The sequence below is a fragment of the Streptomyces cinerochromogenes genome (genome assembly GCF_014648635.1).
GTDB lineage: Bacteria > Actinomycetota > Actinomycetes > Streptomycetales > Streptomycetaceae > Streptomyces > Streptomyces cinerochromogenes.
In genome coordinates this window covers 170,772-226,800 of the sequence record NZ_BMRM01000014.1, presented here as the reverse complement: position 1 = coordinate 226,800, position 56,029 = coordinate 170,772, and the positions used below count along the sequence as shown (strand labels likewise).

At 72.5% G+C, this 56,029-nt stretch carries 53 protein-coding genes (1 of these 53 running past the window's edge); 36 read left to right on the top strand and 17 right to left on the bottom strand.

Translation table 11 applies throughout. The annotated features are described in order from the left end of the window. Window positions 1-24: 24 nt before the first annotated feature. Window positions 25-1,650, bottom strand: a complete 1,626-nt coding sequence (locus tag IEZ20_RS26455) for an ABC-F family ATP-binding cassette domain-containing protein (protein ID WP_189303110.1) — start codon at window positions 1,648-1,650, stop codon at window positions 25-27. Window positions 1,651-1,971: 321 nt separating this feature from the next. Next, window positions 1,972-2,388: a spore wall synthesis regulator SsgD gene (gene ssgD / locus IEZ20_RS26450; protein ID WP_189303108.1), complete on the bottom strand. Its 417-nt coding sequence runs from the start codon at window positions 2,386-2,388 to the stop codon at window positions 1,972-1,974. 222 nt (window positions 2,389-2,610) lie between these two features. Between ssgD and IEZ20_RS26445 the strand changes: the two genes are divergently transcribed. Together IEZ20_RS26445 and IEZ20_RS26440 are read left to right on the top strand one after the other, a co-directional pair. Further along, window positions 2,611-3,747, top strand: coding sequence for a WD40/YVTN/BNR-like repeat-containing protein (locus IEZ20_RS26445; RefSeq protein ID WP_189303106.1), 1,137 nt, complete (start codon window positions 2,611-2,613; stop codon window positions 3,745-3,747). Between the two features lie 91 nt (window positions 3,748-3,838). Continuing rightward, on the top strand, window positions 3,839-4,177 hold the full coding sequence (locus tag IEZ20_RS26440; protein WP_189303104.1) for a plasmid stabilization protein: 339 nt from the start codon (window positions 3,839-3,841) through the stop codon (window positions 4,175-4,177). Window positions 4,178-4,220: 43 nt separating this feature from the next. Here the strand turns inward: IEZ20_RS26440 and IEZ20_RS26435 are convergent, their stop codons facing one another. Next, on the bottom strand, window positions 4,221-4,517 hold the full coding sequence (locus tag IEZ20_RS26435) for a YciI family protein (protein WP_189303102.1): 297 nt from the start codon (window positions 4,515-4,517) through the stop codon (window positions 4,221-4,223). A gap of 60 nt (window positions 4,518-4,577) precedes the next feature. Between IEZ20_RS26435 and IEZ20_RS26430 the strand changes: the two genes are divergently transcribed. Beyond that, complete coding sequence (locus IEZ20_RS26430) at window positions 4,578-5,321, top strand: endonuclease V (protein ID WP_189303100.1); 744 nt, start codon at window positions 4,578-4,580, stop codon at window positions 5,319-5,321. Here the strand turns inward: IEZ20_RS26430 and IEZ20_RS26425 are convergent. Continuing rightward, a complete protein-coding gene (locus IEZ20_RS26425; protein WP_189303098.1) occupies window positions 5,285-5,473 on the bottom strand; it encodes a hypothetical protein in 189 nt (62 codons plus the stop codon). The genes IEZ20_RS26430 and IEZ20_RS26425 overlap by 37 nt on opposite strands. A 94-nt stretch (window positions 5,474-5,567) precedes the next feature. Further along, window positions 5,568-6,746: a saccharopine dehydrogenase family protein gene (locus IEZ20_RS26420; RefSeq protein WP_189303096.1), complete on the bottom strand. Its 1,179-nt coding sequence runs from the start codon at window positions 6,744-6,746 to the stop codon at window positions 5,568-5,570. A 333-nt stretch (window positions 6,747-7,079) separates the two neighbouring features. Here IEZ20_RS26420 and IEZ20_RS26415 point away from each other — a divergent pair, with 333 nt between their 5' ends. Genes IEZ20_RS26415 through IEZ20_RS26405 form a run of 3 tightly spaced genes read left to right on the top strand, consistent with a single transcriptional unit; the run spans window position 7,080 to window position 11,764 of the window. Further along, window positions 7,080-8,276: a CaiB/BaiF CoA transferase family protein gene (locus IEZ20_RS26415; protein ID WP_229896275.1), complete on the top strand. Its 1,197-nt coding sequence runs from the start codon at window positions 7,080-7,082 to the stop codon at window positions 8,274-8,276. 42 nt (window positions 8,277-8,318) lie between these two features. Further along, a complete protein-coding gene (locus IEZ20_RS26410) occupies window positions 8,319-9,533 on the top strand; it encodes an acetyl-CoA C-acetyltransferase (protein ID WP_189303093.1) in 1,215 nt (404 codons plus the stop codon). Between the two features lie 47 nt (window positions 9,534-9,580). After that, window positions 9,581-11,764, top strand: coding sequence for a 3-hydroxyacyl-CoA dehydrogenase NAD-binding domain-containing protein (locus IEZ20_RS26405; RefSeq protein WP_189303091.1), 2,184 nt, complete (start codon window positions 9,581-9,583; stop codon window positions 11,762-11,764). Here the strand turns inward: IEZ20_RS26405 and IEZ20_RS26400 are convergent. Further along, a complete protein-coding gene (locus IEZ20_RS26400; protein WP_189303089.1) occupies window positions 11,750-12,457 on the bottom strand; it encodes a MerR family transcriptional regulator in 708 nt (235 codons plus the stop codon). The genes IEZ20_RS26405 and IEZ20_RS26400 overlap by 15 nt on opposite strands. Before the next feature lie 220 nt (window positions 12,458-12,677). On the opposite strand from IEZ20_RS26400, the gene IEZ20_RS26395 reads away from it, so the two are divergent. Genes IEZ20_RS26395 through IEZ20_RS26385 form a run of 3 tightly spaced genes read left to right on the top strand, consistent with a single transcriptional unit; the run spans window position 12,678 to window position 15,589 of the window. Beyond that, window positions 12,678-14,144 carry an amino acid permease gene (locus IEZ20_RS26395; protein ID WP_189303087.1) on the top strand — a complete coding sequence of 489 codons (1,467 nt, stop codon included), beginning with the start codon at window positions 12,678-12,680 and terminating at the stop codon, window positions 14,142-14,144. Between the two features lie 42 nt (window positions 14,145-14,186). Continuing rightward, window positions 14,187-14,675 (top strand): macro domain-containing protein, encoded by a 489-nt coding sequence (locus tag IEZ20_RS26390; RefSeq protein WP_189303085.1) that lies wholly within the window; start codon window positions 14,187-14,189, stop codon window positions 14,673-14,675. Continuing rightward, on the top strand, window positions 14,672-15,589 hold the full coding sequence (locus tag IEZ20_RS26385; RefSeq protein WP_189303083.1) for an adenosine kinase: 918 nt from the start codon (window positions 14,672-14,674) through the stop codon (window positions 15,587-15,589). The genes IEZ20_RS26390 and IEZ20_RS26385 overlap by 4 nt, the downstream gene beginning before the upstream one ends. Before the next feature lie 81 nt (window positions 15,590-15,670). Here IEZ20_RS26385 and IEZ20_RS26380 read toward each other — a convergent pair whose 3' ends face one another. Then, window positions 15,671-17,158, bottom strand: coding sequence for a M1 family metallopeptidase (locus IEZ20_RS26380; RefSeq protein WP_189303081.1), 1,488 nt, complete (start codon window positions 17,156-17,158; stop codon window positions 15,671-15,673). 177 nt (window positions 17,159-17,335) lie between these two features. Here IEZ20_RS26380 and IEZ20_RS26375 point away from each other — a divergent pair, with 177 nt between their 5' ends. Further along, on the top strand, window positions 17,336-19,279 hold the full coding sequence (locus IEZ20_RS26375; protein ID WP_189303079.1) for a Xaa-Pro dipeptidyl-peptidase: 1,944 nt from the start codon (window positions 17,336-17,338) through the stop codon (window positions 19,277-19,279). A 160-nt stretch (window positions 19,280-19,439) separates the two neighbouring features. Here IEZ20_RS26375 and IEZ20_RS26370 read toward each other — a convergent pair whose 3' ends face one another. Further along, on the bottom strand, window positions 19,440-20,354 hold the full coding sequence (locus tag IEZ20_RS26370; RefSeq protein ID WP_189303231.1) for an FAD-dependent oxidoreductase: 915 nt from the start codon (window positions 20,352-20,354) through the stop codon (window positions 19,440-19,442). Between the two features lie 170 nt (window positions 20,355-20,524). Between IEZ20_RS26370 and IEZ20_RS26365 the strand changes: the two genes are divergently transcribed. Further along, window positions 20,525-22,165: an ABC-F family ATP-binding cassette domain-containing protein gene (locus tag IEZ20_RS26365; RefSeq protein WP_189303077.1), complete on the top strand. Its 1,641-nt coding sequence runs from the start codon at window positions 20,525-20,527 to the stop codon at window positions 22,163-22,165. Here the strand turns inward: IEZ20_RS26365 and IEZ20_RS26360 are convergent. The 3 genes from IEZ20_RS26360 to IEZ20_RS40475 form a co-directional block, all read right to left on the bottom strand. Then, a complete protein-coding gene (locus IEZ20_RS26360) occupies window positions 22,162-22,737 on the bottom strand; it encodes a DinB family protein (RefSeq protein ID WP_189303074.1) in 576 nt (191 codons plus the stop codon). The genes IEZ20_RS26365 and IEZ20_RS26360 overlap by 4 nt on opposite strands. A gap of 105 nt (window positions 22,738-22,842) precedes the next feature. Further along, window positions 22,843-25,275 (bottom strand): Tex family protein, encoded by a 2,433-nt coding sequence (locus tag IEZ20_RS26355; RefSeq protein ID WP_189303072.1) that lies wholly within the window; start codon window positions 25,273-25,275, stop codon window positions 22,843-22,845. Window positions 25,276-25,378: 103 nt separating this feature from the next. After that, the gene (locus IEZ20_RS40475; protein WP_268253080.1) at window positions 25,379-25,510 is read right to left on the bottom strand and encodes an LPFR motif small protein; all 132 of its coding nucleotides are present in this window, start codon (window positions 25,508-25,510) and stop codon (window positions 25,379-25,381) included. A 146-nt stretch (window positions 25,511-25,656) separates the two neighbouring features. On the opposite strand from IEZ20_RS40475, the gene IEZ20_RS26350 reads away from it, so the two are divergent. Then, on the top strand, window positions 25,657-26,616 hold the full coding sequence (locus IEZ20_RS26350) for a GlxA family transcriptional regulator (protein ID WP_189303070.1): 960 nt from the start codon (window positions 25,657-25,659) through the stop codon (window positions 26,614-26,616). Between the two features lie 147 nt (window positions 26,617-26,763). Next, on the top strand, window positions 26,764-27,393 hold the full coding sequence (locus IEZ20_RS26345; protein ID WP_189303067.1) for a DJ-1/PfpI family protein: 630 nt from the start codon (window positions 26,764-26,766) through the stop codon (window positions 27,391-27,393). On the opposite strand, the gene IEZ20_RS26340 is transcribed toward IEZ20_RS26345, so the two are convergent. Beyond that, a complete protein-coding gene (locus IEZ20_RS26340) occupies window positions 27,380-28,135 on the bottom strand; it encodes an enoyl-CoA hydratase/isomerase family protein (protein ID WP_189303065.1) in 756 nt (251 codons plus the stop codon). The genes IEZ20_RS26345 and IEZ20_RS26340 overlap by 14 nt on opposite strands. Window positions 28,136-28,413: 278 nt before the next feature. On the opposite strand from IEZ20_RS26340, the gene IEZ20_RS26335 reads away from it, so the two are divergent. Further along, window positions 28,414-28,911, top strand: coding sequence for an ATP-binding protein (locus IEZ20_RS26335; protein WP_189303229.1), 498 nt, complete (start codon window positions 28,414-28,416; stop codon window positions 28,909-28,911). 15 nt (window positions 28,912-28,926) lie between these two features. Here the strand turns inward: IEZ20_RS26335 and idi are convergent, their stop codons facing one another. The 3 genes from idi to galE all read right to left on the bottom strand — a co-directional run bounded on the left by idi (window position 28,927) and on the right by galE (window position 31,815). Then, the gene (gene idi / locus IEZ20_RS26330; RefSeq protein WP_189303063.1) at window positions 28,927-29,520 is read right to left on the bottom strand and encodes an isopentenyl-diphosphate Delta-isomerase; all 594 of its coding nucleotides are present in this window, start codon (window positions 29,518-29,520) and stop codon (window positions 28,927-28,929) included. A gap of 174 nt (window positions 29,521-29,694) precedes the next feature. Next, complete coding sequence (locus IEZ20_RS26325) at window positions 29,695-30,636, bottom strand: cation diffusion facilitator family transporter (protein ID WP_189303061.1); 942 nt, start codon at window positions 30,634-30,636, stop codon at window positions 29,695-29,697. 207 nt (window positions 30,637-30,843) lie between these two features. Continuing rightward, complete coding sequence (galE, locus tag IEZ20_RS26320; RefSeq protein WP_189303059.1) at window positions 30,844-31,815, bottom strand: UDP-glucose 4-epimerase GalE; 972 nt, start codon at window positions 31,813-31,815, stop codon at window positions 30,844-30,846. 266 nt (window positions 31,816-32,081) lie between these two features. Here galE and IEZ20_RS26315 point away from each other — a divergent pair, with 266 nt between their 5' ends. The 18 genes from IEZ20_RS26315 (at window position 32,082) to IEZ20_RS26235 (ending at window position 52,416) form a co-directional block, all read left to right on the top strand. Next, window positions 32,082-33,902 carry a DUF5941 domain-containing protein gene (locus IEZ20_RS26315; protein ID WP_189303057.1) on the top strand — a complete coding sequence of 607 codons (1,821 nt, stop codon included), beginning with the start codon at window positions 32,082-32,084 and terminating at the stop codon, window positions 33,900-33,902. Next, entirely contained in the window at window positions 33,899-34,651 is a 753-nt protein-coding gene (locus IEZ20_RS26310) for a phosphocholine cytidylyltransferase family protein (RefSeq protein ID WP_189303055.1), read from the top strand. Before IEZ20_RS26315 ends, IEZ20_RS26310 begins: the two co-directional genes overlap by 4 nt. Beyond that, window positions 34,639-35,700, top strand: coding sequence for an iron-containing alcohol dehydrogenase family protein (locus tag IEZ20_RS26305; RefSeq protein ID WP_189303053.1), 1,062 nt, complete (start codon window positions 34,639-34,641; stop codon window positions 35,698-35,700). Before IEZ20_RS26310 ends, IEZ20_RS26305 begins: the two co-directional genes overlap by 13 nt. Further along, a complete protein-coding gene (locus IEZ20_RS26300) occupies window positions 35,678-36,457 on the top strand; it encodes a CDP-alcohol phosphatidyltransferase family protein (protein WP_189303051.1) in 780 nt (259 codons plus the stop codon). The genes IEZ20_RS26305 and IEZ20_RS26300 overlap by 23 nt, the downstream gene beginning before the upstream one ends. Before the next feature lie 8 nt (window positions 36,458-36,465). After that, complete coding sequence (locus tag IEZ20_RS26295; protein WP_189303227.1) at window positions 36,466-37,338, top strand: glycosyltransferase family 2 protein; 873 nt, start codon at window positions 36,466-36,468, stop codon at window positions 37,336-37,338. A gap of 89 nt (window positions 37,339-37,427) precedes the next feature. Beyond that, the gene (locus tag IEZ20_RS26290) at window positions 37,428-38,357 is read left to right on the top strand and encodes an ABC transporter permease (RefSeq protein ID WP_189303050.1); all 930 of its coding nucleotides are present in this window, start codon (window positions 37,428-37,430) and stop codon (window positions 38,355-38,357) included. Next, complete coding sequence (locus tag IEZ20_RS26285) at window positions 38,350-39,138, top strand: ABC transporter ATP-binding protein (RefSeq protein ID WP_189303048.1); 789 nt, start codon at window positions 38,350-38,352, stop codon at window positions 39,136-39,138. The genes IEZ20_RS26290 and IEZ20_RS26285 overlap by 8 nt, the downstream gene beginning before the upstream one ends. A gap of 360 nt (window positions 39,139-39,498) precedes the next feature. Beyond that, entirely contained in the window at window positions 39,499-40,395 is an 897-nt protein-coding gene (hpnC, locus tag IEZ20_RS26280) for a squalene synthase HpnC (protein WP_189303226.1), read from the top strand. Then, window positions 40,392-41,354, top strand: a complete 963-nt coding sequence (gene hpnD / locus IEZ20_RS26275; RefSeq protein ID WP_189303046.1) for a presqualene diphosphate synthase HpnD — start codon at window positions 40,392-40,394, stop codon at window positions 41,352-41,354. Before hpnC ends, hpnD begins: the two co-directional genes overlap by 4 nt. Further along, window positions 41,354-41,596, top strand: coding sequence for a DUF6380 family protein (locus tag IEZ20_RS40755; protein ID WP_373303966.1), 243 nt, complete (start codon window positions 41,354-41,356; stop codon window positions 41,594-41,596). Before hpnD ends, IEZ20_RS40755 begins: the two co-directional genes overlap by 1 nt. Then, complete coding sequence (hpnE, locus tag IEZ20_RS26270) at window positions 41,593-43,020, top strand: hydroxysqualene dehydroxylase HpnE (protein WP_189303044.1); 1,428 nt, start codon at window positions 41,593-41,595, stop codon at window positions 43,018-43,020. The genes IEZ20_RS40755 and hpnE overlap by 4 nt, the downstream gene beginning before the upstream one ends. Beyond that, window positions 43,020-44,153 carry a polyprenyl synthetase family protein gene (locus IEZ20_RS26265; protein WP_189303042.1) on the top strand — a complete coding sequence of 378 codons (1,134 nt, stop codon included), beginning with the start codon at window positions 43,020-43,022 and terminating at the stop codon, window positions 44,151-44,153. The genes hpnE and IEZ20_RS26265 overlap by 1 nt, the downstream gene beginning before the upstream one ends. A 116-nt stretch (window positions 44,154-44,269) precedes the next feature. After that, entirely contained in the window at window positions 44,270-46,300 is a 2,031-nt protein-coding gene (gene shc, locus IEZ20_RS26260) for a squalene--hopene cyclase (protein ID WP_189303040.1), read from the top strand. Beyond that, window positions 46,297-46,938 carry a phosphorylase family protein gene (locus IEZ20_RS26255; RefSeq protein ID WP_189303038.1) on the top strand — a complete coding sequence of 214 codons (642 nt, stop codon included), beginning with the start codon at window positions 46,297-46,299 and terminating at the stop codon, window positions 46,936-46,938. The genes shc and IEZ20_RS26255 overlap by 4 nt, the downstream gene beginning before the upstream one ends. Before the next feature lie 5 nt (window positions 46,939-46,943). Next, a complete protein-coding gene (hpnH, locus tag IEZ20_RS26250) occupies window positions 46,944-47,966 on the top strand; it encodes an adenosyl-hopene transferase HpnH (protein ID WP_189303036.1) in 1,023 nt (340 codons plus the stop codon). Between the two features lie 4 nt (window positions 47,967-47,970). Then, a complete protein-coding gene (gene ispG / locus IEZ20_RS26245; RefSeq protein ID WP_189303034.1) occupies window positions 47,971-49,098 on the top strand; it encodes a flavodoxin-dependent (E)-4-hydroxy-3-methylbut-2-enyl-diphosphate synthase in 1,128 nt (375 codons plus the stop codon). A gap of 37 nt (window positions 49,099-49,135) precedes the next feature. Continuing rightward, window positions 49,136-51,034 (top strand): 1-deoxy-D-xylulose-5-phosphate synthase, encoded by a 1,899-nt coding sequence (dxs, locus tag IEZ20_RS26240; protein ID WP_189303032.1) that lies wholly within the window; start codon window positions 49,136-49,138, stop codon window positions 51,032-51,034. Continuing rightward, window positions 51,031-52,416 (top strand): aspartate aminotransferase family protein, encoded by a 1,386-nt coding sequence (locus IEZ20_RS26235; RefSeq protein ID WP_189303030.1) that lies wholly within the window; start codon window positions 51,031-51,033, stop codon window positions 52,414-52,416. Before dxs ends, IEZ20_RS26235 begins: the two co-directional genes overlap by 4 nt. 10 nt (window positions 52,417-52,426) lie before the next feature. Here IEZ20_RS26235 and IEZ20_RS26230 read toward each other — a convergent pair whose 3' ends face one another. Next, window positions 52,427-52,702, bottom strand: coding sequence for a hypothetical protein (locus tag IEZ20_RS26230; RefSeq protein ID WP_189303029.1), 276 nt, complete (start codon window positions 52,700-52,702; stop codon window positions 52,427-52,429). A 138-nt stretch (window positions 52,703-52,840) separates the two neighbouring features. On the opposite strand from IEZ20_RS26230, the gene IEZ20_RS26225 reads away from it, so the two are divergent. Genes IEZ20_RS26225 through IEZ20_RS26215 form a run of 3 tightly spaced genes read left to right on the top strand, consistent with a single transcriptional unit; the run spans window position 52,841 to window position 54,419 of the window. Next, entirely contained in the window at window positions 52,841-53,470 is a 630-nt protein-coding gene (locus tag IEZ20_RS26225) for a helix-turn-helix domain-containing protein (protein ID WP_189303028.1), read from the top strand. Then, window positions 53,467-53,589: a DUF6126 family protein gene (locus tag IEZ20_RS26220; protein ID WP_189303027.1), complete on the top strand. Its 123-nt coding sequence runs from the start codon at window positions 53,467-53,469 to the stop codon at window positions 53,587-53,589. The genes IEZ20_RS26225 and IEZ20_RS26220 overlap by 4 nt, the downstream gene beginning before the upstream one ends. A 29-nt stretch (window positions 53,590-53,618) precedes the next feature. Further along, window positions 53,619-54,419, top strand: coding sequence for a hypothetical protein (locus IEZ20_RS26215; protein ID WP_189303026.1), 801 nt, complete (start codon window positions 53,619-53,621; stop codon window positions 54,417-54,419). A gap of 13 nt (window positions 54,420-54,432) precedes the next feature. Here the strand turns inward: IEZ20_RS26215 and IEZ20_RS26210 are convergent, their stop codons facing one another. Beyond that, complete coding sequence (locus IEZ20_RS26210) at window positions 54,433-55,230, bottom strand: tyrosine-protein phosphatase (protein WP_189303025.1); 798 nt, start codon at window positions 55,228-55,230, stop codon at window positions 54,433-54,435. Window positions 55,231-55,401: 171 nt separating this feature from the next. Between IEZ20_RS26210 and IEZ20_RS26205 the strand changes: the two genes are divergently transcribed. Then, on the top strand, window positions 55,402-56,029 hold the beginning of the coding sequence (locus tag IEZ20_RS26205) for an alpha-galactosidase (protein ID WP_189303224.1). 1,445 nt of this gene lie beyond the right edge of the window; the window shows 628 of its 2,073 coding nt (coding positions 1-628); its start codon is at window positions 55,402-55,404; the stop codon falls past the right edge of the window.

The following is a 56,029-nucleotide window of genomic DNA, read 5'->3' as shown; positions in this document are numbered from 1 at the left end:
GTCAGGACGGCGGCACCGGGCCGGTCAGGCCGGGTCCCCGAGCGCCTCCGGTTCCGTCTCCGTCAGCTCCCCTCCCTCCATCAGCAGCCACCGGGTGATGCCGATCGACTCCAGGAACGGCAGGTCGTGGCTGGCCACGACCAGCGCGCCCTCGTACGACTCAAGGGCCGAGGTCAGCTGCCGGACGCTGGCCATGTCGAGGTTGTTGGTCGGCTCGTCGAGCAGCAGCAGCTGGGGCGCGGGCTCGGCGAGCATCAGCGCGGCCAGGGTCGCCCGGAAGCGCTCGCCGCCCGACAGGGTGGCCGCCTTCTGGTCGGCCCGCGCGCCCCGGAACAGGAAGCGGGCGAGCCGGGCCCGGACCCGGTTGTTGGTGGCGCCCGGCGCGAACCGGGCCACGTTCCCGGCGACCGACAGGGCGTCGTCCAGGACGTCCAGCCGCTGGGGCAGGAACCGCAGCGGGACGTGCGCCGTCGCCGTGCCCGACACCGGTGCCAGCTCCCCGGCGATCGTCCGCAGCAGTGTCGTCTTGCCGGCGCCGTTGCGGCCGACCAGCGCGATCCGCTCCGGGCCGCGCAGGTCGAGGATGCCCGGCACGCGTGCGTGGTAGGCCGTTTCCAGGTTCTCCAGGGTGAGCACCTGCCGGCCGGGCGGTACGGCCGTGTACGGCAGTTCGACGCGGATCTCGTCGTCGTCCCGGACCGCCTCCACCGCCTCGTCCAGCCGTTCCCTGGCCTCGGCGAGCCGCTCCTCGTGCATGATGCGGTGCTTGCCCGCGGACTCCTGGGCGGCGCGCCTGCGTGCCCCCATGACGATCTTCGGCTCGCGCTTCTGCTCGTACATCTTCTGGCCGTACCGCTTGCGGCGGGCCAGTTTGACCTGGGCGTCGGCCAGTTCGCGCTTCTGCTTGCGCACGTCGGCCTCGGCGACGCGCAGCATGCGCTCGGCCGCCTCCTGCTCGACGGCCAGCGCCTTCTCGTAGGCCGAGAAGTTGCCGCCGTACCAGGCGACCTCCCCGGAGCGCAGCTCCGCGATCTGGTCGACCAGGTCGAGCAGTTCCCGGTCGTGGCTGACCACGACCAGGACGCCCGGCCAGGAGGCGACGGCCTGGTACAGCCGCCGGCGCGCGTACAGGTCGAGGTTGTTGGTGGGCTCGTCCAGCAGCAGGATGTCGGGGCGGCGCAGCAGCAGCGCGGCGAGCCGCAGCAGCACCGACTCCCCGCCGGACACCTCGCCGACGGTCCGGTCCAGGCCGATGTGGCCGAGGCCGAGTTCGCCGAGGGTGGCCAGGGCGCGCTCCTCGACGTCCCAGTCGTCGCCGATCGTCTCGAAGTGCTCCGCGGCGGCGTCGCCCGCCTCGATGGCGTGCAGGGCGGCCCGTCGCTCGGCGATGCCGAGGGCCTGGTCGACGCGGAGCGTGGTGTCGAGCGTGACGTTCTGCGGGAGGTAGCCGGTCTCGCCGGCCGCCTTGACGGTGCCGTCGGCCGGGACGAGTTCCCCGGCCAGCAGCTTGAGCAGGGTGGACTTGCCCGATCCGTTGACGCCGACGAGACCGGTCCGGCCCGGACCGAAGGCGATGTCCAGCCCGTCGAAGACGGTGCTGCCGTCGGGCCAGGTGAAGGACAGGGAGGTGCAGGTGAGGGAAGCAGACATGGCGCCTCGCGAGGGGTGTGAGCGTTCGGGTGGACGCGTGTCGAGACACCGCGAGGCGGAAACCGAAGGGTCTGGGCAGGAAGGCCACGAAGAAAGGCCTGTGCCGGAGGACGGCTCGGACGCCGAGGTCGTACGCCGCGCACACCTCACCGGTGCATAGCTCACCAGTGCATACGCGGTGTCTCAGGACCTCAGACGAGCAACGTCCTTCTCCAATCGACGGCAACAGAACCGTTGTAGACGGTACGAGGGGGCTGGAAGGGCTGTCAACGCATTTGCCGCGCGGCCCTCCACGCGCGCGTGGCGCTCAGCGCGCGGTGCTCAGCATGCGTCCCGCATCAGCTCGGCCAGGTCGTGGTCCAGGTCGAACTGGAGGTGTTCCAGGCCGACGGGGACCAGGGCGTCCGCCGCCTCCAGGAACCGCCGGATCTCGCCCGAGCGCACGTGCACGATCGCGGTCCCCTCCGGGGCGTGGAACTCCAGCACCGTGCGGTCGTACCCGTACGGCCGCACGCGGACGTCGCCCTGGCCCTCGGGGCCCTGCAGGCCGGCGGTGAGCAGTTCGCGGGAGAAGGTCCAGCACACGTCGACACCCTCCAGGGTGGCCGGCGCCGGGAACGTCATGCGGACGGCGAACGGATCGCGCCGGTCGTAGCGCAGCGTGGCGGGAATGCTCGGCATGCGCGGTGCGGCGGCGACGAGACGGGCCTCTACGGGCTGCTCGATGACGGTGGACAACGCCTTGCTCCCTCGTGACGGCTGGACTACGCGCCGGTGTGCCACACCCGGCACTGGAAGAGACGACGGAATCGGCCCGTGCGTGCACACCCGGAACGAGTGACCTCGGTCACCGCCTTCATGCACGCACAACGCACGGCTGCTCCCGCGTGGTCGCGCGTTCCTCGCGGCAGGGGACGCCCTCTGGACGGCGCCGGGGGAGTGCGGCTAGCTTCGCCCGCCATGAGGCGCTTGGGGAGCACGCGACGCAGGGGACGGGCCGGCCGGTTGCTGACGGCGGGAGTGGCGTGCGGGGCGGCACTGGCCGCCCTGACGGTTCCGGCGGCCGAGGCCCGCCCGTTCGGCCAGGGCGGTGGCGCCGGCACGGCGGACGCGGGCCGGGGCGGCGTGCACTGGGCGGCGAAGGACACCGGCACCCCTCAGGTCCGCTTCCGGGGCCTCGCGGCCGTCGACCGGCACACCGCCTGGCTGGCCGGCACCGGCGGCACGGTGCTGCGTACGACGGACGGCGGCGCGAGCTGGCGGAACGTCTCTCCGCCGGGCGCGGCGGACCTGCAGTTCCGGGACGTGACGGCGTTCGACGCGCGCCGTGCGGTGGTGCTGGCCATCGGCGAGGGCGAGGCGTCCCGCGTGTACCGCACCGACGACGGCGGCACGACCTGGACGGAGTCCTTCCGCAACACCGACCCGAAGGCGTTCTACGACTGCCTGGCCTTCTTCGACCGCCGCCACGGCCTCGCCCTGAGCGACCCCGTGGACGGGAGGTTCCGCCTCCTGTCCACCGCCGACGGCGGACGCTCCTGGCGCGTGCTGCCCGCGGACGGCATGCCGCCCGCGCTGGACGGCGAGGCGGGCTTCGCCGCGAGCGGCCAGTGCCTGGTCACCTCCGGACCGGAGGACGTCTGGCTGGCCACCGGCGGCGGCGCCCACGCGCGCGTGCTGCACTCCGCCGACCGTGGGCTCACCTGGACGGCCGCCGACACCCCGGTCCCCGCGGGCGACCCGGCGAAGGGCGTGTTCGCGCTGGCCTTCCGCGACCGCACCCACGGCATCGCGGTCGGCGGCGACTACCGCCCCGACCAGCCCTCGCCCGACGCCGCCGCGGTCACCGCCGACGGCGGCCGCACCTGGCGCCGCGCCGCCGCGCCGCCGCCCGCGTACCGCTCCGGCGCCGCCTGGCTCCCGCACAGCCGCACCGCCGCGCTGGCCGTCGGTCCGACGGGCACCGACCTCACCACCGACGGCGGCCGCACCTGGCGGCCGTTCGACACGGGTTCCTACGACACCGTGGCCTGCACCGCGGACCTGAGCTGCTGGGCGGCCGGCGAACAGGGGCACGTGGCGCGGCTGGAACGGTGAGGTGGACAGGGGCGCGTGGCGCGGCTGGAAGGGTGAGGTAACCGGCCGCGAGGCGGGTACTCGATCCCTGCCGCAAAGGAAGGGAGCGATCATGCCAGCCGGTTCCAGCCCCAAGCGCGAACGTCAGTACGAGCACATCAAGAAGAGCGCGCAGGACCGGGGCGAGAGCACCGGGCGCGCCGAGGAGATCGCCGCGCGGACGGTGAACAAGGAACGCGCCCGCTCCGGCGAGTCCAAGACCGCCAGCCGCAGCTCGACGCAGGACATGTCGTCGAGCAAGCGCGGCGGCCAGCGGTCCGGCAACCGGGCCGGCTCGCACGGCCCGACGCGGGACCAGTTGTACAACGAGGCGAAGCAGCGCGGCATCGAAGGCCGTTCGCACATGAACAAGGACGAGCTGCAGCGCGCCCTGGACGCCAAGAAGGGCTGACGGCCCGGAGGCCGTCACGCCCCGCAGGACCGGTCCCCTCGGCTCAGCCGAGGGTCTGCCGGTGACGCGCCAGCTCGGGGGAGGTCTTCGTCGCGATGAACTCGGTGATGCGGTAGGCGCACACGCCGGCGACCGCGAACGGGTCGGTCGCGACGAGCTCCTCGATGCGGGCGCGGTCCCCCGCGACGGCGAGGATCACCCCGCCGTCGCGGGGGTTCTTGCGTCCCGAGGCCAGGAAGAAGCCCTTCTCGTACTGCTCCTCCAGCCAGGCGACGTGGTCCGGGAGAACGGCGTCCACGGCGTCGAGCGGCGCGGTGTAGGTCAGCTCCAGTACGAACATGATCATGAGCCTACCCCCGGCGGGCCGGCCGCCCGCGCCGGGCCCGTACAGTCACCCGGCATGACGATCGTTGGCGTACCCGCGGGCTGGCCCGCGACCGAGGAAGAGGCCCGCGCCGTCCAGGACGAGCTGCGCGGGCGGGTGGTGCTGGACGAGCCCGGTCCCCCGCCGGGGACGGGCCGGGTCACCGGAGTCGACGTCGCCTACGACGACGGCCTGGACCTGGTCGCGGCCGCGGCCGTGGTGCTGGACGCCGCCACCCTGGACGTCGTCGCCGAGGCGACGGCCGTCGGCCGGGTCTCCTTCCCGTACGTGCCCGGGCTCCTCGCCTTCCGGGAGATCCCGACCGTCCGCGCCGCCCTGGACCGGCTGCCGTGCCCGCCCGGCCTGGTCGTCTGCGACGGTTACGGCCTGGCCCACCCGCGCCGTTTCGGCCTGGCGAGCCACCTGGGCGTGCTCACGGACCTGCCCACCGTCGGCGTCGCCAAGAACCCGTTCACGTTCACCTACGACGACCCCGGGCCGGCCCGGGGCAGTTCCGCGCCGCTGCTCGCCGGGGCCGAGGAGGTCGGGCGCGCCCTGCGCACCCGGGACGGCGTCAAGCCGGTGTTCGTCTCGGTCGGCCACCGGGTGAGTCTCGGCAACGCGCTGGCGCACACGCTCGCGCTGACCCCGCGGTTCCGGCTGCCGGAGACCACGCGGCGGGCGGACGCCCTGTGCCGGCGCGCACTCCGCGAGGCGGCACAGGGGCTGACCGGCGACGGGGCTCAGGACTCCACGACGCGCCAGGCGCCGACCTCCTGATACGCCGAGTCGTACACGGGCGACCCCGCACCGGGTTCGAGGGCGTAATGGCGCAGATTGCCACCCCAGTACCGCAGGATGCGCTCCAGTTCGGCCACCCGGTCCTGCGCCACCGCGCCGTCCTCCACGGTCACTTCGAGCACGAACTTCACGTCCGCTCCGCCTCCTCGGCCTCGTCCGGCATGAGCTGCCATCGTCTCAGGCACGCGCCCGGCCGGGCCGGGCCCTGGAGCGGGCGGGCGCCGGTCAGCGCCGTGCCGCCACCCGGAAGGTGATGCCCGCGGCACACAGCCGTTCGGTCAGGGCGTCGCCCATCGCCTGCGCCGTGGTGACCTGCCCGGCCGACGGCGGAAGGTCGTCGAAGGCCAGGCACAGGGCCGCCTCGGCGAACATCTTCGCCGTCTCGTCGTACCCGGGGTCGCCGCCCGCGACCTCGGTGTACACCCGCCGTCCGCCGCCCTCGCCGACGAACCGCACGGTGAACCAGCTCCTCGCCCGCTTCTGCTCGCTCGGCCCGTCGCCCGGCTTGAGCCGGTCCGACAGCCAGCGCCGCGCGGGCGGCAGCTGGGCCGCGGCCGCCGCCGCGCCGACCGCGGCGATCCCGCCGAGGGCGACCGGCAGGCGGCGCACGGCGGCGTGGTGCCGGTACCGGAAGTCCGGGCCGTACCGCTCCAGCGCCCGCGCCGAACGGCGCACGATCTGCGGGTCGAGGGTGGGCAGCGGCAGTGCCCACGCGCCGACCTCGCCGGCGAACCGCGGCGCGCCCGCCACGGCCCTCACCCGGCGGTCCGGCAGCCGCGGCTCGTGCCGGGCCCGCTCGCGCGCGGCGGCCAGCATCCGCCGTCCGCGGGCCACCTGGGTCAGCGCCGAGGCGAGGGTGCCACCGGAGAACGCCGCGTCGACGGACACATAGCCGTCCACGGTCAGCGGCACGCCCTCGGGGAGCTGCCGGACCGTGAAGTACACGCCCAGGTCGTGCGGTACGGAGTCGAAGCCGCAGGCGTGCACCAGGCGGGCGCCCGTCTCACGCGCGCGTGCGTCGTGCCGGACGTACATCAGGTCCACGAACTCCGGCTCGCCGGTGAGGTCCAGATAGTCGGCCCCGGTGTCGGCGCAGGCGGCGACGAGGTCCTCGCCGTAGCGCACGTACGGCCCCACGGTCGTGGCGACCACGCGCGCGTGCTCGGCGAGGGCGCGCAGGGTGGCCGGTTCGGCCGCGTCGGCGCGCAGGACACCGACGTCCGCGCCGCCGGGCAGGCTCTCGCGCAGCCGCTCCAGCCGCCCCGGGTCGCGTCCGGCCACCGCCCAGCGCAGGTCCCGCGGCGCGTGCGCGGCCAGATAGCGGGCCGTGAGCGTGCCGACGAAGCCGGTGGCTCCGAAGAGCACGAGGTCGTAGGGACGGTCCGTCCCGCTCATCCTGCCCATGACACCCCTGGGTACGTGCGGCGCGTGCGCGGCCCGTCGTGCAGCCGCGCCGCTGTGGGTGGCCGAGGCTAGCGTGAGGGGAGCGGAGCCCGACGACCAGCCCGGAGGCAGCGGTGGCCGTAGCCAGGAATGGCCTGAAGAAGCGGGAGACAGCCCGCGCGCGGCGCACGGCCCGCGGTGCCCCGGCGGGCGGGGATCACTCGGTCGGGTGATGATCGGCGCTCCGGGCACTTGGCTAAGCGCTTGCTCGTTCAGGTCTTGTGTCCGGTGGAACGCGTTCTTAGCATCACCGGTGTTACATCATTGCTGTCACACAGGCCTGGGGGCTGGACGATGACAACGGCAGGGACGCCGCCGACGCCGGGCAACGGCCCGCTCTCGGGCGTGCGCGTGGTCGAGCTGGCCGGCATCGGGCCGGGCCCGTTCGCCGCGATGCTCCTGGCCGACCTGGGGGCCGACGTGGTCCGGGTGGACCGCCCGGGCGGCACGGACCTCGCGGTCCCCCCGGCCCAGGACGTCACCAACCGCAACAAACGCTCGGTCGTGGTCGACCTGAAGGCACCGGACGGCCCCGCACGCGTCCTGGACCTCGCCGAGCGCGCCGACATCCTCGTCGAGGGCTACCGCCCCGGCGTCGCCGAGCGGCTCGGGATCGGCCCCGCCGACTGCCACGCCCGCAACCCCCGCCTGGTCTACGGCCGGATGACCGGCTGGGGCCAGGACGGCCCGCTCGCCCACCGCGCCGGCCACGACATCGCCTACATCGCGCTCACCGGCACCCTCGGCATGATCGGCCGCCCCGACGAACCCCCGGCGGTGCCCGCCAACCTCCTCGGGGACTACGCGGGCGGCTCCCTCTACCTGGTCGTCGGCGTCCTCGCCGCCCTGCACCACGCGCGCGCGACCGGCACCGGCCAGGTGGTCGACGCGGCCATCGTGGACGGCACCGCCCACCTGTCCACGATGATCCACGGCATGCTCGCCGCCGGCGGCTGGCAGGACCGCCGCGCCGCCAACCTCCTGGACGGCGGCTGCCCCTACTACGGCACCTACGAGACCGCCGACGGCCGGTACATGGCGGTGGGCGCCCTGGAAGGCAAGTTCTACACCGAGTTCCTGCACCTGCTCGGCCTGGACGACCTCGCCTCCGCCCGCAAGGACTGGACCCGCTGGGGCGAACTGCGCGACCGGATCGCCGCCGCCTTCAAGTCCCGCACCCGGGACGAGTGGACGGCCGTCTTCGAGGGCACCGACGCCTGCGTGGCCCCCGTGCTGAGTCTGCGCGAGGCCCCCGCCCACCCGCACCTGGCCGCCCGCGGCACCTTCACCGACCACGGCGGCATCACCCAGCCCGCACCCGCCCCCCGTTTCTCCGCGACCCCCACCGCCATCCGCAGCGGCCCCGCCCGGCCCGGCGCGGACACGGCGGCGGTCGCCCGGGACTGGGGGACACCGGCACACCCGGCCGACGGCCCCGGCGGTCCCGGTGGCCGCGAGGACCCCGACGACCTGGTCACCGACGGCGGCTGACCCCGCCCACCCGCTCGGCCCACCCTCCCGAAAGGCACCCCAGTGAGCACCGAAGCGTACGTGTACGACGCGATCCGCACCCCGCGCGGCCGCGGCAAGGCGAACGGCGCCCTGCACGGCACGAAGCCCATCGACCTGGTCGTCGGCCTCATCCACGAGATCCGCGACCGCTTCCCCGGCCTGGACCCGGCCGCGATCGACGACATCGTGCTCGGTGTCGTCGGCCCCGTCGGCGACCAGGGCTCCGACATCGCCCGGATCGCCGCCATCGCCGCCGGACTCCCGGACACCGTCGCGGGCGTGCAGGAGAACCGCTTCTGTGCCTCCGGCCTGGAGGCCGTCAACCTGGCCGCCGCCAAGGTGCGTTCGGGCTGGGAGGACCTGGTCCTCGCGGGCGGTGTCGAGTCCATGTCCCGGGTCCCCATGGCCTCGGACGGCGGCGCCTGGTTCAACGACCCGATGACCAACCTCGCCGTCAACTTCGTGCCGCAGGGCATCGGCGCCGACCTGATCGCCACCATCGAGGGCTTCTCCCGCCGGGACGTGGACGAGTACGCGGCCCTGTCCCAGGAGCGCGCCGCCACCGCCTGGAAGGAGGGCCGCTTCGACCGCTCGGTGGTCCCCGTCAAGGACCGCAGCGGCCTGGTCGTCCTCGACCACGACGAGCACCTGCGCCCCGGCACCACCGCCGACTCCCTCGCCAAGCTGAAGCCGTCCTTCGCGGACATCGGCGACCTGGGCGGCTTCGACGCGGTCGCACTGCAGAAGTACCACTGGGTGGAGAAGATCGACCACGTCCACCACGCGGGCAACTCCTCCGGCATCGTGGACGGCGCCTCGCTCGTCGCGATCGGCTCCAGGGAGGTCGGCGAGCGCCACGGCCTCACCCCGCGCGCGCGGATCGTCTCCGCGGCCGTCTCCGGCTCCGAGCCGACCATCATGCTGACCGGCCCCGCCCCCGCCACCCGCAAGGCCCTGGCGAAGGCCGGGCTCACCATCGACGACATCGACCTGGTCGAGATCAACGAGGCGTTCGCGGCGGTCGTGCTGCGCTTCGTGAAGGACATGGGCCTCAGCCTGGACAAGGTCAACGTCAACGGCGGCGCCATCGCCCTCGGCCACCCGCTCGGCGCCACCGGCGCCATGATCCTCGGCTCGCTCATCGACGAACTGGAGCGCCAGGACAAGCGCTACGGCCTCGCCACGCTCTGCGTCGGCGGCGGCATGGGCATCGCCACCATCGTCGAGCGCATCTGAACTCCCCGCGGACAAAGCGACCGCAGACCTCAACGGAGACGACTGTCATGACCGAGAGCACCACCATCCGCTGGGAGCAGGACGACACCGGTGTCGTCACCCTCGTCCTGGACGACCCGAACCAGTCCGCGAACACCATGAACCAGGCGTTCCGCGACTCCCTCGCCGCGATCACCGACCGGCTGGAGGCCGAGCGGGACTCGATCCGCGGCGTCATCCTCACCTCGGCGAAGAAGACCTTCTTCGCCGGCGGCGACCTGCGCGACCTGATCCGGGTCACGCCCGAGACCGCACAGGAGCTGTTCGACGGCGGACTCGCCATCAAGCGGAACCTGCGCCGCATCGAGACCCTCGGCAAGCCGGTCGTCGCCGCCATCAACGGCGCGGCCCTCGGCGGCGGCTTCGAACTGGCCCTCGCCTGCCACCACCGGGTCGCCCTGGACACCTCCGGCACCAAGATCGGCTGCCCCGAGGTCACCCTCGGCCTGCTCCCCGGCGGCGGCGGTGTCGTCCGCACCGTCCGGCTGCTGGGCATCGCGGACGCCCTGCTGAAGGTGCTGCTCCAGGGCCAGCAGTACAACGCGCGGCGCGCCCAGGAGAACGGCCTCGTCCACGAGGTCGCCGCCACCCCCGAGGAACTCCTCGCCAAGGCCCGAGCCTTCATCGACGCCCACCCCGAGTCCCAGCAGCCCTGGGACAAGCCGGGCTACAGGATCCCCGGCGGCACCCCGGCCAACCCGAAGTTCGCCGCGAACCTGCCCGCCTTCCCGGCCAACCTGCGCAAGCAGACGAACGGCGCCCCCTACCCGGCGCCGCGCAACATCCTGGCGGCCGCCGTCGAGGGTTCCCAGGTCGACTTCGAGACCGCCCAGGTCATCGAGGCCCGCTACTTCGTGGAGCTGGCCGCCGGACAGACCTCGAAGAACATGATCCAGGCGTTCTTCTTCGACCTCCAGGCGGTCAACTCCGGCGCCAACCGCCCGAAGGGCGTCGAGCCCCGCCAGGTCCGCAAGGCGGCCGTCCTCGGCGCCGGGATGATGGGCGCCGGCATCGCCTACGCGTGCGCCCGCGCGGGCATCGACGTCGTCCTCAAGGACGTCTCCCTGGAGGCGGCCGTCAAGGGCAAGGGCTACTCGGAGAAGCTGTGCGCCAAGGCCGTCGCCCGGGGCCGCACCAGCCAGGAGAAGGCGGACGCGCTGCTGGCCCGGATCACCCCCACCGCCGAGGCGGCCGACCTCGCCGGCTGCGACGCGGTCATCGAGGCCGTGTTCGAGGACACCGCCCTCAAGCACAAGGTGTTCCAGGAGATCGAGCAGGTCGTCGCTCCCGACGCGCTGCTGTGCTCCAACACCTCCACGCTGCCCATCACCACGCTCGCCGAGGGCGTGCAGCGCCAGGCCGACTTCATCGGGCTGCACTTCTTCTCGCCGGTCGACAAGATGCCGCTGGTCGAGATCATCAAGGGCGAGCGCACCGGCGACGAGGCGCTCGCGCGCGCCTTCGACCTGGTACGGCAGATCAACAAGACGCCGATCGTCGTCAACGACTCGCGCGGCTTCTTCACCTCCCGGGTGATCGGCCACTTCATCAACGAGGGCGTCGCCATGGTCGGCGAGGGCGTCGAGCCCGCCTCCGTGGAGCAGGCCGCCGCCCAGGCCGGCTACCCGGCCAAGGTGCTCTCCCTCATGGACGAACTGACCCTCACCCTGCCGCGCAAGATCCGGAACGAGTCGCGCAGGGCCGTCGAGGAGTCCGGCGGCACCTGGACGACGCACCCCGCGGAGGCGGTCATCGACCGCATGGTGGACGAGTTCGGCCGCACCGGCCGCAGCGGAGGCGCCGGGTTCTACGACTACACCGACGACGGCAAGCGGGCCGGGCTCTGGCCGGGCCTGCGCGAGCACTTCACGAAGCCCGGGTACGAGATCCCCTTCCGGGACATGCAGGAGCGCATGCTCTTCGCCGAGGCGCTCGACACCGTACGCCTCCTGGAGGAGGGCGTCCTCACCTCCGTCGCCGACGCCAACATCGGCTCGATCTTCGGCATCGGCTTCCCCGGCTGGACCGGCGGTGTGCTCCAGTACATCAACGGCTACGAAGGGGGCCTGCCCGGGTTCGTGGCCCGCGCGCGCGAGCTGGCCGAGCGGTACGGCGAGCGGTTCACCCCGCCCGCGCTGCTCGTGGCGAAGGCGGAGAAGGGGGAGCCGTTCAGCGACTCAGCCCGCTCCTGAGCCGGTGAGCCACTCGCTCAGCTCCTCCCGCAGCGAGCGCTGGAAGGTGGTCAGCAGCGCCTGCACCACCAAGGGGTGCATGTGCGCCGACAGGGACTTCACGTCCCGGGCGTCCCGCTCCTCCACCTCGCCGCGCAAGAGCTGGGAGAGTTCGTGAGCCGCGGCGCGCGAGTGCTCCACGAGCACCTTGCGCGCCGCGAGGATCGCCTCCTGCGACAGCGGCACGTCCAGCAGCTGGACGCCGAGCCGGAGCAGTCCGGCGTCCACCCGGAAGTCGTCCCCGCCGGCGGGGACGACGACGTTCATCGCGGCGAGCCGCTCCACGTCCTCCTCGCCGAGCGGCCGGCCCGCCCGCCGCTCCAGCTCCCGGCGCGACACCGTCTCCACCGTCTCCGGAGCCCAGGAGGCGACCACCGCGCGGTGGATGGCCAGATCGTGCGGGGCGAGGTCCGCCGGCAGCTGCCGCAGATACCGCTCGATCCCCGCCAGCGTCATGCCCTGCTGCTGCAGCTCCTCGATCAGCGCCAGCCGCGCCAGGTGCCCGGGGCCGTAGTGCCCCACCCTGCGCGGGCCCAGCACCGGCGGCGGGAGCAGCCCCTTGCTGCCGTAGAAACGGACGGTGCGGACGGTGACGCCCGCCCGCGCGGCCAGCTCGTCGATGGTGAGGGGCGTCTCCTCGGTACCGGTCGTCATGTGCAGCAGTATCGCTGTCTCACCAATGGTGTGAAACCCGGAGGGAGCCCGTGACGGTCATGTGAGAAGAACCGCTCTGTGACGTGGGCCACCGCGTACCGGCTGATCCCTCTGGGAAACTGCTGCCTTGGTCTGTGCCGCAACACGAGGGTGGTGCGGGCCAAGACCTGCACGAACCCCGGGCCCACGAGGTCCGGGCGCACCAGGAATGGAACCACCCGTGAGCAAGGAAGCCGTGGAATCGGCACCGGCCACCACCCACCCCCAGGTGGCCCAGACGCCCGCGGACGCGGGCGACGCCGGTTACAGCAAGGACCTCAAGGCCCGCCACGTCAACATGATCGCCATCGGTGGCGCCATCGGCACCGGACTCCTCCTGGGCGCCGGCGGCCGCCTGCACAACGCCGGACCGGCGCTCGCCCTGGCCTACCTGGTCTGCGGCGTCTTCGCCTTCTTCGTCGTCCGGGCCCTGGGCGAGCTGGTCCTGTACCGGCCGTCCTCCGGTTCCTTCGTGTCGTACGCGCGCGAGTTCCTCGGCGAGAAGGGCGCCTACGTCGCCGGCTGGATGTACTTCCTGAACTGGTCGACCACCGGCATCGCCGACATCACCGCGATCGCGCTCTACACGCACTACTGGTCGATGTTCACCAGCATTCCCCAGTGGGTGCTCGCCCTGATCGCCCTCGCGGTGGTCCTGGCCGTGAACCTGATCTCGGTGAAGATCTTCGGCGAGATGGAGTTCTGGTTCGCGATCATCAAGGTCGCCACCATCGTGGGCTTCATGCTGATCAGCATCTTCCTGCTCGCCACCCAGCACAAGGTCGGCGGCCACACCCCCGGCCTGAGCGTCATCACCGACAACGGCGGCGTCTTCCCGCACGGTGTGATGCCGGTCGTCCTGGTCATGCAGGGCGTGATCTTCGCCTACGCCGCCCTGGAGCTGGTCGGCGTCGCCGCCGGCGAGACCGCCGAGCCGGAGAAGGTCGTCCCGCGCGCGGTGAACTCGATCATGTGGCGGGTGGGCCTGTTCTACGTCGGCTCGGTCGTGCTGCTCGCCCTGCTGCTGCCCGGTTCGGTGTACTCCGCCGACCAGAGCCCGTTCGTGACCGTGCTGTCCAAGATCGGTGTGCCGGCGGCCGGTGACGTGATGAACCTGGTCGTGCTGACCGCCGCCATGTCCTCGCTCAACTCCGGCCTGTACTCCACGGGCCGCATCCTGCGCTCGATGGCCATGGCCGGTTCGGCGCCGAAGTTCACCGCCCGCATGAACCGCAGCCAGGTGCCCTACGGCGGCATCCTGCTGACCTGCGCGGTCTGTGTGCTCGGTGTCGGCCTGAACTACCTCGTGCCCAGCCAGGCCTTCGAGATCGTGCTGAACGTCGCCTCCCTCGGCATCATCAGCACCTGGGTGATCATCATGATCTGCCACATGATCTTCGTCCGCCGTGCCCGCGCGGGACTGGCGACCCGGCCGCACTTCCAGCTGAAGTTCAGCCCGGTCACGGAGATCGCCACGATCGTGTTCCTGTTCGTCTGCCTCGGCATGATGTGGAACGACCCCGAGGTCGGCCGGAAGACCGTCCTGCTGATCCCGGTGATCGCCGTCATGCTGGTCGCCGGCTGGTTCGGCGTGCGCCGCCGGGTGTCGCAGAACCCCGACCAGGAACTGGCCCGGCTGACGAAGTAGCAGCTCAGCGCCACTGTCAGTGGCATCGCCTACGGTGGCGTCATGTCGGAGATCACATATGTCCGAGGTGACGCCACCGCGCCGTCGGCGAAGGGCGCCAAGGTGATCGCGCACGTCTGCAACGACGTCGGCGGCTGGGGGAAGGGCTTCGTGCTGGCCCTGTCCCGACGCTGGCCGGAGCCGGAGGCGGCGTACCGCGCCTGGTACCGCGACCGCGCGCGGAACGACTTCGGCCTGGGCGCGGTCCAACTGGTGCGGGTCGGCCCGGACGTCCGGGTGGCCAACATGATCGGCCAGCGGGGGACCAGAACGGGCAGCAAGGGCGTCCCCGTGCGCTACGAGGCGATCGACACCGCCCTCGACCGCCTCGCCGCCGAAGTGATCGAACTCGGCGCGTCCGTGCACATGCCCCGCATAGGCTGCGGCCTGGCGGGCGGCAGATGGTCCCGCGTGGAGCCGCTCATCACCGAGAGGCTCGTCAAGCGAGGGATCGCCGTGACGGTGTACGACCACGGGGAGGGCGGCGGATGAGCGGGCAGGCGGACGAGGCCGAGGTGCTGGTGCTGGGCGGGGCCGGCGTGGACACGATCGTCCACGTCCCCGAGCTGCCCCTGCCCTACGCGGACAGTTACATGATCGACTCCGGGATCCGCACGCGCGCGGGACAGACCGGGGACTTCGTCGCCCTGGGGCTGGCCGCGCTCGGCCTGCGCACCCACCACCTCGACCTGCTCGGTGACGACCCCGAGGGCGACCTCGTCCGCGCCCTGCACGCCGAGCACGGCATCGCCCTCACCGCGCTCCCGCAGCCCGCCGGCACCAAGCGGGCCGTCAACCTCGTCGGCCCGGACGGCCGCCGCCTGTCGCTCTACGACACCAGCCGCGCCCACCCCGACGACCGCTTCCCCGAGTCGACCCTGCGCGCACTGGCCGCGACGAGGCGGCACGTGCACGTGACGATCACCCAGCCGTGCGCCCACGCCCTGCCCGTCCTGCGGGAGACCGGCGTACCGCTCTCCACCGACCTGCACGACTGGGACGGCGAGAACCCGTACCACGAGCCGTTCGCGTACGCGGCCGACGTCGTCTTCCTGTCGGCCGCAGCCCTCACCGACCCCGAGCGGACCATGCGGCGCATCGCCGAACGGGGCCGGGCGAGGACCGTCGTCGCCACCGCGGGCGCGGAGGGCGCCCATCTGCTCGCCGACGGGGAGCTGACCCGGATACCGGCGGCGGACCCGCCCGCGCCGGTGGTCGACTCCAACGGCGCGGGCGACGCCTTCGCCGCCGCGTTCCTCTACGGCCGGCTCAGCGGCGAGCCACCCGAGCGGTGCGCCCGGTACGGCGCGATCGCGGGTGCCTACGCGTGCACCGTCCCGGCCGCCCGCGCGGACGCGATAGGCCGGGACGAGCTGCTGCGGCGGGCGGCCGCAGCCGGCCGCTGAGGCACCGGGACCGCGCCGAGGCACCGGGACCGCCGAGGCACCGGGCGACCGAGGGGCCCCGGCACCGGCGCCCTCGGCCGGTCAGTGCCCGTGCACCTCGTTCGTCGCCTCGATCTTCTTCCAGGACTTCGGCTGCGCCACCGCCGTCCCCGTCTTCACCAGGGCGCGGACCGACGGCGCGGCCGGCTTCTCCGGCTGGAACAGCCAGGTGTCGAACAGCGCGGACAGCGGCTTGCCGGACACCTGTTCGGCGTACTTCTGGAAGTCGGCCACCGAGGCGTTGCCGTAGGCGTGCTCCTTCGGCCAGCCCTTCAGGACGGCGAAGAACGCGTCGTCACCGATCTCGTTGCGCAGCTCCTGGATGGCGAGGGCGCCCCGGTCGTAGACAGCGCTGGCGAACTGCTCGTCCGGACCCGGGTCACCCGGCTTCACGGTCCAGAAGGCGTCGTCGGCCGGGTGCGAGGCGTACACGTAGTCGGCGAGTTCCTGCGCCGTGCCCTCGCCCTCGTGCTCGGACCACAGCCACTGCGCGTACCGGGCGAACCCCTCGTTGATCCAGATGTCCTTCCAGCCCTTCAGCGACACGTAGTCGCCGTACCACTGGTGGGCCAGCTCGTGCACGACCACGGAGGTGTTGGAGCCGTTCGCGAACTGCCTCGGGCTGTAGTAGACCCGGGTCTGCGTCTCCAGGGCGTACCCGGTGGTGGTGTTGGGCACATAGCCGCCCGCGGTGCTGAACGGATAGGGCCCGAAGTAGCCGCTCAGCCAGTCCACGATCTCCCCGGTGCGCTCCACGCTGGCCCGCGCGGCCCCGTCGGTGTCGCCGAGGTCCTTGCTGTAGGCGTTGACGACGGGCACCCCGCCGTCGGAGGTGCCGGTGGTGATGTCGAACTTCCCCAGCGCCAGCGTGGCCAGGTAGGTGGCCTGCGGCTTGTTCTGCCGCCAGTTGTAGCGGGTCCAGCCCAGCTTCGAAGCGGTCGACTGGAGCGTGCCGTTGGAGAGGGCCTGGGTGCCGTCCGGCACGGCCACCGACACGTCGTAGGTGGCCTTGTCCGTCGGGTGGTCGTTGCTCGGGAACCACCACCAGGCGGCCTCGGGCTCGTTGGCGGCCACGCCCCCGTCGGGCGTGCGGTGCCAGGAGGTGAAGCCGTAGGCGCTCTTCGCCGACGGCACGCCGCTGTAGCGGACCACCACCGTGATCTGGGTGCCCTTGGCCAGAGGTGTCTTCGGGGTGACGACCAGTTCGTGCTCGCCGGACGTCGTGAAGGACGCCTCGGCGCCGTTGACCCGGACCTCGCTCACGTCCAGCAGGAAGTCCAGGTCGAAGCGGGACAGGTCCTGCGTGGTCTTCGCCAGGATCGTCGCGGTGCCCTGCAACTCGTCCGTCTTCGGCTGGTACCGCAGCCTCAGGTCGTAATGGGAGACGTCGTAGCCGCCATTGCCGTAGTACGGGTAGTAGGGGTCGCCGATGCCCGGTGTGCCGGGGGAGTAGCTCGCGGCCGATGCCGGGATCGCCAGCAGGACGGAGGCCGCCGCCAGTGCGCCCGGCGCGATCATTCTGCGGTGCACGTCAGCTCCAAGTCGTCAGGACTGCAAGTCCGTTCGGAGAACACTGCTCGGAGCCTATTCAGTCCCCGTGGTCTCCGACCTGTCCATGGCCACTGCTGTCACACGATCGCCATTCAGCCGACACGCGCCCCGGAAAGCCCTCTTCTTTCCGGGACTTGGCAGCAGTACCGTCCGCGCATGCCGAAACGCATGCGCTCCACGATCCGGAGAACGCTCGTGACCGCCGCCGCGGCCGCCCTGACGGCCGTCTTCATGACCCCGGCCGCCGCCCAGGCCGCGCCCCGGGAGAGCAGACCCGTCTACTCCTACGCCGACGCCGTCCGCGAGTCCGTCTGGGTGGACACCGGCCTCGACGAGGACGGCGACGGCAGGACCGACCGCGTCGCCGCCGACATCGTCCGCCCCGCCGAACCGGCCCGGCAGGGCCGCAAGGTGCCGGTCATCATGGACGCCAGCCCCTACTACTCCTGCTGCGGACGCGGCAACGAGAGCCAGCGCAAGACGTACGACGCACAGGGCCGTGTCGTGCAGATGCCGCTCTTCTACGACAACTACTTCGTGCCCCGCGGCTACGCCTTCGTCGGCGTCGACCTCGCCGGCACCAACCGCTCCGACGGCTGCGTCGACGTCGGCGGCCGCTCCGACATCCAGTCCGCCAAGGCCGTCGTCGACTGGCTGAACGGCCGCGGCAGGGCCTACACCAGCCGCACCGGCGGCACCCCGGTGAAGGCCGGCTGGACCAACGGCCGTACCGGCATGATCGGCAAGAGCTGGGACGGCACCATCGCCAACGGCGTCGCCGCGACCGGCGTCAGAGGGCTGAGGACGATCGTCCCGATCAGCGCCATCTCCTCCTGGTACGACTACTACTTCGCCGAGGGCGCCCCGCTCTACGACGGCGGCCCCGACGAACTGGCCGGCTACGTCGAGAGCGCGGACGCGCAGGCCCACTGCGCGGCCGTCCGGCAGAAGCTCGCCGACGGCAGCCCGCGCAGCGGCGACTGGACGCCGCTGTGGACCGAGCGGGACTACGTCAAGGACGCGGCGAAGGTGCGCGCCAGCGTGTTCCTGGTGCACGGCATGCAGGACCTCAACGTCCGCACCCAGCACGTCGGCCCGTGGTGGGACGCGCTCGCCCGCAACGGCGTGGAGCGCAAGATCTGGCTGTCCCAGACCGGTCACGTCGACCCGTTCGACTACCGGCGCGGGGCCTGGGTCGACACGCTGCACCGCTGGTTCGACCACGAACTCCTCGGCTACGACAACGGCATCGACCGCGAGCCGATGGCCGACATCGAACGCCACCCCGACCAGTGGGTCACCTCCGCAGCCTGGCCCCCGCACGGTACCGGCACCGCCGTCCTGCACCCGGCCTCCGGCAGTCAGGCCGGCGTCGGCACGCTCGGCCGGCGACCGGCCGCGGGCACCGAGAGCTTCACGGACGACCCGGCGCTGAGCGAGACCGACTGGGCCGCGCACCTCACCACGTCCACACCGGAGAAGGCCGGCTTCCTCACCGCCCCGCTCACCCGTGACCTGCGCCTCGCCGGCTCCTCCACGGTGACGGTCACCGCGACCCCGACGACCGCCTCCGCCCACCTGTCCGCCGTCCTGGTCGACGTCGGCCCCGACACCATCCGCGACTACGCCGACCGGGCCGAGGGCATCACCACCCTCACCGACCGCACCTGCTGGGGCGAGAGCACGGCCGGGGACAGCGCCTGCTTCAAGGAGACCCGGGCGAAGACGGCCGCCGTCGGCTACACCGTGGTCAGCCGCGGCTGGGCCGACCTCGGCCACCACGCCTGGCCGGCGGACGGTGTCCCGCTCACCCCGGGCCGCGCGTACACCATCACCCTGGACCTCGCGGCCACCGACCACGTCGTCCCCGCGGGGCACCGCCTGGCACTGATCGTCGCCGGTACGGACAAGGACCTCATCGATCCTCCGTCCACCCGGCCGACCCTCACCGTCGACCTCTCCCGTACGACCGCGAAGGTCCCGCTGGTGGGCGGCGCGGCAGCGTTCACCCGCGCCACGTCCGGCCACGCGGCGGCCCCCGGGCCGACGGTCCTGAAGGGCGTCCCGGCACCGCGTCTCCAGCACGTGCCGGCAGGCTGAGGACCACCGTGTCCGGCGGCGGCCGACGGCGGCGTCCGGCCGCCGCCGTCCGTCACGGCCCGGTGGCGCCCATGCGGCCGAGCCGCATACCGGCACCGCCCCGCATTCCTGGACGGATGGTCAGGGGGCCGGGAAGGCCGGGACGGACGTCCGGCGGATGTCAGCGGGCCGGGAACGCCAGGGCGGACGCCTCCCTGGCGCAGCCCCAGGCCACCGTGATGCCGGCGCCGCCATGGCCGTAGTTGTGGACCAGTACGCGGCCGTCCGGCAGGGGCTGTCGGTCCAGGCGTACCGCCGCGCGGGCGGGTCGCAGGCCCACCCGGTGGGCCAGCACCCGCGCGCCGGCGATCTCCGGGCGGACGGCCGCGCAGCGGGCGATGATCGCCGCGGCGGTGGCCGGGTCCGGCTCCAGGGACCAGTCGTCCTCCTCGGCGGTGCCGCCCAGCAGCAGCCGGTCCGGCTGCGGGATGAAGTACGTGGAGGCGGCCGAGGAGTGGTCGACGGCGGTGTACCAGCCGGTGACGCCGGGGTTCTCCACCACGACCAGCTGACCGCGCACCGGACGCACCGCGGGGTCCGGCACCAGGGAGCGGGCACCGAGGCCCGTGCAGTTGACCACCACGGCGGCGGGTACGGCGGCCAGGTCGGCCACCTCGCGGACCTCCACCGTCCCTCCCGCCTTCCCCAGCCGCTCCCGCAGCCAGGCCAGATGTACCGGCATGTCGATCACCGGCAGCCGCGCCGCCAGCCCCTCGGCCACCGCGCGCAGCCCCGGCACCCGGCCCGCCCACGCGCCCAGCCCGTCCAGCCGGGTCCCGTGGTGCACGCCCTCGACCAGGCGCACCCCCGTCTCCTCCGGGCGGTCCGCCAGCTCCGCGTAGACACCGAGGGAGGCCAGCGCCCACGCGCCCGCGAGGGGTTCCGGTTCGATGCGGTACGGCCACCACAGGCCGCCGGCGACCGCCGAGGTCGTCCGCTCGGCCGGCTCCCGCGCCCACACCCGCACCCGCCGCCCCGCCTCGGCCAGCAGCACGGCCGTCGTCAGCCCGGCGATCCCGCCTCCGACCACGATCACTTCGTCCCTCGGCTCACTGTCCACGCCAGGACGATAGGCCCTGCACGGCCGTCTCCGGCAGGCCGGGGACGGCGTACGGCCGGTACCGGCGGACGGCGTACGGCCGGTGCCCGCGGACGGCGGACAGCAGGAGGGAGCGCGGCCGCGCCGCCACTAGGATCGACGTCCTGATGACTGCCACCCTCGTTGCCAAGAACCTCGCCGCCGGGCACGGTGACCGCGCCCTGTTCTCCGGGCTCGACCTGGTCGTCGCGCCCGGCGATGTGATCGGGCTGGTCGGCGCCAACGGCGCGGGCAAGTCGACCCTGCTGCGGATGCTCGCCGGCCTCACCCCGCCCGAGCAGGGCGAACTCCGGCTCTCCCCGCCGGCCGCGACCGTCGGCCATCTGCCCCAGGAGCCGGAGCGCCGGCCGGGCGAGACCGTCCGGGAGTTCCTGGCCCGCCGCACCGGGGTCGCCGAGGCCCAGCGCGTCATGGACGAGACCACCCAGGCGCTGGTCGACGGCGCGCCCGGCGCCGACGACGCCTACGCCGCCGCCCTGGAGCGGTGGCTCGGCCTGGGCGGCGCCGACCTGGACGAGCGGGCGGAGGAGGTCGCCGACTCCCTCGGCCTGGCCGTCGGCCTGGACCACCCGATGACCGCCCTCTCCGGCGGGCAGGCGGCCCGGGCCGGCCTCGCCTCCCTGCTGCTGTCCCGCTACGACGTCTTCCTCCTGGACGAGCCCACCAACGACCTGGACCTCGACGGCCTGGAGCGGTTGGAGCGGTTCGTCACCGGCCTGCGCGCGGGCACGGTCGTCGTCAGCCACGACCGCGAATTCCTCACCCGCACGGTCACCAAGGTGCTCGAACTCGACCTCGCTCAGCGGCGGATCAACCTCTACGGCGGCGGCTACGAGGGATACCTGGAGGAGCGGGACGTAGCCCGCCGGCACGCCCGCGAGGAGTACGAGGAGTACGCCGACAAGAGGGCCGCCCTCCAGGACCGCGCCCAGATGCAGCGGACCTGGATGGACAAGGGCGTGAAGAACGCCCGGCGCAAGGCGGGCAACGACAACGACAAGATCGGCCGCAAGTTCCGCAGCGAGGCCAGCGAGAAGCAGGCCGCGAAGGCCCGGCAGACCCAGCGCATGATCGAACGCCTGGAGGTGGTCGAGGAACCGCGCAAGGAGTGGGAGCTGCGGATGGAGATCGCGTCCGTCCCGCGTTCCGGCGCGGTCGTGGCGACGCTGCGGGACGCCGAGGTGCTGCGCGGCGACTTCCGTCTCGGACCGGTGTCGCTCCAGGTCGGCTGGGCGGACCGGATCGCCGTCACCGGGGCCAACGGCGCCGGGAAGTCCACGCTGCTCGGCGCGCTGCTGGGCAGGGTCCCGCTGGACTCCGGTCACGCGGCCCTCGGCTCCGGGGTGCTCATCGGCGAGGTCGACCAGGCCCGCAAGCTGTTCCACGGCCCCGAGACCCTGCTCGACGCCTTCTGCGCGGCCGTCCCCGACACCGAACCGGCCGAGGTGCGCACCCTGCTGGCGAAGTTCGGGCTGAAGGCCGGCCATGTGCTGCGGCCGGCCGCGACCCTCTCCCCGGGCGAGCGCACCCGCGCCGCGCTCGCCCTGCTCCAGGGCCGGGGCGTCAACCTCCTCGTCCTGGACGAGCCGACGAACCACCTCGACCTGCCGGCCATCGAACAGCTGGAGTCGGCCCTCGACGCCTACACGGGCACCCTGCTCCTGGTCACCCACGACCGCCGCATGCTGGACGCGGTCCGGGTGACCCGGCGTCTGGAGGTGGCGGACGGAAAGGTGACGGAGCGTTAGCCGACGCGGGCGGCGGCCTCCTTCGCTGCCCGCTCGACCCGGGCGAGGTGTTCCGGGTCGCGGGGCGCCACGTTGAGGCCGTCGGGGCGCTGTCCCACCGCACCGTCGACGAGTTCGCGCACGATGTCCGCGTGCCCGGCGTGCCGCTGGGTCTCGGCGACCATGTGGGTCAGCACCCGGTGCAGCGTGGTGTCACCCGGCGCGCCGGGTGTCCGGCCGACCGCGTCCAGGGGCAGCGCGGCGATGGTCTCGTCCGCGTGGGCACACGCCTGCCGGTACCGGCCGACGATGTCCTCGCGGGTCTCGTCGGCCCGCGCCCACAGGTCCGAGTCCGGTTCGGCGTCACCCGTGATCCACAGCGGTGTGCCGGGGAAGGGCCGGCCGAAGGTCCGGCCGAAGTACAGCGCCTCGGCGCCCGTGAGGTGCTTCACGAGGCCCAGCAGGTTGGTGCCCGTGGGCGTCAGGGGACGACGGATGTCGTACTCCGGCAGGCCGTCGAGCTTCCAGAGCAGCACGTCACGCGCGTCCTGGAGATACACCTGAAGGTCGGCTTTGGGATCTGATCCGGTCATGCGACGAGTCTGACGAGCGGCTGACCCGTGTCCACCGGATTTCGCGGGGGCCGCGGGCCGTGCCGGGCCGGGTGAACCGCCCGGCACGGCCCGCCGCCCCGCCCGTCAGCGCTTCTTCGGGTCCAGCAGGCCCGCGCGCCGCAGCGCGTCCGCCATCGCGCTGTTGGCCGGTGCCGGTGCGGAGGCCTGCCGGCTGCCGCGGTCACCACCGCCCCGTCCCTGCCGCTGGCCACCGCCCTGCCGCTGGCCGCCGCCCTGCCGCTGGCCGCCGCCGCCCTGCCGCTGCTGCGGCGGACGGGCCCCGCCACCGCGCTGCTGCCGGCCGCCGCCGCCCTGGCCCTGCGGCGCGGCCTCGTCGTCCAGACGCAGCGTCAGCGCGATCCGCTTGCGCGGGATGTCGACGTCCAGGACCTTCACCTTGACGATGTCACCGGGCTTCACCACATCGCGCGGGTCCTTGACGAACGACTTCGACATCGCCGACACGTGCACCAGGCCGTCCTGGTGGACGCCGACGTCCACGAACGCGCCGAAGGCCGCCACGTTGGTGACCACGCCCTCCAGGACCATGCCCGCGGACAGGTCGGAGATCTTCTCCACGCCCTCCTTGAAGGTGGCCGTCCTGAAGGCGGGACGCGGGTCGCGGCCCGGCTTCTCCAGCTCCTTGAGGATGTCGGTGACGGTCGGCAGACCGAAGGTGTCGTCCACGAAGTCGGCCGGCCGCAGCGAGCGCAGCACACCCGTGTTGCCGATGAGGGACGCCACCTCCTGGCCCGCGGTCTTCACCATGCGGCGGACCACCGGGTAGGCCTCGGGGTGCACGCTGGAGGCGTCCAGCGGGTCGTCGCCGCCGCGGATGCGCAGGAAGCCCGCGCACTGCTCGTACGCCTTCGGGCCGAGCCGCGCCACCTTCTTCAGCTGGGAGCGGGACGTGAACGGGCCGTTCTGGTCCCGGTGCGCGACGATGTTCTCGGCGAGCCCGGACGAGATGCCCGACACCCGCGCGAGGAGCGGCACGGACGCCGTGTTGACGTCCACGCCGACGCCGTTCACACAGTCCTCGACGACCGCGTCCAGCGAACGGGACAGCTTCACCTCGGACAGGTCGTGCTGGTACTGGCCGACGCCGATCGACTTCGGGTCGATCTTCACCAGCTCGGCCAGCGGATCCTGGAGCCGGCGGGCGATGGAGACGGCGCCGCGCAGCGACACGTCCATGTCCGGCAGTTCCTGCGAGGCGTACTGCGAGGCCGAGTACACCGACGCGCCCGCCTCCGACACCATCACCTTGGTGAGCTTCAACTCGGGGTGCTTCGCGATGAGTTCCCCGGCGAGCTTGTCGGTCTCCCGGGACGCCGTGCCGTTGCCGATCGCGATCAGCTCGACCGCGTGCCGCTCGGCGAGCCGTGCCAGCTTGGCGAGCGCCTCGTCCCACTTGTTCGCCGGGACGTGCGGGTAGATGACGTCCGTCGCCACGACCTTGCCGGTGGCGTCGACCACGGCGACCTTCACGCCCGTACGGAACCCGGGGTCCAGGCCCAGCGTCGCCCGCGTCCCGGCCGGGGCGGCCAGCAGCAGGTCGCGCAGGTTGGCCGCGAAGATGTTGACCGCCTCGTCCTCGGCGGCCGTGCGCAGCCGCAGCCGCAGGTCGATGCCGAGGTGCACGAGGATGCGGGTGCGCCAGGCCCAGCGGACCGTGTCGGTCAGCCACTTGTCGGCGGGGCGGCCCCGGTCGGCGATCCCGAACTTCGCGGCGACGATCCCCTCGTACGACGACGGGCCGTCGGTCGGCTCCTCGGGCTCCAGGACGAGGTCGAGCACCTCCTCCTTCTCACCGCGCAGCATCGCCAGGATCCGGTGCGAGGGCAGCTCGGTGAACGGCTCGGCGAAGTCGAAGTAGTCGGCGAACTTGGCGCCCGCCTCCTCCTTGCCCTCCCGTACCTTCGCGGCCAGCCGCCCGCGCACCCACATGCGCTCGCGCAGCTCGCCGATCAGGTCGGCGTCCTCGGAGAACCGCTCGGTGAGGATCGCCCGTGCGCCCTCCAGCGCGGCCTGCGGATCGGCGACGCCCTTGTCCGCGTCCACGAACGCGGCGGCCGCGGTCAGTGGTTCGACCGTCGGATCGCCCAGCAGCCCCTCCGCGAGCGGCTCCAGGCCGGCCTCGCGGGCGATCTGGGCCTTGGTGCGCCGCTTGGGCTTGTAGGGGAGGTAGACGTCCTCCAGGCGCGCCTTCGTCTCGGCGCCGCGGATCCGCGCCTCCAGCTCCTCGGTGAGCTTGCCCTGTTCGCGCACCGACTCCAGGATCGCGGTGCGCCGCTCCTCCAGCTCCCGCAGGTAGCGCAGCCGTTCCTCGAGGGTGCGCAGCTGCGCGTCGTCGAGCATCTCGGTCGCTTCCTTGCGGTAGCGAGCGATGAAGGGCACCGTGGAGCCGCCGTCGAGCAGCTCCACCGCGGCCTTCACCTGCCGCTCCCGTACGCCGAGCTCCTCGGCGATCCTGCCTTCGATGGACCCTGCTCCGAGGGACCCGGGTGTGGTCACGATCCGGTACCGCCTTCTCCACTCAAGGTTGCGCGGCAATTGTGGCAGGTGGCGCCGACAACCGGGGATCAGGGCGGCATCCGGCGAGGCGCCGGGCCCGGTGTCAGGCCCGGCTGCCGCGGGCGGAGGACGACGCTCCGCCGAAGAGGCGGGCGAGCGCCCGGAAGGGCAGGGTGACCACGGTGGCCAGGGCGCCGCCGATCTGCCGCAGTACGTCTGCGAGGGCACGGAACACGGAGGGTTCTCCTTTCGTCGTCGGCTTCCGGCACCGGGTTGCCCCGGGACGGCGCGGAAAACCCCCTGGCGGAAGAGGTCCCCATGGCAGAAAAGGTGGGGAATCCGTCGTTGCTGCCGTGCGCGGGGCCGCCCAGAATCGAGGCCATGACGCAGCGGACCGTTCTCGTCACCGTCTTCGACGACCTCCAGAGCCTCGATGTCACCGGCCCCGTGGAGGTCTTCGCCGGTGCGGAGAGGCTCAGCCCCGGGTCGTACCGGGTCCGTACGGCCTCGGTGGACGGCGGACCGGTGCGCACCTCCAGCGGGCTCACCCTCGTACCGGACGGGTCCCTTGCGGACGCGGAGGATCCGCACACCCTGCTGGTCCCCGGCGGGGAGGGCACCCTCGACCCGGACCCGCGGCTGGTGGAGTGGCTGCGCGGGCGGGCGCCGCGGGCCCGGCGCCTGGTCTCCGTCTGTACCGGCGCGATCCCGCTGGCCCGGGCCGGACTCCTGGACGGCCGCCGGGTCACGACGCACTGGGCGTACTGCGACACGCTCGCCCGGGACCACCCCGCCGTCCGGGTCGACCCCGACCCGATCTTCGTGCGGGACGGGCACGTGGCCACCTCGGCCGGGGTCACCGCGGGGATCGACCTCGCCCTGGCGCTGGTGGAGGAGGACCTGGGCCGGCAGGCGGCGCTGACCGTCGCCCGCCATCTCGTGGTGTTCCTGCGCAGGCCGGGCAACCAGGCCCAGTTCAGCGCCCAGCTGGCCGCCCAGACGGCCTGCCGTGAACCCCTCCGGGAGGTCCAGCAGTGGATCACCGAGCATCCGGACGGCGACCTCGGCGTCGAGGCGCTGGCCGCCCGCGCCGCCCTCTCCCCGCGCCACTTCGCCCGCGCCTTCCAGGCCGAGACCGGTACGACACCCGGCCGGTACGTCGACCGGGTCCGCCTCGAACACGCCCGCCGCCTGCTGGAGGACACCGCCGACGGCATCGAGGAGATCGCGCGGGCCAGCGGCTACGGCACGCCCGAGGCCATGCGCCGTGCGTTCGTCAGGTCGCTCGGCACACCGCCCACGGAGTACCGCAGGCGCTTCCACCCGGCGCCCGCGCACTGACACCCGGCACCTGCACGACATCACCGCCGGCACCTGCACCCACATCAGCCGACACGTGCGCCTGCCTCAAGGACACGTGCACCTGCATCAGCACCGACACCCGCACAGACACGTGCACCGACACCCGCCCGCAGAGAAGGGGCTCCCATGCAGATCGCCATGGTCGTCTACGACCGGTTCACCGCGCTGGACGTCGTCGGACCCTACGAGGTCCTCAGCCGGCTGCCCGACGCCGAGGTCGTCTTCGTCGCCGAACGGCCCGGCCCCGTACGCACCGACACGGGTTTCCTCGCCGTCACCGCGGACCGGGCGCTGCACGAGGTGACGCACCCCGACGTCGTCGTGGTCGCCGGAGGCCCCGGCACCCTCGCCCAGATGGAGAACCCGGCCCTCCTGGAGTGGCTGCGCGCGGTCGACGCGACGAGCACCTGGACGACCTCGGTCTGCTCGGGCTCGCTGCTGCTCGCCGCCGCGGGCCTGCTCAGGGGCCGGCGCGCCACCAGCCACTGGGGCGCCCTGGACGTGCTCGAGCGGTTCGGCGCCGAGCCGACGGGCGAACGGGTCGTCACCGACGGCAAGTACGTCACCGCGGCCGGCGTCTCGTCCGGCATCGACATGGGGCTCACGCTGGTCGGCACCCTCGCCGGGGACGAACACGCCCAGACCGTCCAGCTGCTGGTCGAGTACGACCCGCAGCCGCCCTACGACGCCGGCTCCCCGCAGAAGGCGCCCGCGCACGTCGTGGAGGCGTTCCACACCCGTTTCAGCCTGACGTAGGCACGCTCCAGGTGAAGCGCGGCCGCCTGCGCTCCAGGAACGCGGCGACCCCCTCCGCGGTGTCGCCGCCGCCGCGCGCCTGCGCCGTCCAGTAGGCGTCCCGGTCGGTGCGGCCGTCGGCGAACTCCTTGGCGGCGGCCTGGGTGAGCTGCGAGCGGGACACCAGGGTCCGGGTCAGCTCCGCGACCCGCTTGTCCAGCTCCCCGGCGGGCAGCACCTCGTCCACGAGGCCCGTGCCGAGCGCCCGCCCGGTGTCGATCAACTCGGCCGTGAACAGCAGGTACTTGGCCGTGGCCGGACCGACCAGGGACACCAGCCGGCGGGTCGAGGACGCCGGGTAGACGACACCGAGCCGCGCCGGTGTCACCCCGAACAGCGCGCCCTCCTCCGCGAGCCGCAGATCGCAGGCCGCCGCCAGCTGCGCCCCACCGCCCACGCAGTGGCCGCGCACCGCGGCGACCGTCGGCTTGGGGAACGCGGCCAGGGCCTCCTCTGCCGCGACCGCGAGGGCCGGTGCCTCCTCCGGCGAGCCCCGCAGCGTGGAGATGTCGGCGCCCGCGCAGAAGGTGCCGCCCTCGCCGGTCAGCACCAGCGCCCGTACCCCGGCGTCCCGGGCCAGCGTGTCCAGCAGCGGGGGCAGGGCCCGCCACATCGCGGTCGTCATGGCGTTGCGCTTGGCGGGATGGCGGATCACCACGGTGGCGACGGAGTCGGTGACCTGGTGCGACAGCTGGGGCTCCATGCGGCGGATCGTAGCGGAGGGTGATCCCGCGGCGGCAGGCCGCACCCGTACGCCCCGACCGTGAACCCGTACAACCCGACCGCGAACCCGTACAACCCGACTAGTTCGGGAACCGGCGCCCGGGGGACAGGAGCGGTCCCGCGCGCGACCAGGTCATGCGCAGTCGGTCAGAAACCGTTCGATACCCGCCGACTTCTGTTCAGGTATCCGGGCCGGAGCGCATCCTTACCAACACTCGACGTGTGGTGACAATCGAGCGCGAGGGTGGCGACCGGACGATGGACGACCATGGGCGCGGGGACGGCCCGCGCCCAGCGGGGGGCGGCGGCGAACGACCGCCGGATCCACTGCCGTACGAAGGTGTCTGGCGGTTCACCGCGGCCGCGGTGGACGCCTCGGTCCCGCAGGCCCGGCACGCGGTGCGGGACCTGCTGCTGCGCCAGGGGGTGCCCGTCTCCGACGACCTGGTGCACGGCCTGCTGCTGATCGTCTCCGAACTGGTCACCAACGCGGTCCGGCACGCGGCGCTGCTGTCGCCGGTGCTCGCCGTGGAGGTGGCCGTCGGAGCCGAGTGGGTGCGGGTGTCCGTGGAGGACAACCACCCCTACCGCCCGACCGCCCTGGAGGCCGACCACGGCCAGACCGGCGGCCGGGGTCTGCTCCTGGTCCGCGAGGTGGCCCGGGAGGCGGGCGGGGTGGTCGACATGGAGCACACCGCGAGCGGCGGCAAGGTGATCTGGGCCGCCCTGCCGCTCAAGCCCGCGGCGCTGCCGTAACGGCACGGGGGAAGGTCACCAGCCCGCGGACGGGCCCGTCAGTTCCCTGATCGCCGGGCGGGCCGCGTCCAGGACGGTCATGAACCAGGCCGAGAACGGGTCTTGGGCGTGCCGCTCGGCCAGCTCGGCCGCCGTCACGAAGGCGTACTCGGCGACCTCCTCCGGGTCCGGCGCGGGCGGCGCCTGCACCAGGCCGACGAACAGGTGGTTGAACTCCTGCTCCACCAGGCCCGAGGCGGGGTCCGGGTGGTTGTACCGGACCGTGCCGGCCTCCGCGAGCAGCGACGGTGACACGCCCAGCTCCTCGAAGGTGCGCCGGGCGGCCGCGGCGAACGGTGCCTCGCCCGGGTACGGGTGGCCGCAGCAGGTGTTCGACCACACACCGGGGGAGTGGTACTTGCCGAGCGCCCGCTGCTGGAGCAGCAGCCGGCCGTGTTCGTCGAAGAGGAACACCGAGAACGCCCGGTGCAGCTGCCCGGGCGGCTGATGGGCGGCGAGCTTCTCCGCCGTACCGATCGTCACACCCTTCTCGTCGACCAGTTCCAGCAAAATCGCCTCTGCGGTGCCCTCCGACGAGCTGTGCGTCGCGGTGGCAGGTGTGATCGGCATACCCATCCTTCGCCTCGGTCTTCGCACCCCAAGTCTGCCGTACGAATCCGGCACTCCCGGCACGCCCGCACGTGCGCGCGGCGCGGTACCGGGAGCCGGACCCGGTAGATCATCGTGCCCGGCGCCGGCCGGCCGGAACCGTCCGGAGGTGCGTCGAACGGCAGTGCGTGCCCCTCAGTGGCACAGCCGCGCCTCGTGCTCCGCGTGGCCGCCCGGCTCCAGCTGGAAGGTGCAGTGCTCCACGTCGAAGTGGTCACCGAGACAGCCCTGCAGCTCGTGCAGCATCTTCTCGTTGCCTATGGCGTTCAGCACCTCGGAGCTGACCACCACGTGCGCCGACAGCACCGGCATGCCCGAGGTGATCGTCCAGGCGTGCAGGTCGTGTACGTCCTCCACGCCGTCCAGCGCCAGGATGTGCGCCCGGACCTCGGCCATGTCGACGCCCTTGGGCGCCGCCTCCAGCAGCACGTCCAGCGTCTCGCGCAGCAGCTTCAGCGTCCGCGGCACGATCATCAGGCCGATGACCAGCGAGGCGATCGGGTCCGCGGACTGCCAGCCGGTGGTCAGGATCACCGCGGCCGAGATCAGCACCGCCACCGAGCCGAGCGCGTCCGCGGCCACCTCCAGGAAGGCGCCGCGCACGTTCAGGCTCTCCTTCTGGCCGCGCATCAGCAGCACCAGCGAGACGGAGTTCGCGACCAGGCCGATCAGACCGAACACGACCATCAGGCCGCCACGGGTCCCGGCGGGCTCCACGAACCGCTGGACCGCCTCGTACAGGACGTAGCCGCCGACCCCGAGCAGCAGCAGGCAGTTGGCCAGGGCCGCCAGGATCTCGGCGCGGGCGTAGCCGAAGGTGCGGTTGGTGCTCGCCGGGCGGGCCGCGAAGTGGATCGCGAGCAGCGCCATGCCGAGGCCCACCGCGTCGGTCGCCATGTGCGCGGCGTCCGCGATCAGCGCGAGGGAGTCCGCGACCAGGCCGCCGACGATCTCGACCACCATGATCGTGAGCGTGATGCCCAGCGCGATCCGCAGCCGGCCCCGGTACGCGGCCGTGGCCGTACCCGGGGCCGGCGCGTGGGAGTGCGCGTGCCCGTGGTCGTGCCCTGCCCCCATGACTACCGCCTTCCGTGTGCCTGCCAGGAGGCCAGTCAACTACGGGTAGGGGGTATCGGGCAACGCGGCACTGAACACCGTTGTCATGTGCCCTGACCTGCGGAAACGTTCCGCAGGTCAGAAGCCCGGGGAGCGTCGGACACCGTGCCCCGCCGGCGGACTTCGACGGCTGCGGTGGTGCAGGCGCCGGTCCGTCCGGGCGCTTCGTCAGCCGCCGTGGTGCAGTCGCCAGCCCTCCCACGCCGACTCGACCATCTCCCGCACCCCGCGCCGGGCGCGCCAGCCCAGCACCTCCGCGGCCCGCTCCGCCGAGGCCACCGCGCGCGGTGCGTCGCCGGGGCGGCGGCCCTCCACCACGGGTGCCCGGCGGTCCCCGGTGACCTCCCCGATGACCGAGATCAGCTCGCGCACCGAGACACCCTCGCCCCGGCCGATGTTCAGCGTCAGATCGCCGGTGATCTCCCCGGCGGCCAGCCGCCGCGCCGCCGCCAGGTGGGCGTCCGCGAGGTCGGCGACGTGGATGTAGTCCCGGACGCAGGTGCCGTCCGGCGTCGGGTAGTCGTCACCGAAGACGCGCGGGGCCTCGTCCCGGGTGAGCCGGTCGAAGACCATCGGCACGATGTTGAACACGCCCGTGTCCGCCAGCTCCGGCGCCGCCGCGCCCGCCACGTTGAAATAGCGCAGACACACGGTGGAGATCCCGTGCGCCCGGCCCGCCGCCCGCACCAGCCACTCCCCGGCCAGCTTGGTCTCGCCGTACGGGTTCACCGGGGCGCACGGGGTGTCCTCGGTGATGAGGTTCACGTCAGGGTTGCCGTACACCGCGGCCGACGAGGAGAACAGCAGCCGGCCGATGCCCGCCTCGGCCACCGCGTCCAGGAGGGTGGCGAGGCCGCCCACGTTCTCCCGGTAGTAGCGGGTGGGCTGCGCCACCGACTCCGCGACCTGCTTGCGCGCCGCGAGATGGACGACGCCCGTCACGCCGTACTCCGCGAAGACCCGCTTCAGCAGGTCCCCGTCCAGGGTCGAGCCGTGCACGAGCGGCACCTCGGCCGGCAGCCGGGCGGGTACGGCGGCCGACAGGTCGTCCAGCGCCACGACGCTCTCCCCGGCGCCCGTCATGGCCCGAGCCACGTGCGCCCCGATGTATCCGGCTCCGCCGGTGATCAGCCACGTCATGGTCGTCCACCCTATGCCGAGTCGCCGCGGTGTCCCGGTTGCCCGGGTCTGCACCATGGGTTTGTGGGCCGGGCCCCGGATCCCCGATGATGATCGCGGCAAAGGTCCGGACAGCCCTCGTGGGCCGGTCCGTGAACGGCCGGTGAACACCGCCTCCGGCGCATCCGATAGCCTCTGCCGACATGCCGCCCGGGTGCCGCAGGCAGGGGCGCCCCACCACGCAGACGACCGGCGCCCGTGCGCCGGCACCCAGGGAGTGAGTTCGGTTGTCGACGGCCATCGTCACCGGTCAGCCGGTCCCCGGATCGTCACTGGAGCACGATCTGCGGTCCCTCGGCTTCGACGTGCGCGTGGCCGCCGACGCCGCCGAGACGGAGACCCTGCTCGCCGCCGTACCGGCCGACCGGCGCGTGGCCCTGGTCGACGCCCGCTTCGTCGGCCACCTCCACGCGCTGCGCCTCGGCCTGACCGACCCGCGCTTCCCGCTCGGCGCCGTGCCCGGCGCCGTCACCGCCCAGCCCGCAGCCCGGCAGGCCCTCACCCGGGCCGTGGCCCGCGAGACCTCCGCCGACGGCGGTACCGCCGGGCCCGGCGGGGCTCCCGCGCTCGCCGTGGACAGCCTCGCCGACCGCGTCGCCACCGCCCTGGAGGCCGACGGCGGCGCGCTGCACCGGCCGGAGCTGGGCAGCCTGGTCGCCACGGTGCCGGACGACCCGCAGGCCCGCAACGAGGCCCGGCAGGCCGTCGCCGCCGTGGACGACGAGGCCGTCCGCCTGAAGTCGGCCGTGAAGTCCCGCGACGGGTTCTTCACCACGTTCTTCATCAGCCCCTACTCGCGCTACATCGCCCGCTGGTGCGCCCGCCGCGGCCTGACCCCGAACCAGGTCACCACGGCCTCGCTGCTCACCGCGCTGATCGCGGCCGGCTGCGCGGCCACCGGCACCCGCGGCGGGTTCGTCGCGGCCGGTGTGCTGCTGATCGCCTCCTTCGTCCTGGACTGCACCGACGGCCAGCTCGCCCGCTACGCCCTGAAGTACTCCACCCTCGGCGCCTGGCTCGACGCCACCTTCGACCGGGCCAAGGAGTACGCCTACTACGCCGGCCTCGCCCTCGGCGCGGCCCGCGGCGGCGACGACGTGTGGGCCCTCGCCCTCGGCGCGATGATCCTGCAGACCTGCCGGCACGTGGTCGACTTCTCCTTCAACGAGGCCAACCACGACGCCACCGCCAACACCAGCCCCACCGCCGCCCTCTCCGACAAGCTCGACAGCGTCGGCTGGACGGTCTGGGTGCGCCGCATGATCGTGCTGCCGATCGGCGAGCGCTGGGCGATGATCGCGGTCCTCACCGCGGCCACCACCCCGCGGATCACCTTCTACGTCCTGCTCGCCGGCTGCGCCTTCGCCGCGACCTACACCACGGCCGGCCGCGTGCTGCGCTCGGTGACCCGCAGGGCCCGGCGCACCGACCGGGCCGCGCAGGCCCTGGCCGACCTCGCCGACTCCGGCCCGCTCGCTCAGGCGGTCGGGCGCGTGTTCCGGCGCGGCCTGCCCGGGCTCGCCGTGCCCGCCGTGGCCCTGCTCGGCGGCGCCGCCGTCGTGGCCTGCTCGGCCCTCACCGGCTTCGGCGGCGTGCTCCCGGTGGCCGGCGCCGTCGTGTACGTCCTCACCTCGGCGCTCGCCGTCGCCCGTCCCCTCAAGGGCGCCCTCGACTGGCTGGTCCCGCCCTTCTTCCGGGCCGCCGAGTACGGCACCGTCCTCGCCCTGGCCGGCAAAGCGGGCGTGAACGGCGCCCTCCCTGCGGCTTTCGGCCTGGTGGCGGCCGTCGCCTACCATCACTACGACACGGTGTACCGCATCCGCGGCAACGCCGGAGCGCCCCCGGCCTGGCTGGTGCGCGCCATCGGGGGGCACGAGGGGCGGACGCTGCTCGTCACCGTCCTGGCCGCGGTGCTCACCGCTTCGCAGTTCAAGGCCGCGCTCACGGTCCTCGCCGTGGCCGTCGCCCTGCTGGTGCTCGTCGAGAGCATCCGCTTCTGGGTGTCCGCTGGGGCGCCCGCCGTACACGACGAAGGAGAACCCGCATGATCGGCCTCGTGCTGGCGGCCGGCGCCGGACGGCGTCTGCGCCCCTACACCGACAGCCTGCCCAAGGCGCTGGTGCCGGTGGGGCCCGCGGGCATAGAGGACTCGATCACGGTGCTCGACCTGACGCTCGGCAACTTCGCCGAGATCGGGCTGACCGAGGTCGCGATCATCGTCGGCTACCGCAAGGAGGCCGTGTACGAGCGCAAGGCGGCCCTGGAGCAGAAGTACGGCCTGAAGCTCACCCTCATCGACAACGACAAGGCCGAGGAGTGGAACAACGCCTACTCCCTGTGGTGCGGTCGTGACGCCCTCAAGGACGGGGTGATCCTCGCCAACGGCGACACCGTGCACCCGGTCTCCGTCGAGAAGACCCTGCTCGCCGCCCGCGGCGACGGCAAGAAGATCATCCTCGCCCTGGACACGGTGAAGAACCTGGCCGACGAGGAGATGAAGGTCGTCGTGGACCCCGCGAAGGGCGTGACGAAGATCACCAAGCTGATGGACCCGGCCGAGGCGACCGGCGAGTACATCGGCGTCACCCTGATCGAGGGCGACGCCGCGCCGGAGCTGGCCGACGCGCTGAAGACGGTCTGGGAGACCGACCCGCAGCAGTTCTACGAGCACGGCTACCAGGAGCTGGTCAACCGCGGCTTCCGCATCGACGTGGCGCCGATCGGCGACGTCAAGTGGGTGGAGATCGACAACCACGACGATCTCGCCCGCGGACGGGAGATCGCGTGCCAGTACTGACCCGGCTGATCCCCTCGCCGGTCGTCGTGGACATCCGCCCGGGTGCCCTGGACGACCTCGCCTCGGTCCTCGCCGACGAGCGCGTCTCGCAGTCCGGCAAGCTGGCCATCGCCGTCAGCGGCGGCTCCGGCGCCCGGCTGCGCGAGCGGATCGCCCCCACCCTGCCCGGCGCCACCTGGTACGAGGTCGGCGGCGGCACCATCGACGACGCGGTCCGGCTGGCGAGCGACATAAAGGCCGGCCACTACGACGCGGTCGTCGGCCTCGGCGGCGGGAAGATCATCGACTGCGCCAAGTTCGCGGCGGCCCGGGTCGGGCTGCCGCTGGTCGCCGTCGCCACCAACCTCGCCCACGACGGCCTGTGCTCACCGGTCGCGACCCTCGACAACGACGCGGGCCGCGGCTCGTACGGCGTGCCCAACCCGATCGCGGTCATCATCGACCTCGACGTGATCCGCGAGGCCCCCGTCCGGTTCGTCCGCTCCGGCATCGGCGACGCCATCTCCAACATCTCCGCGGTCGCGGACTGGGAGCTGGCCAACCGGGTCAACGGCGAGAAGATCGACGGCCTGGCCGCCGCCATGGCCCGCCAGGCGGGCGAGGCGGTGCTCCGGCACCCCGGCGGAGTCGGTGACGACGGCTTCCTCCAGGTGCTGGCCGAGGCGCTGGTCCTCACCGGTATCGCCATGTCCGTGTCGGGCGACTCCCGCCCGTCCTCCGGCGCCTGCCACGAGATCAACCACGCCTTCGACCTGCTCTACCCCAAGCGCGCCGCGGCCCACGGCGAGCAGTGCGGCCTCGGCGCCGCCTTCGCGATGTACCTGCGCGGCGCCCACGAGGAGTCGGCGTACATGGCCGGGGTGCTGCGCCGGCACGGGCTTCCGGTCTTCCCGGACGAGATCGGCTTCACGGTGGACGAGTTCGTCCGCGCGGTCGAGTTCGCCCCCGAGACCCGGCCCGGCCGCTACACGATCCTCGAACACCTCGACCTCAAGACGAACCAGATCAAGGACATCTACGCCGACTATGTCAAGGCCATCGGTAGCTGAACTCCGTCCGGTCGTCCACCCCGCGGGGGTGAAGGACCGGCGCAGCGGTGAGCACTGGGCGGGACGCCTCTACATGCGCGAGGTGTCCCTGCGCGTCGACCGCTACCTGGTGAACACCAGGGTCACGCCCAACCAGCTCACGTACCTGATGACCGTCTGCGGTGTGCTCGCGGCCCCGGCCCTGCTGGTGCCGGGGATCGCGGGCGCCGTGCTCGGCGTGGTCGCCACCCAGCTGTACCTGCTGCTGGACTGCGTCGACGGCGAGATCGCGCGCTGGAAGAAGCAGTACTCGCTCGGCGGGGTCTACCTGGACCGCGTCGGCGCCTACCTCACCGACGCGGCCGTCCTGGTCGGCCTCGGCCTGCGCGCCGCCGACCTGTGGGGCACCGGCCGGATCGACTGGCTGTGGGCCTTCCTCGGCACCCTCGCCGCGCTCGGCGCCATCCTGATCAAGGCCGAGACCGACCTGGTCGGCGTCGCCCGCCACCAGACCGGCAAGCCCCCCGTGCAGGAGGCCGCCTCCGAGCCGCGCTCCTCCGGCATGGCGCTGGCCCGGCGGGCCGCCGCGGCGCTGAAGTTCCACCGGCTGATCCTCGGCATCGAGGCCTCGCTGCTCATCCTGGTCCTCGCGATCGCGGACCAGGCCCGCGGCGACCTGTTCTTCACCCGCCTCGGCACGGCCGTCCTCGCCGGCATCGCGATGCTCCAGACGCTGCTGCACCTGGTGTCCATCCTCGCCTCCAGCAGGCTGAAGTGAGCGCGCCCATGAAGGTCGGCGCCGTCATCATCACCATGGGCAACCGGCCCGAGGAGCTGCGGGCCCTGCTCGACTCCGTCGCCAAGCAGGACGGCGACCCGGTCGAGGTGGTCGTCGTCGGCAACGGCTCGCCCGTCCCGGACGTGCCGGACGGCGTGCGCACCGTAGAGCTGCCCGAGAACCTGGGCATCCCCGGCGGGCGCAACGTCGGCACGGAGGCCTTCGGGCCCGGCGGCCGCGATGTCGACATATTGCTCTTCCTCGACGACGACGGCCTGCTCGCCCGGCACGACACCGCCGAGCTGTGCCGCCAGGCCTTCGCGGCCGACCCCGAGCTGGGCATCATCAGCTTCCGCATCGCCGACCCCGACACCGGCGAGACCCAGCGCCGGCACGTGCCCCGGCTGCGCGCCTCCGACCCGATGCGCTCCTCCCGGGTCACCACCTTCCTCGGTGGCGCCAACGCCGTCCGCACCCGGGTCTTCGCCGAGGTCGGCGGGCTCCCGGACGAGTTCTTCTACGCGCACGAGGAGACCGACCTGGCCTGGCGGGCCCTCGACGCGGGCTGGATGATCGACTACCGGTCCGACATGGTGCTGTACCACCCGACGACCGCGCCCTCGCGGCACGCGGTCTACCACCGCATGGTCGCCCGCAACCGCGTCTGGCTCGCCCGCCGCAACCTCCCCGCCCTCCTGGTCCCGGTCTACCTCGGGGTCTGGCTGCTGCTCACCCTGCTCCGCCGCCCCTCGCGGCCGGCCCTGAAGGCCTGGTTCGGCGGCTTCCGGGAAGGCTGGACGACGCCCTGCGGTCCGCGCCGCCCGATGCGCTGGCGTACCGTGTGGCGACTCACCCGACTGGGCCGTCCCCCGGTCATCTGACAAGCTCGTCCCTGAGCGCCCGTACGCCCGCGCCCGGGCGCACCGGACGAGGAACAGACACGCGAACCCGAAGACGAAAGTTTCAACCTGTGAGTGAGACCACGCACGACGGCACGGTCGCGGTGACCGCGGCCCCGTCGCCCGACGAGGGACTGACGGCGGCCGAACTGGCCGCCAAGTACGGGCTCTCCGTGAGCGGTGCCCGGCCCTCGCTCGTGGAGTACGTCCGTCAGCTCTGGGGGCGCCGCCACTTCATCCTCGCCTTCTCCCAGGCGAAGCTGACCGCCCAGTACAGCCAGGCCAAGCTGGGCCAGCTCTGGCAGGTGGCCACGCCGCTGCTGAACGCGGCCGTGTACTTCTTCATCTTCGGCCTGATCCTGCACGCCAGCCGCGGCATGTCCCGGGACGTCTACATCCCGTTCCTGGTGACCGGCGTCTTCGTCTTCACCTTCACCCAGAGTTCGGTGATGTCCGGCGTCCGTGCGATCTCCGGCAACCTCGGCCTGGTGCGCGCCCTGCACTTCCCGCGCGCCTCCCTGCCGGTCTCCTTCTCGCTCCAGCAGCTCCAGCAGCTGCTGTTCTCGATGCTCGTGCTGTTCATCGTGGCGATCGGCTTCGGCAGCTACCCGAGCCTGTCCTGGCTGCTGATCGTGCCGGTGCTGGCGCTGCAGTTCCTGTTCAACACCGGGCTCGCGCTGATCATGGCCCGCGCCGGCGCGAAGACCCCGGACCTGGCCCAGCTCATGCCGTTCGTGATGCGTACGTGGATGTACGCGTCCGGGGTGATGTTCTCCATCCCGGTCATGCTGGCGGACAAGCCGCAGTGGATCGCGACGGTCCTGCAGTGGAACCCGGCCGCCATCTACATGGACCTGATGCGCTTCGCCCTGATCGACGGCTACGGTTCCGAGAACCTGCCGGACCACGTCTGGTCCGCGGCCGGCGGCTGGGCCCTGCTCTTCGCCGTGGGCGGTTTCGTGTACTTCTGGAAGGCGGAGGAGCGGTACGGCCGTGGCTGAGCAGAACACCCAGGATCCCCGTCCGACGGTCATCGCGGACGACCTGCACATCGTCTACCGGGTCAACGGCGCCAAGACCGGCAAGGGCAGCGCGACGGCGGCCCTGAGCCGGATCCTCAAGCGCGGTTCCGACGACGCGGCGCGCGGGGTGCGCAAGGTGCACGCCGTGCGCGGCGTGTCCTTCGTCGCCTACCGCGGCGAGGCCATCGGCCTCATCGGCTCCAACGGCTCCGGCAAGTCCACCCTGCTGCGGGCCATCGCCGGGCTGCTGCCCGCGGAGAAGGGCAAGGTCTACACCGACGGCCAGCCGTCCCTGCTGGGCGTGAACGCGGCGCTGATGAACGACCTGACGGGCGAGCGGAACGTGATCCTCGGCGGCCTCGCCATGGGCATGTCCCGGGAGCAGATCAAGGAGCGCTACCAGGACATCGTCGACTTCTCGGGCATCAACGAGAAGGGCGACTTCATCACCCTGCCGATGCGTACGTACTCCTCCGGTATGGCGGCGCGCCTGCGCTTCTCCATCGCCGCCGCCAAGGACCACGACGTCCTCATGATCGACGAGGCGCTGGCCACCGGTGACCGCAAGTTCCAGAAGCGCTCCGAGGAACGCATCCGGGAACTGCGCAAGGAGGCGGGAACGGTCTTCCTGGTCAGTCACAACAACAAGTCCATCCGCGACACCTGCAACCGGGTGCTGTGGCTGGAACGCGGCGAGCTGCGCATGGACGGACCGACCGACGAGGTCCTGAAGGAGTACGAGAAGTTCACGGGCAAGTGACCCGTTTCGGCCAGGGCCCCGCCGGAATCCGTCCGGCGGGGCCCTGCGTCTGCAAAGGAAACGTCAACTCGGGCCGCTGTAAGGAATCTTGGAGCCAATCGGTGTGTTGTTGTGATGTGCAGGACACCCCGACGGTCGGTGCCGCGTTGTACAACGTAAGCTGTACCGGTGCCGGAAACCGGCAAGTGGGGCGATAATGCGCGACACCCTGCGGCAGGGCACCCCCGCGCGGCGCGGGGCGGCGTGTCCGAAATAGTGTGTATTGGGTCGGCAGTGTAGAACGGGAGATGTGACGGCAATGGCTACGGAAACTCCCCTGCTCAGCGGAGCATGTGCCGTCCCCGCCCCGGGCAGCACCCGATGACGGCCGCCGCCGAGGCGCCCGACCTGGAACGCGCCACCCTGGACAAGGCCGCGAGCGAGAACTTCCCCGTGGCCCCCTTCTTCCTGCCCCGGGCGTGGCGCGACGACCTCATGGCCGTCTACGGCTTCGCCCGCCTCGTGGACGACATCGGCGACGGCGACCTCGCCCCCGGCGGCGCCGACGCCAGGCTGCTCGGCGTGTCGCCCGCGGTGGCCGAGGACCGGCTGGCCCTCCTCGACGCCTTCGAGGACGATCTGCGCCGCGTCTTCGGCGGCACCCCGCGCCACCCGTTGCTGCGCCGCCTGCAGCCCACCGTCCGCCGCCGCGGCCTCACCCCCGAACCCTTCCTCGGGCTGATCGCCGCGAACCGCCAGGACCAGCTCGTCGCCCGGTACGAGACCTACGACGACCTCCTCGCCTACTGCGAACTGTCCGCCAACCCCGTCGGCCGCCTCGTACTCGCCGTCACCGGCACCGCCACCCCCGGGCGGACCCGGCTCTCCGACGCGATCTGCACGGCGCTGCAGATCGTGGAGCACCTCCAGGACGTCGCCGAGGACCTCGGCCGCGACCGGATCTACCTCCCCGCCGAGGACATGAAACGCTTCCACGTCCAGGAAGCGGACCTCGCCGCGAAAACCGCGGGCGCATCGGTGCGCGCCCTGGTTGCATATGAAGCACAACGCGCTCGCGATCTGCTGAATGAAGGCGCCCCCCTGGTGGGTAGCGTCCACGGCAGGCTGAAGCTGCTGCTCGCGGGGTTCGTGGCGGGGGGAAGGGCGGCGATCCGGGCGATCGCCGCCGCCGAGTACGACGTACTTCCCGGCCCGCCAAGACCCGGCAAGGTCCAGTTGCTGCGTGAGGCGGGCGTGATCCTGCGAGGAGAGAGGTGATCCGGACCGTGGAGTCCCCGCCGCACGTGTCCGCGCCGGTACTCGCCGCCTACAGCTACTGCGAGGCCGTCACCGGGCAGCAGGCCCGTAACTTCGCGTACGGCATCCGGCTGCTGCCGACGGCCAAGCGCCGCGCCATGTCGGCGCTGTACGCGTTCTCCCGGCGCGTGGACGACATCGGCGACGGCGACCTGGCCGACGAGGTCAAGCTGACGCGGCTGGAGGACACCCGGGCGCTGCTCGCCCGGGTCCGGGACGGCGAGGTCGAGGAGGACGACACCGACCCGGTGGCCGTCGCCCTCAGCCATGCCTCGGGCGCCTTCCCGATCCCGCTCGGCGGCCTGGACGAGCTGATCGACGGCGTCCAGATGGACGTGCGCGGCGAGACCTACGAGACCTGGGACGACCTCAAGGTCTACTGCCGGTGTGTCGCCGGTGCCATCGGCCGCCTCTCGCTCGGCGTGTTCGGCACCGAACCGGGGGTCCGCGGCGCCGAGCGCGCGGCCGAGTACGCCGACACGCTGGGCCTCGCCCTCCAGCTCACCAACATCCTCCGCGACGTCCGCGAGGACGCGGCCGGCGGCCGTACCTATCTGCCCGCCGACGACCTCGCCAAGTTCGGCTGCTCGGCCGGCTTCGACGGGCCGACCCCGCCGGAGGGCTCCGACTTCGCGGGCCTCGTCCACTTCGAAGTGCGGCGCGCCCGGGCCCTGTTCGCCGAGGGCTACCGGCTGCTGCCCATGCTCGACCGGCGCAGCGGCGCCTGCGTGGCCGCGATGGCGGGCATCTACCGCCGGCTGCTGGACCGCATCGAGCGCGACCCGGAGGCCGTGCTGCGCGGCCGCGTCTCGCTGCCCGGCCACGAGAAGGCCTACGTCGCCGTCCGCGGTCTGTCCGGCCTCGACACCCGGCACGTGACCCGCCATGTCTCGCGACGCTCCGTCCGGAGGCGCGCCTGATGGAGCCCACGGAACCGGACGGCATGCGCGAGGCAACCCTCCACCGCGGCGTGGCGTCCCTGACTGCGACGGCGTTCCGCGGCGCACCGGACCGCTGCGCCCCGAAGGGGTGCGGGGCTGCGCCGGACATGCGGCTACCGCCGCGTGGGCGCGCCCGGGCACGACGGTCCCACGGACGACCCACGGCCTGTCGCGGCCCTGCCCGTGGAGCGCTCGCGCACGCATGGAAGGACGCACGATGAGCGAAGGCTCACCCCCCGCACCGGTCCCGGCCGGCACCCCGCGCACCGCAGGCCGCAGCGCCGTCGTGGTCGGCGGCGGCCTCGCCGGGATCACCGCGGCGCTCGCCCTCGCCGACGCCGGCGTCCACGTCACCCTGCTCGAAGGCAGGCCCAGGCTGGGCGGCCTCGCCTTCTCCTTCCAGCGCGGCGAACTGACCGTCGACAACGGCCAGCACGTGTACCTGCGCTGCTGCACCGCCTACCGCTGGTTCCTCGACCGGATCGAGGGCGCGGCGCTGGCACCGCTGCAGGACCGCCTGGACGTACCCGTCGTCGACGTCGCCAAGCCCGAGGGGCGGCGGCTCGGCAGGCTGCGGCGCGACCCGCTGCCCGTCCCCCTCCACCTGGGGCGCAGCCTGGCCGTCTATCCGCACCTCTCGCTCGCCGAGCGCGCGGCCGTCGGGCGCGCCGCGCTCGCGCTGAAGGGGCTCGACCTCGCCGACCCGGGCCTGGACACGCAGGACTTCGGCAGCTGGCTGGCCGCGCACGGCCAGTCGGCGCGCGCTGTCGAGGCCCTGTGGGACCTGGTCGGGGTCGCCACCCTCAACGCGGTCGCGGGCGACGCCTCGCTGGGGCTCGCCGCGATGGTGTTCAAGACCGGTCTGCTGTCCGACCCGGGCGCGGCCGACATCGGCTGGGCCCACGTCCCGCTGGGCGAACTGCACGACCGGCTGGCCCGCAAGGCGCTCGACTCCGCGGGCGTCCATACCGAGGTCCGTACACGCGTCACCTCCGTCTCTATCAACGAGAACGGGACGTGGAGCGTTCAGGTTCCCGGCGAGCGCCTCGAAACCGACGCCGTCGTCCTCGCCGTGCCCCAGCGCGAGGCCCACGAACTGCTGCCGCCCGGCGCCCTCGACGCGCCCGGCCGGCTGCTGGAGATCGGCACCGCGCCCATCCTCAACGTCCACGTCGTCTACGACCGCAAGGTGCTCGCGCGGCCCTTCCTCGCCGCCCTCGGCACCCCGGTGCAGTGGGTGTTCGACCGCACCCACGCCTCCGGGCTGCGCATGGGGCAGTACCTCGCGCTGTCCCAGTCGGCCGCACAGGACGAGATCGACACCCCGGTCGCCGACCTGCGCGCCCGCTACCTGCCCGAACTGGAACGGCTGATCCCGGGTACGCGCGCGGCCGAAGTGACGGACTTCTTCGTGACCCGGGAGCGCACGGCGACGTTCGCCCCCACCCCCGGCGTCGGGCGGCTGCGGCCCGGCGCCCGCACCAAAGCCCCCGGCCTGTACCTGGCCGGAGCGTGGACCGCCACCGGGTGGCCCGCGACCATGGAGAGTGCGGTCCGCAGCGGAGTGAGCGCGGCCGACGCCGCCCTCAGCGCCCTGGGCCGGCCCCGCCCCCGCCACCTCTTCGAGTTCGAGGAGGCGGCCTGATGCCCGATCGGCAGGCGGCAAGCCCCCGCACCCCCGGTACCGCAACAAGAGGAGAGACTGTGCCCACTGTGCCCCCGGCCTCGACGCCCGCTCCACGGGCCGCGGTGGACGTGACCGCGCTGCTGGAGCGCGGACGGACCCTGGCCACACCGGTGCTGCGCGCGGCCGTCGACCGCCTGGCACCTCCCATGGACACCGTCGCCGCCTACCACTTCGGCTGGATCGACGCCGCCGGCAACCCCGCCGACGGCGACGGCGGCAAGGCCGTCCGCCCCGCGCTCGCCGTGCTCTCCGCCGAGGTCACCGGCGCCGCACCCGAGACGGGCGTCCCGGGCGCGGTCGCTGTCGAACTCGTGCACAACTTCTCGCTGCTGCACGACGACCTGATGGACGGCGACGAGCAGCGCCGGCACCGCGACACCGTCTGGAAGGTGCACGGCCCCGCCCAGGCCATCCTCGTCGGCGACGCCCTGTTCGCCCTCGCGGGCGAGGTCCTGCTGGAGCTGGGCACGGTCGAGGCCGGCCGCGCCACCCGCCGCCTGACCACCGCCACCCGCGCCCTGATCGACGGCCAGGCCCAGGACATCTCCTACGAGCACCGCGACCGCGTCAGCGTCGAGGAGTGCCTGGAGATGGAAGGCAACAAGACGGGTGCCCTGCTCGCCTGCGCCTCCTCCATCGGCGCCGTCCTCGGCGGCGCGGACGACGCCACCGCCGACGCGCTGGAACGGTACGGCTACCACCTCGGCCTCGCCTTCCAGGCCGTGGACGACCTGCTCGGCATCTGGGGCGACCCGGAGGCCACCGGCAAGCAGACCTGGAGCGACCTGCGCCAGCGCAAGAAGTCCCTGCCGGTGGTCGCCGCGCTCGCGGCCGGCGGACCCGCCTCCGAGCGGCTCGGCGAGATCCTCGCCTCCGACGCCAAGAGCAGCGACTTCGAGAACTTCTCCGAGGAGGAGTTCGCGAGCCGGGCCGCCCTCATCGAGGAGGCCGGCGGCCGGGAGTGGACGGCCGCGGAAGCACGCCGCCAGCACACCATCGCCATCGAAGCCCTCGACGCCGTCGACATGCCCGACCGGGTGCGGGACTCCTTCACGGCGCTCGCCGACTTCGTCGTCGTACGAAAGAGATGATCACTATTGGCTGGATAAGCCTCGCGTAGTCGCCGGCCGGTGTCGAAGGGTTCAGGACACCGGCCGACGGCGGACCCACAGCAGCACGACTCGCACGACTGCACGAAGGGGAAGCCATGACAGCGACGACCGACGGAAGCACCGGGGCGACCTTGCCGTCCCGCGCTGCCGCGGCCAGCGACACCACCCTCACCACCCCCGGGGCGGCCGGGGTACAAGAAGCCGCCGCACACGCCGCACGGCGCGCCACCGACTTCCTGCTCGCCAGGCAGGACACCCAGGGCTGGTGGAAGGGCGACCTGGAGACCAACGTCACCATGGACGCCGAGGACCTTCTGCTCCGCCAGTTCCTGGGCATTCTGGACGAGGAGACGGCGCAGGCCGCCGCCAAGTTCATCCGCGGCGAGCAGCGCGTGGACGGCACCTGGGCCACCTTCTACGGCGGCCCCGGCGAACTGTCCACCACCATCGAGGCGTACGTCGCCCTGCGCCTGGCCGGCGACGAGCCCGACGCCCCGCACATGGCGCAGGCCTCCGCCTGGATCCGCGAGCGCGGCGGCATCGCCGCCGCCCGGGTCTTCACCCGGATCTGGCTCGCCCTGTTCGGCTGGTGGAAGTGGGAGGACCTGCCGGAACTCCCGCCTGAGCTGATCTACTTCCCCTCCTGGTTCCCGCTCAACATCTACAACTTCGGGTGCTGGGCCCGGCAGACCATCGTGCCGCTCACCATCGTCTCCGCCAAGCGCCCGGTGCGTCCGGCACCCTTCGCGCTGGACGAGCTGCACACCGACCCGGCCCGCCCCAACCCGCCGCAGCCGCTCGCCCCGATGGCGAGCTGGGACGGGCTCTTCCAGCGGCTCGACAAGGTTGTCCGCGGCTACCGCAAGGTCGCGGTGCGCAGGCTCCGCAAGGCCGCGATGAACTCGGCCGCCCGCTGGATCATCGAGCGGCAGGAGAACGACGGCTGCTGGGGCGGCATCCAGCCCCCGGCCGTGTACTCGGTCATCGCCCTGCACCTGCTCGGCTACGACCTGGAGCACCCGGTGCTGCGTGAGGGCCTCGCCTCGCTGGACCGTTTCGCCGTCTGGCGCGAGGACGGCGCCCGGATGATCGAGGCCTGCCAGTCCCCGGTCTGGGACACCTGCCTGGCCACCATCGCCCTCGTCGACGCCGGTCTGCCGGTGGACCACCCGCAACTGGTCAAGGCGGCCGACTGGATGCTCGGCGAGGAGATCGTCCGGCCCGGCGACTGGTCCGTGCGGCGGCCCCAACTGCCGCCCGGGGGATGGGCGTTCGAGTTCCACAACGACAACTACCCGGACATCGACGACACCGCCGAGGTCGCCCTCGCGCTGCGCCGGGTCCGGCACCACGACCCGGAGCGGGTGGACAGGGCGATCGGGCGGGCCGTCCGCTGGAACCTCGGCATGCAGTCGAAGAACGGCGCCTGGGGCGCCTTCGACGTCGACAACACCAGCCCCTTCCCCAACCGGCTGCCGTTCTGCGACTTCGGCGAGGTCATCGACCCGCCGTCCGCGGACGTCACCGCGCACGTCGTGGAGATGCTCGCCGCCGAGGGCCTCGCCCACGACCCGCGCACCCGGCGCGGCATCGACTGGCTGCTCGCCGAACAGGAGCCGAACGGCTCGTGGTTCGGCCGCTGGGGCGTCAACTACATCTACGGCACCGGCTCGGTCGTCCCCGCCCTCACCGCGGCCGGACTGCCCACCTCGCACCCGGCGATCCGGCGGGCCGTGGCCTGGCTGGAGAGCGTCCAGAACGACGACGGCGGCTGGGGCGAGGACCTGCGCTCCTACAAGTACGCCAAGGAATGGAGCGGCCGGGGTGCCTCCACCGCCTCACAGACCGCCTGGGCGCTGATGGCGCTGCTCTCGGCGGGTGAGAAGGAGTCCAAGGCCGTCGAGCGCGGTGTCAAGTGGCTGGCCGAGACCCAGCGGGAGGACGGCTCCTGGGACGAGCCGTACTTCACCGGCACCGGCTTCCCCTGGGACTTCTCCATCAACTACCACCTGTACCGGCAGGTGTTCCCGCTCACCGCGCTCGGCCGGTACCTGCACGGGGACCCCTTCGAGCGCAACCTGCTGAGCCGGAAACCGCACACCGAGGCGGGGGGAAGCCGAGCTTGAGCAACCAGCCCGCCCCGGCCCCGCTGCTGATCGCCTGCGCGCTCGGCATCGAGCACCTCGCCCTGCGCACCGGCGACCGCGGCGGTGCCGGCGGGCCGTACACCGTCGTCCGCACGGGCATGGGCCCGAAGGCGGCGGAACGCTCCGTCACCCGGCACCTCGCCGGTCCGGCGGCGGCCGACACGGCCGTGCTGGCCACCGGCTTCTGTGCCGGGCTCGCTCCCGGCATGCACCCCGGCGACCTGGTCGTCGCCGAGGAGACCCGGGACCCGCGCGGGACCGTCCCGTGCGTGGGTACCGAACTCCTGGTCAAGGAACTCGTGCGGCTGCTGCCCGGACGCACGGTTCACACCGGCCCGCTCACCGGCTCCGACCATGTGGTCCGGGGCCCGGAGCGGTCCGATCTGCTCGCCACCGGCGCGATCGCGGTCGACATGGAGTCGGCGGCCACTCTGCTGGCCGCCGCCCGTTCGGGCGACCGCCCGGTCGCGGCCGTCCGGGTGGTCGTGGACGCTCCCGAACACGAACTCGTCCGGATCGGCACGGTGCGCGGTGGAATATCGGCTTTCCGCGTTCTCCGTTCCATCCTTCCCGCATTTTTCGAATGGCACCGTTCTTTGCTGCTCCCTCGGAGGTGAGCCAGATGGCCATGCCGTTGCGCCAGTCCATCAAGGTCGCTACATACCTGGCTGAACAGAAGCTCCGCAAGCGGGACAAGTTCCCGCTCATCGTGGAACTGGAACCGCTGTTCGCCTGCAATCTGAAGTGCGAGGGCTGCGGCAAGATCCAGCACCCGGCCGGGGTGCTCAAGCAGCGCATGCCGGTCGCCCAGGCGGTGGGCGCGGTGCTGGAGTCCGGTGCGCCGATGGTCTCCATCGCCGGCGGCGAGCCGCTGATGCACCCTCAGATCGACGAGATCGTGCGGCAGTTGGTGGCCAGGAAGAAGTACGTGTTCCTGTGCACCAACGCGATGCTGCTGCGCAAGAAGATGGACAAGTTCACCCCCTCGCCCTATTTCGCCTTCGCCGTGCACATCGACGGGCTGCGTGAGCGGCACGACGAGTCCGTGGCGAAGGAAGGCGTCTTCGACGAGGCGGTGGAGGCCATCAAGGAGGCCAAGCGGCGCGGCTTCCGGGTGACCACCAACTCCACCTTCTTCAACACCGACACCCCGCAGACCATCATCGAGGTGCTCAACTTCCTCAACGACGACCTCAAGGTCGACGAGATGATGATCTCGCCCGCCTACGCCTACGAGAAGGCACCCGACCAGGATCACTTCCTCGGTGTCGAGCAGACCCGCGAGCTGTTCAAGAAGGCCTTCGCGGGCGGCAACCGCAAGAAGTGGCGGCTGAACCACTCCCCGCTCTTCCTGGACTTCCTGGAGGGCAAGGTCGACTTCCCGTGCACCGCGTGGGCGATCCCGAACTACTCCCTCTTCGGCTGGCAGCGCCCCTGCTACCTGATGAGCGACGGGTACGTGCCGACGTACCGGGAGCTGGTCGAGGAGACCGACTGGGACAAGTACGGGCGCGGCAAGGACCCGCGTTGCGACAACTGCATGGCGCACTGCGGGTACGAGCCCACCGCGGTCCTCGCCACCATGGGCTCCCTGAAGGAGTCCCTGCGGGCGATGCGCGAGACCGTCTCCGGAAACCGGGACTGACGCGATGACCGCCGTCCCCTTGGGCGTTCCCGGGGTACCGGCCCGTCCGGTCGCGCCGCGGCGGGTGTCGCGGCAGATCCAGGTCGGGCCGGTGGCGGTCGGGGGCGGGGCCCCGGTGTCGGTGCAGTCGATGACGACGACCCGTACGTCGGACATCGGCGCCACCTTGCAGCAGATCGCGGAGCTCACCGCGTCCGGCTGCCAGATCGTCCGCGTCGCCTGCCCCACGCAGGACGACGCGGACGCCCTCGCGACCATTGCGCGCAAGTCCCAGATCCCGGTGATCGCGGACATCCACTTCCAGCCGAAGTACGTGTTCGCGGCCATCGAGGCCGGCTGCGCCGCGGTCCGCGTGAACCCCGGCAACATCAAGCAGTTCGACGACAAGGTCAAGGAGATCGCGCGGGCCGCCAAGGACCACGGCACCCCGATCCGCATCGGCGTCAACGCCGGCTCCCTGGACCGCCGCCTGCTCCGGAAGTACGGCAGGGCGACCCCGGAGGCGCTGGTCGAGTCCGCGCTGTGGGAGGCCTCGCTGTTCGAGGAGCACGGCTTCCGGGACATCAAGATCTCCGTCAAGCACAACGACCCGGTCGTGATGATCGAGGCCTACCGCCAGCTCGCCGAGCAGTGCGACTACCCGTTGCACCTGGGCGTGACGGAGGCCGGCCCCGCCTTCCAGGGCACGATCAAGTCGGCGGTCGCCTTCGGCGCCCTGCTCTCCCAGGGCATCGGCGACACCATCCGGGTCTCGCTGAGCGCCCCGCCCGCCGAGGAGGTCAAGGTCGGCATCCAGATCCTCCAGTCCCTGGGGCTGCGGCAGCGGCGCCTGGAGATCGTCTCCTGCCCGTCCTGCGGCCGGGCCCAGGTGGACGTCTACAAGCTCGCCGAGGAGGTCACCGCGGGCCTGGACGGCATGGAGGTACCGCTCAGGGTCGCGGTGATGGGGTGTGTGGTCAACGGTCCGGGGGAGGCGCGGGAGGCCGACCTCGGGGTCGCCTCCGGCAACGGCAAGGGGCAGATCTTCGTCAAGGGCGAGGTCGTCAAGACCGTTCCCGAGTCCAAGATCGTGGAGACCCTCATCGAGGAGGCCATGAAGATCGCCGAGCGGACGAGCCCCGCAGACAGGTGAGTTGAGGCAGAGGCACGGACCGAGAGGGGGCCCGAGCGTGACCATTCTGGAGAGGATCCGGGGACCACGCGACCTGAAGGCGCTGTCCGAGGCGGAACTCGGCGAACTGTCCGAGGAGATACGTGAGTTCCTGGTGCACGCGGTGTCGAGGACCGGCGGTCACCTCGGCCCCAACCTGGGCGTGGTGGAACTGACCGTCGCCCTCCACCGGGTCTTCGAGTCACCGGCCGACCGGATCCTGTGGGACACCGGCCACCAGAGCTATGTGCACAAGCTGCTGACCGGCCGTCAGGACTTCTCGAAGCTGCGCGGCAAGGGCGGGCTGTCCGGATACCCCTCGCGCGAGGAGTCCGAGCACGACGTCATCGAGAACAGCCACGCCTCGACCGCACTGGGCTGGGCCGACGGCCTCGCCAAGGCCCGCCAGGTGCAGGGCGGCAAGGGGCATGTGGTCGCGGTCATCGGCGACGGCGCGCTGACCGGTGGCATGGCCTGGGAGGCGCTCAACAACATCGCCGCGGCCCGGGACCGGCCGCTGATCATCGTCGTCAACGACAACGAGCGCTCCTACGCGCCCACCATCGGCGGCCTCGCCAACCACCTGGCCACGCTGCGCACCACCGACGGCTACGAGAAGGTCCTCGCCTGGGGCAAGGAGGTCCTGCAGCGCACCCCGGTCGTCGGCGGGACCCTCTACGAGTCCCTGCACGGCGCCAAGAAGGGTTTCAAGGACGCCTTCGCGCCGCAGGGCATGTTCGAGGACCTGGGTCTGAAGTACCTCGGTCCGATCGACGGCCACGACGTCAAGGCCGTCGAGTCCGCGCTGCGCCGCGCGAAACGCTTCCACGGCCCCGTCCTGGTCCACTGCCTCACCGAGAAGGGCCGCGGCTACGAGCCCGCCCTCGCGCACGAGGAGGACCACTTCCACAGCGTCGGCGTGATGGACCCGCTCACCTGCGAGCCGCTCACCCCGCCGGGCGGCCCTTCCTGGACGTCGGTGTTCGGCGACGAGATCGTGCGGATCGGCCAGGAGCGCGAGGACGTCGTGGCGATCACGGCGGCCATGCTGCACCCGGTCGGCCTGGGGAAGTTCGCCGAGCGCTTCCCGGACCGGGTGTGGGACGTGGGCATCGCCGAGCAGCACGCGGCCGTCTCCGCGGCGGGCCTCGCCACCGGCGGGCTGCACCCGGTCGTCGCCGTCTACGCCACCTTCCTCAACCGGGCCTTCGACCAGCTGCTGATGGACGTCGCCCTGCACCGCTGCGGGGTGACCTTCGTCCTGGACCGGGCCGGCGTGACCGGCACCGACGGCGCCTCCCACAACGGCATGTGGGACATGTCCGTCCTCCAGGTCGTCCCCGGCCTCAGGATCGCCGCCCCGCGCGACGCCGACCAGCTCCGCGCCCAGCTGCGCGAGGCAGTCGCCGTGGACGACGCGCCCACCCTGGTCCGCTTCCCGAAGGAGACCGTCGGCCCGCGCGTCCCGGCCGTCGACCGGGTCGGCGGCATGGACGTCCTGCACCGCGACGAACGCCCGCAGGTGCTGCTGGTGGCCGTCGGCGTGATGGCCTCCGTGTGCCTCCAGGCCGCCGAGCTGCTCCAGGCCCGCGGGATCGGCTGCACGGTGGTCGACCCGCGCTGGGTCAAGCCCGTCGACCCCGAGCTGCCCGGCCTCGCGGCCGGACACCGGCTGGTGGCCGTGGTCGAGGACAACAGCCGTGCCGGGGGCGTCGGTTCGGCCGTCGCCCTGGCCCTCGGCGATGCCGATGTGGACGTGCCGGTGCGGCGGTTCGGGATCCCGGAGCAGTTCCTCCCGCACGCCAAGCGGAGCGAGGTGCTGGCCGACATCGGTCTCACGCCCGTCGAGATCGCCGGGCGGATCAGCGCGAGCCTGGCCGTCAAGGACGTCGACGGCACAGCCAAGGAGAGTGAATGACCACCGAGTTCGACCTCGGCGCCCTGCTCGCCGAGCGCGGAGCCGAACGCTACGAGCTGCACGCCAGGCACCTCAACCCGCAACTGCCGCGCATGCTGCACACCATCGGCTTCGACAAGGTCTACGAGCGTGCCGAGGGAGCGCACTTCTTCGACGCGGACGGCAACGACTACCTGGACATGCTCGCCGGGTTCGGGGTGATGGGCCTGGGCCGCCACCACCCGGTCGTCCGCAAGGCGCTGCACGACGTGCTGGACCTGGACCTCGCCGACCTCACCCGCTTCGACTGCCAGCCGCTGCCCGGCCTGCTCGCCGAGCGTCTGCTGGCCCACAGTCCGCACCTGGACCGGGTGTTCTTCGGCAACAGCGGCACCGAAGCGGTGGAGACGGCCCTGAAGTTCGCCCGGTACGCCACCGGCAAGCCGCGCGTCCTCTACTGCGACCACGCCTTCCACGGGCTGACCACCGGCTCGCTGTCGGTCAACGGCGAGCGCGGCTTCCGGGACGGCTTCGCCCCGCTGCTGCCCGACACCGCCGTACCGCTCGGTGACCTCGACGCCCTGGCACGGGAGCTGGCGAAGGGAGACGTCGCCGCGCTGATCGTGGAGCCGATCCAGGGCAAGGGCGTGCACGAGGCGCCGCCCGGCTATCTGCGGGCCGCGCAGGAGCTGCTGCACCGGCACAAGGCGCTGCTCATCGCCGACGAGGTGCAGACCGGCCTCGGCCGTACCGGCGACTTCTACGCCTACCAGCACGAGGACGGCGTCGAGCCGGACCTGGTGTGCGTGGCCAAGGCCCTGTCCGGCGGTTACGTGCCCGTCGGCGCCACCCTCGGCAAGGAGTGGATCTTCAAGAAGGTCTACTCGTCCATGGACCGCGTGCTGGTGCACTCGGCGAGCTTCGGGTCCAACGCCCAGGCGATGGCGTGCGGCCTGGCCGTGCTGTCGGTGATGGAGAACGAGCAGATCGTCGCCGGCGTGCGCCGCACGGGCGAGCGGCTGAAGTCCCGGCTCGCCGCGCTGATCGACACCTACGAACTGCTCGCCGACGTCCGCGGCCGGGGCCTGATGATCGGCATCGAGTTCGGCAAGCCCTCCTCGCTGAAGCTGCGCGGTCGCTGGACCATGCTGCAGGCGGCGCGCAAGGGCCTGTTCGCGCAGATGGTCGTCGTACCGCTGCTGCAGAAGCACCGGATCCTCACCCAGGTCTCCGGCGACCACCTCGAAGTGATCAAGCTGATCCCGCCGCTGGTGGTGGACGAGGCCGACGTCGACCGGTTCGTGGACGCCTTCACCGCGGTGATGGACGACGCGCACAGCGGCGGCGGCCTGATGTGGGACTTCGGCAAGACCCTGATCAAGCAGGCGGTGGCGAACCGCTGAGGACCCGTCCTTAGGGGGCCAGAAGGAGTACGAAGGGGAAGAGCAGCCCGGTCGCGCCCAGGACGGCTCCCGTCACGGCGGTCCCCATCCGGCCGATGCCACGGCGGGCGTAATGGGCGCCCATCAGGCCGAACGTGACGGCGAGCCCTCCGGCGAGGAACATCACCGGCAGCAGCATGAGCGTGGGCCACATGCATGCGGCGGCCATGGCGCCCAGCACGAGCGCGGTCGGGCCGAGGGCGCCGGCGGGTGAGTCGGCTCGGTCGGGTGCGGTGTTCGCAGGCATGAGACCCCCGTGGTTTGAACGTGTTCAAATCCTGGGCTCGATCGTAACAGGGCGGGGTGCGGACCGGCGGCCCGGCCATCGCTTTGCCTGGCAGGCAAAAAAATTGCCCGAGAGGCAAGACTCGGGCTCAATGGAGGCATGAACGCCTCAGACGCCGGTCCGCCGGCGGCTCCGGCCCCGGACGAGGGTCTGCACGCCGTCGCGCCGCAGCTGCGCGCCCTGCGCCGGCGCGCGGGGCTCACACTGGAGGCCGCGGCCCGCGCCGCCGGGCTCTCCCCGGCCCATCTGTCCCGCCTGGAGACCGGGCACCGCCAGCCCTCGCTGCCGATGCTCCTGGCGCTCGCCCGTATCTACGGTACGACCGTCTCCGAGCTGCTCGGCGAGACGGTCGCCGACCGGGACGCGATCGTACGGGCCGCCGACATGGAGCCGACCCGGGCGGGCGGCTGGACGTACGTCCAGGCCGGGGCGCCCGGCCGCGGCATGCAGGCCCTGAGGGTGCGGGTGCCGTACGGCTCGCAGGGCGACATCGTGCGCGTCCACCCCGGCGAGGAGTGGCTGTACGTCCTCAAGGGGCGGCTCCGGCTCCGGCTCGGCGACACCGCCCACCTGCTCGGACCCGGTGACAGCGCGCACTTCGACTCACTCACCCCGCACCGCCTCGCCGCCGAGGACCACGACGGCGTGGAGCTGCTGTTCGTCCACACCCTGCTGCAGAGCCCCACGGCCACGCTGTGCCTGGGCCCGCTGACCGGAGAGCTGCCATGAGCGACTACGAGACCAAGTTCCCCCGTTCCCTGTGGGTCCGGCTGATCATCTACATCGCCCTGGGGCACGTCCTGGCCGCGTTCCTCTACCTGCTGTTCGCGTTGGGCGGCAAGGGCTGACGCGGCGCGGCGCGTGACAGGATGGGCGGATGCCCGAGACGTCCGACCCGGTCACCGCCCGCTGGCCGCTCGCCTCGCCCCGCACGGCCGACTGGCTGCGCGAGCTGGCCGGCGACGGTGTCACCGGGTTCATGCCGCCGCCACTGCCGGACGCGGTCTGGGTGCTGGGCGCCATGTACGAGCACGACCGGCTTCCGGCCGACGTGACGTACGACGCGTACCACCGGGCCCGCGCGGCGGAGAGCGGGGCCGGACGGGAGGTCGTCGGCGGGATCGACCTCACCGGCGTGGGGACGGCGACCGGCGGCGGTCTGGGCCGGGCCGAGCACCCCGGACCCGGCTGGCGGCGGCTGCGCTGGGCGGAACTGGCCGCACGCACCGGCGACCCGCTGGTGCCCCAGGGGCTGCTGCCGTCGTACCGGTGTTTCCCGTCGGCCAAGACGGACGGCAGCTGGCCGCTGCGGATCACGCCGCCCACCGAGGGCAGCCTGGACCGTGAGACCTGGAACCGGCTGACCGGCATCCTCACCGAGCACAGCCCGCAGGGCCCGGACACCCGCTGTCTGGCCTACTACAACCCGCTGATGCTGAGGGACGCGGACTTCGACCACCCGCACGTACGCATCGGCCGGCTCGGCGACGCCGCCGCCCTGTACGACAACCCCGAGGCCGACTTCAGCCCGTCCAACCTCTGGGCCGAGGACCGCTCCTGGGTCCTGTGCACCGACTACGACCTGTGGGCCACCAAGGTGTCGGGCCCCGCCGTGCTGGTCGAGACCCTGCTGCACGACGCCGAGATCGAGGCCGTCCGCCTGCCCTGGGCTCCCTGAGCGTGCCGTCCCGTCAGTCCAGCAGGCGTGCGCGCAGGCGCTCGCGGGAGTCGGGGGACAGACCCAGGCCCCGGGTCAGGTAGGTGTCGGTGTCGCCCCAGGTGTGCTCGATGCTCGCGAAGGCCGCCTCCAGGTACTCCGCGCGGGCGTCGAAGAGCGGGTTGAGCAGCTCCATCACCTCGGGGGTGTACGCGGTGTCCGCGCTGCCGCTGCGCCGGACCTTGTAGCGGCGGTGCTTGGCGGCCGACTCCAGGTAGTCGGCGAGGATCGCGTCCCGTTCCACCCCCAGGGCCAGGAGCGTCACCGCTATCGAGATGCCCGCGCGGTCCTTGCCGGCCGCGCAGTGCATCAGCGCGGGCACGCTGTCCTCGGCGAGCGCGTGCAGCACCCGGGAGTGCTCGGCGGTGCGCTCCTTGACGATCTTCCGGTAGGAGGCGATCATCCGGGCCGCGCCCTTGCCGTCGTCCAGGATCGCGCGCAGCTGGTCGAGGTCGCCGTCGCGGACCATCTGCCAGAACTCGGCGCCGTCCGCCGGGTCGCTCAGCGGAAGGTTCACGTTCCGCACGCCGGGCAGCTCGACGTCGGGCCCCTCCAGCTTCTGGTCGGCCGCGTTGCGGAAGTCGAAGATCGTGTGCAGGCCCAGGGAGGCGAGGAAGGCCGCGTCCTCGTCGGTCGCGTGCGCCAGGTGACCGCTGCGGAACAGCACGCCGTACCGCACCCGCCGCCCGTCCGAGGTCGGCAGGCCGCCCACGTCACGGAAATTGCGCACTCCGGCCAGCTCCGGCTCGGTCGACGGGACCTGCTGCGTCACGGGGGCTCCTCCCGGTCGTTCCCCGCCGTCACGGCTCGCCGGCGGGCGCTCTGACGACCATACGACATCGATTTCCTCGGGCAATGAGTTGTCCACAGGCATGGACACCGGGTTCCCGGCCCTCGATGATGTTGGCACTTGCGCGGATCTGTTGGCACCTGTGAGGTCTCGATGGTGGACATCGCCGAAGACGGTCGTACCTGGCTCCTTTTGGGCCCGGGCAGCAGCTACGCCCTGCATCTCACCGACGCGGACGAGCTGCTCCACCTGCACTGGGGTCCACGGATCGCCCTCCCCGACGCCGAGGCTCTCGCCGAGCGCCCCCTGCCCGGCTACCGGCCCTTCGAGTCCCCCCTCGACGGCCGCGAGGAGTACCCGGTCGAGGGCGGTCCCCGCTTCGTCCGCCCCGCCCTGTCCGTCCGCACCGAGGAGCGGCGCGGCACCGAGTGGCGCTTCCTGTCGTACGACACCGAGGGCGGCGCGCTGCGGCTGCGCTTCGACGACGACGGCGTGGGGATCACACTGCACTACCGGATGCGCGGCGACGTGGTCGAGCGCTGGGTGACCGTCGAGAACGGCGGCCACGCGCGCGTGGAGCTGCTGCGGGCCGACGCGGCCACCTGGACCCTGCCCGACCGCGAGGGGTGGCGGCTGTCCCAGCTGCACGGCCGCTGGGCCGCCGAGTCCCGGCTCACCACCGCGCCCCTCACCTACGGCGAGAAGGTCATCGGCAGCCGCCGCGGCCACACCGGACACCAGCACCTGCCCTGGGTCGCCCTCGACACCGACGCCACCGAGG

Bases quoted from the DNA above. Each gene is read 5' to 3' on its own strand.
- IEZ20_RS26455 (WP_189303110.1), bottom strand. From the start codon at position 1,650: ATGTCTGCTTCCCTCACCTGCACCTCCCTGTCCTTCACCTGGCCCGAC.
- IEZ20_RS26445 (WP_189303106.1), top strand. From the start codon at position 2,611: ATGAGGCGCTTGGGGAGCACGCGACGCAGGGGACGGGCCGGCCGGTTG.
- IEZ20_RS26440 (WP_189303104.1), top strand. From the start codon at position 3,839: ATGCCAGCCGGTTCCAGCCCCAAGCGCGAACGTCAGTACGAGCACATC.
- IEZ20_RS26435 (WP_189303102.1), bottom strand. From the start codon at position 4,517: ATGTTCGTACTGGAGCTGACCTACACCGCGCCGCTCGACGCCGTGGAC.
- IEZ20_RS26430 (WP_189303100.1), top strand. From the start codon at position 4,578: ATGACGATCGTTGGCGTACCCGCGGGCTGGCCCGCGACCGAGGAAGAG.
- IEZ20_RS26420 (WP_189303096.1), bottom strand. From the start codon at position 6,746: ATGGGCAGGATGAGCGGGACGGACCGTCCCTACGACCTCGTGCTCTTC.
- IEZ20_RS26415 (WP_229896275.1), top strand. From the start codon at position 7,080: ATGACAACGGCAGGGACGCCGCCGACGCCGGGCAACGGCCCGCTCTCG.
- IEZ20_RS26405 (WP_189303091.1), top strand. From the start codon at position 9,581: ATGACCGAGAGCACCACCATCCGCTGGGAGCAGGACGACACCGGTGTC.
- IEZ20_RS26400 (WP_189303089.1), bottom strand. From the start codon at position 12,457: ATGACGACCGGTACCGAGGAGACGCCCCTCACCATCGACGAGCTGGCC.
- IEZ20_RS26390 (WP_189303085.1), top strand. From the start codon at position 14,187: ATGTCGGAGATCACATATGTCCGAGGTGACGCCACCGCGCCGTCGGCG.
- IEZ20_RS26385 (WP_189303083.1), top strand. From the start codon at position 14,672: ATGAGCGGGCAGGCGGACGAGGCCGAGGTGCTGGTGCTGGGCGGGGCC.
- IEZ20_RS26375 (WP_189303079.1), top strand. From the start codon at position 17,336: ATGCCGAAACGCATGCGCTCCACGATCCGGAGAACGCTCGTGACCGCC.
- IEZ20_RS26365 (WP_189303077.1), top strand. From the start codon at position 20,525: ATGACTGCCACCCTCGTTGCCAAGAACCTCGCCGCCGGGCACGGTGAC.
- IEZ20_RS26360 (WP_189303074.1), bottom strand. From the start codon at position 22,737: ATGACCGGATCAGATCCCAAAGCCGACCTTCAGGTGTATCTCCAGGAC.
- IEZ20_RS26350 (WP_189303070.1), top strand. From the start codon at position 25,657: ATGACGCAGCGGACCGTTCTCGTCACCGTCTTCGACGACCTCCAGAGC.
- IEZ20_RS26345 (WP_189303067.1), top strand. From the start codon at position 26,764: ATGCAGATCGCCATGGTCGTCTACGACCGGTTCACCGCGCTGGACGTC.
- IEZ20_RS26340 (WP_189303065.1), bottom strand. From the start codon at position 28,135: ATGGAGCCCCAGCTGTCGCACCAGGTCACCGACTCCGTCGCCACCGTG.
- IEZ20_RS26335 (WP_189303229.1), top strand. From the start codon at position 28,414: ATGGACGACCATGGGCGCGGGGACGGCCCGCGCCCAGCGGGGGGCGGC.
- idi (WP_189303063.1), bottom strand. From the start codon at position 29,520: ATGCCGATCACACCTGCCACCGCGACGCACAGCTCGTCGGAGGGCACC.
- IEZ20_RS26325 (WP_189303061.1), bottom strand. From the start codon at position 30,636: ATGGGGGCAGGGCACGACCACGGGCACGCGCACTCCCACGCGCCGGCC.
- galE (WP_189303059.1), bottom strand. From the start codon at position 31,815: ATGACGTGGCTGATCACCGGCGGAGCCGGATACATCGGGGCGCACGTG.
- IEZ20_RS26310 (WP_189303055.1), top strand. From the start codon at position 33,899: ATGATCGGCCTCGTGCTGGCGGCCGGCGCCGGACGGCGTCTGCGCCCC.
- IEZ20_RS26300 (WP_189303051.1), top strand. From the start codon at position 35,678: ATGTCAAGGCCATCGGTAGCTGAACTCCGTCCGGTCGTCCACCCCGCG.
- IEZ20_RS26295 (WP_189303227.1), top strand. From the start codon at position 36,466: ATGAAGGTCGGCGCCGTCATCATCACCATGGGCAACCGGCCCGAGGAG.
- hpnC (WP_189303226.1), top strand. From the start codon at position 39,499: ATGACGGCCGCCGCCGAGGCGCCCGACCTGGAACGCGCCACCCTGGAC.
- IEZ20_RS40755 (WP_373303966.1), top strand. From the start codon at position 41,354: ATGGAGCCCACGGAACCGGACGGCATGCGCGAGGCAACCCTCCACCGC.
- hpnE (WP_189303044.1), top strand. From the start codon at position 41,593: ATGAGCGAAGGCTCACCCCCCGCACCGGTCCCGGCCGGCACCCCGCGC.
- IEZ20_RS26265 (WP_189303042.1), top strand. From the start codon at position 43,020: ATGCCCGATCGGCAGGCGGCAAGCCCCCGCACCCCCGGTACCGCAACA.
- shc (WP_189303040.1), top strand. From the start codon at position 44,270: ATGACAGCGACGACCGACGGAAGCACCGGGGCGACCTTGCCGTCCCGC.
- hpnH (WP_189303036.1), top strand. From the start codon at position 46,944: ATGGCCATGCCGTTGCGCCAGTCCATCAAGGTCGCTACATACCTGGCT.
- ispG (WP_189303034.1), top strand. From the start codon at position 47,971: ATGACCGCCGTCCCCTTGGGCGTTCCCGGGGTACCGGCCCGTCCGGTC.
- IEZ20_RS26235 (WP_189303030.1), top strand. From the start codon at position 51,031: ATGACCACCGAGTTCGACCTCGGCGCCCTGCTCGCCGAGCGCGGAGCC.
- IEZ20_RS26230 (WP_189303029.1), bottom strand. From the start codon at position 52,702: ATGCCTGCGAACACCGCACCCGACCGAGCCGACTCACCCGCCGGCGCC.
- IEZ20_RS26225 (WP_189303028.1), top strand. From the start codon at position 52,841: ATGAACGCCTCAGACGCCGGTCCGCCGGCGGCTCCGGCCCCGGACGAG.
- IEZ20_RS26220 (WP_189303027.1), top strand. From the start codon at position 53,467: ATGAGCGACTACGAGACCAAGTTCCCCCGTTCCCTGTGGGTCCGGCTG.
- IEZ20_RS26215 (WP_189303026.1), top strand. From the start codon at position 53,619: ATGCCCGAGACGTCCGACCCGGTCACCGCCCGCTGGCCGCTCGCCTCG.